This is a genomic window from Mesorhizobium sp. C268A (genome assembly GCF_040324475.1).
In the GTDB taxonomy this organism is placed as follows: Bacteria; Pseudomonadota; Alphaproteobacteria; order Rhizobiales; family Rhizobiaceae; genus Mesorhizobium.
Genome location: NZ_JAMYVX010000001.1, coordinates 1923206 through 1980876, shown reverse-complemented (window position 1 = coordinate 1980876; position 57671 = coordinate 1923206). Strand labels below are relative to the sequence as shown.

The following is a 57671-nucleotide window of genomic DNA, read 5'->3' as shown; positions in this document are numbered from 1 at the left end:
CCGTCCGCAAGGAGTTGGACTTCAAAACTGCCGGATATGGCCAGGCGTGCTATGTTTTTCACGCGAATGGAGAGCCTGGCCTTGCGCGGGATGCTGAACGACTGATCGGCCGAGATATTGCCTCGCGCAACCCTGGCCAAGGCGCTGAACAGCGACGCCGCCGGATCCTCATAGGCGTACTGCGACGCGTCGATCGCCTGAGCGGCTGTTTCCGTGAACGGTTTCAGTTCGTTAAAGGGAGCTACATCCAGCCAATCCATGTCCGGGATGCTGAGCGTCTTGCGAAAGTCTTCAAGCGACACGGCTTGGTGGCGCTGCTGCCATGCCCACCACATGCGCTCCCAGTTGCAATGGAAGAGCCAGAAAATCGGATCGAAGGCCGCAATATCGGGTGTTTGCATCGCAGGACCGCACGACACGTGCCCGTCGTCGTGCGCTTGCTCGATCTGCTGGGTAAAGCTTTCAAACGTCGGGGAATCTAGCGCGCCCTTTATGGTCCCCTCGACATCGCGATCGACCATCTCGGCATGGATTTTCTTGGCGGAGTGCCGTTTTGTCGCCGTGCCGGCGGGGTACTGTGGCGCAGCGTCGCGTTGCAAAGTGTAGCTGTCGAACGGCGGCTGAAACATCCACGCTGGCGGCTGACGGACGACGTTCCAATAGGGCAGCTTGATATCCTCGCACTTTGGAACCGACTGGAGACCCGCCTCGAAGCGGTCGATGAAAATGCGGTGCCAGGGATTGTATCGCTCTTCATGATGAAGGCAGTTTACCGGTGTCGGAAACCAATGAATATCAGCGAGCGCAAAATAGCTCTGCGGATGGTCTGGCGAACGCTCCATGATCGTCCGAAAGGCTAGTGCGAGTCTTTCAACTTCTTCCTTCGACATGTTCTCGGCATCGCGTCGGAACGCCCCGCGGGCGGTTGCCGCCAAACTGGACATTGTCTTCAGGACCTTCGCTGGCGCGTTTCCCATCGGAAATCCGCCACTGATCCAGTTCTTGAACGTTTTAACGCGGTTCTGCGACCAACGCCTTTCCGGTTCCGGAGGCATCGATCCGGATTTGGTCTGGGAGTAGATTGAGGTGGCGTTTGCCTTTACCCCGTCGTAGGTAGCGAGATCGACGCCACGCGGCGCCATATGATCCACATCTATGGCTTCAAAGAAAAATTTGATGTGTTCCAGGAAAGTTGGATTGTCGACAACTTTGTCCTCACTGTCCGGCATAGTGCATCCCCCATTTTAGAACTCACAATCAAGCGGCCAGCCCGCGGATTGACACTGTCCGATGCAACTGCCTTGTCGATTTTGGCAGCATTGGATTCCGCAGGACAGGCTTCTAGGCTGCCGATTGCTGGATATTGCCCTCCAGGGCCACTTGCGCTAGCAACGCATGAGGCACAAAGCCAAATCAAAGCCGCAAACGCAGCCGTGGTGCGAACCTCACGCATCACGGTCGCCTCTCAATTAAAAAGAAATACAAACAATCCCTCCTGCGTTATTTTGCACGACTTACAAGGATTTGCAATAGCCTTGTTAAGTATAGATGGTTAAACTGTATTTTACATAATTGGCGTCTGCTGTCGTGGAGACGCATGGGAGGATAAACACCGCCAAAGGGGGCATCCACCTCGGGTAAGATGTGGCCATGGGGCAACGTCCGCTTCGGTGGAGTCTTTCCGAATAACGTCTCTGGTAGCCCTGCTGCTGTGAACCAGCCCGAGCGGAAGGGCACGCCGCTCGGCTGTTCCGAGATCGCGTCTTAGATGCCAAATGTTACGATCAACGGGCAATGGTCCGCGATTCCCAGCAGTGGCTCAGGGTTGTCTTTATTCGGTACATTGCCGATATTCTTGCAGTCCGCCTGCCAGTTGGCTGTCGCGATCGGGACAGATGAGAGCATATAGGTGGCGGACGATTTCCGCGGACGTGCTCTGGCGCATTAGGGAGCCTGATCTGAGCTTGCGCCTGTGGACCAGATGGCACTATTTCTATTGCGCAGTATCCAACTATGCGAGGCGTCGCTTGAGTGTAGAATTCGATCACGGACCACCTGATCCATTTGCGCAACACTTTGCAGCGATGCCGGACTACGCGCCCTTCAAGCAATTCTTCTGGTACGATTGGGGGCCGGTGTTCTACCGCGGCCGGCTCGATGGGTCGGCACGGGTGCTGTGCATCGCGTCTGATCCGGGTGCGACCGAGAGGCTGGTCGGACGGACGCTGGTCGGCGACGCCGGACAGCGCGTTCAGGGATTCCTCGCCAAACTCGGTCTCACTAGATCCTATCTCTGTCTCAATGCCTATGCGCTGGCGCTGATACCGAGCCAAGCCGCTGGCGGCGACGATGTGCTCGATGCGCCTGACCACAAGGCATGGCGGAACGCGCTCTACGACATGGCGAAGACGGCCAGGGTGCAGGCGATCATCGGGTTTGGAGTGCAGGCGCAGCAGGCGGTAACCAAATGGCCGGGCAAAGGCACGACTCCGGTGTTCAAGCTGCCGCATCCGAGCAGCCGTGACCCGGCGGCACTGGCCGATGGCTGGCGCGTGGCGATCACGCAATTGCGCGCACTGGTCACGCCGGACGCCGATGGGGATACTACCCTTCCCAATTACGAGGCGCAGGTGGCGGAAGCCGACTACCGGCCCATCCCGAAGCGCGACCTCCCCTATGGTTTGCCGGCATTCGTCGGCGACGATGCGTGGCTCAGGGCGCAGACTCCGGCAAAGTTTGCGAGCGTCAGCAGGCCGCGGCCGGACGACCGGCATACATTGATCTGGACGGCGCCGAAGACGGTCTGAACCAAAGGAGGGGCGACAATGCAGGCGAGCAAGCGGGCCTATCGCGGGCGTGTGGTGCAGATGGACGCGGCGTTCAGTGTGCTCAAGGACGCGGTGATCTGGATCGAAGGCAACCGGATCAAGGCGGTGCTCGACGCCGCGGCGACGCCACCGCAGGGGTTCGAGCACATGACGCCCATCAACACCGGCGGAACATTCTATCCGGGGCTGATCGAGCTCCACAACCACCTGGGCTACGACATATTGAAGCTTTGGGATGTCCCTAAGCTCTATTGCAATCGCGGCCAGTGGCAAGGCTCGCCTCCCTACCAGGCCGGCGTGAGCGGACCAATGGGCGTGCTGGGCAAGACGCCTGGCGTGGCACCGGCGATTGCCCGCTACACGGAGGCCAAATGCCTAATGGGCGGGACGACTACGTCACAGGGCATCACCCTGTTCAGCGCGCCGGGACTGATGCGACAGTACAGAGGAATAGTTCGGAACGTCGAGGAGAGTCTCGACAGCACACTGCCCGATGCCAAGGCGCGCATCCCGGACTATGCCGCCAAAGACAAAGACAATTTCCTCGGCTACCTGAAGGATTTTCCATGCCTCTTGATGCATCTCAGCGAAGGGATCGATGCGAGCGCGCGCAAGCATTTCCTCGACCTAGAGATTAGTCCCAATGTGTGGGCGATCGCGGCGTCGCTGACCGGAATTCATTGCAACGCGCTGACGCGGAAGGATTTCGACCGGTTGGCCGCAGTGCGCGCAGGTATGGTGTGGTCGCCGCTGTCAAACTTCATGCTCTATGGCCAGACGGCCGACATTAAGTCAGCGCGCGCGGCGGGCGTGCGGATCGGGCTTGGCTCGGATTGGTCGCCGAGCGGTAGCAAGAATTTGCTACACGAGTTGAAGGTGGTACGGGTGGTTAACTCGGTACAGGCGCTCGGGTTTTCCGATCGCGATATCGTCGCGATGGCGACCATTGTGGCGGCGGGCCTATTGCGGTGGGACCGCTATCTCGGCTCGATCGAAGCCGGGAAATATGCCGATCTGGTGTTGGTTAGGGGCAAGGCCGGCGATGCCTATGAGCATCTGCTGAAGGCGGACGAGACCAGAATCGACCTCGTCGTGATCGACGGCTTGCCTCGCTATGCGATCAAGAAACTGACGGCGGGGTTTTCAGGAACAGGGGAGGTGATCAGTTTTGCGGGTGAGACGCGTTATCTCAATCTCGACGATGCCAACGCCGACGAGATCGTCGCGGGACTGTCGCTGAAGGTCGCCACCAAGACGTTGAGTAATGCGATGAAGAACTTGCCGACGTTGGCAAAGAAGCAGGCCAAGTTGCCACCGTCGCCACTGATGACGATGGCAATGGACGGCGCGCGACGGAGGGTGTTCGGACAGGGTCCGACCCCGCGGGCCGACTGGACTCTCGTTCTGGACCAAGACGAGCCGCCGGACGAGAACTTGCGCCCACGCTTCGACAGCGAGGCGCCGCTGCCCGGAACGATCCGGATGTCCGCGATGCCGACGGCCACAAAGGCGCCAGCGGTTTTGAAGCCGCTGGAACTCGATGAACTGACCGTCACGGGCGATCCCGGCTATTATCCAGCGCTTGCGGGCCAGCGCAACATTCCTCAGGCGATCAAGGACGGGTTACAGCCTTAAAGTGGGGACGAGGGGAGAACTGAAATTTCAGGCCGTTTATTGAATAAGGGGCTCTTCGGTCCGGCTAGGGTCTCCGAGCGTCCGCCTTGCAAACGTAGCGGTCCTGTATCCCAATCTCTGTCTTTTTCTTCGCGGCTCAGTTTTAGTCAATCCACTCGAACGTCGGGCAGGCCGTCTCCCCACTAGTCGAGTCGGCGATCGGAGCCTCCATGAGATCGCGTGCGATCGACGTCATTTCGTGCATACCGTTCATGATCGCGGTGTAGAGCGCATTGGGCGTGCCGTTGATCGCTTCGCCGAGTTGCCGCAGCATCATGGTGTATCGGTTGTTGAAGGCGTCGTTCAGCGCCGCTATTCTGGAACCCTTGGGATAATCCGTTGTCCGGGCATTCTGTTTTATCGGATACACCGCAGTATAGTCGACAGGCATCGCGATGCCTGTCGGCGGTTTGCCGGGGTTGTCAGTCTTTGAAAAGTGCCGTTCGAAGAAGATTTCGCTGAAGCGGTAGTAGTGACCCATATCGAGCGGGTGGTCGACGCTGGCCGCGAGCCTATCCTGGGTCCAAGGCCACGCGCCTTCACCTTGGTCCACCACCGTCCTCAGGGCGGCCTTTGCGCTTTCAAGGTCGGTCACAATCCTTATTGTTCCACCACCTCCCCAGAAAAAATCGCTCTCGAGTTGGTGGCTGGGATCGCCGCTAAACAGCTTGCCTGGAAGCGCGGCATCGAGTTCCTCCAACAGAGAGACGATCTCACCATAGAACTCCCCAATGGTGGGTGCGGGGACATCTATCACGTCGTGCAACCATGCCGTCTTGGTAACAGGTTGCTGTGGCTGCTCGATCTTCATGAAAGTAACCATCGATGCCTTGGAAAATCGCTCCAGGTTGATTGGAAACGTCCGGTCAGCGAAGGGTCGGCCCTCAAACGTCATCGTTAGAGGGTATCTCGGACAGTTCGACTTTCCGACGAACGGACGACCGCCGACAGCATTCATGACATTTGCGACCAGGGCCAAATGAAGCATCTCTTCCATCGCGACACCACGGATGAGGTCCGCCGCTACCCGGTTAGAACTTCGTTTAATGCTGAGAAGGGCCACGAGGTATGGGGGCAGGGTTGCCCACTCCAGTTCCAAGGCCAGTTGCAGTCGAGCCAGCAGCGTTCGGTGCTTCTCCTCTCTTTCAGCTTCGTTCACTAGACGCCGCCTCCCGCGTTCAAATGATCCCCGAGCCTGATAGCCAGAGCCGTGAGCGTCAGGGTCGGATTTATTGCGCCGATGTTTGGGAATACAGCATTCGAGATCACATATAGATTGTCGATCCCATGAACTCTCAGATCGGCATCGACCACGCCATCTTGCTCCCTCGAACTCATCCTACAGACGGAGGCAGCGTGATCTGCGCGCCATGACAATGATTTCGTCCCCGTGGGGGGTGCATCCATAGCTTTTAGTATTTCGCCGACCTGCGCTTCGACATCCTTCATTCGTTGGTCAAAGTCAGGGTCTTTGGTGTACTCTACTTGGGTCATTGGTATCCCGACCCGGTTGTACTTGACCTTGCCGTTCGCTTCCTTGGCGACAGTTACCCGATTATAGTGGCGTCCAAAGACCTCGATCATTCCGTGGATTTGAACGCCATTTCGACCTGTGAGCGCCGCGTCGATCTCGGCGCGAGATTGACCCTTCTGAAGGCTATCGGCAAGTCGAAATCCGACGGCGTCTGGGGGTGAGACGAGCACGTATTTTCCGGCAGCTTGCTGGGGTTCGCTGTCAAAGTGCCGCGACACGAGGGTTGGAAAATCCATCTCGGCCTGGAGACGAAGCGGATTGGCAGGCAACAGCCCTTCGAAAGTAAAGTAAGGATGCGTAACGAGATACCGACCCACCAGAGCATGGTTATTGCCAAGCCCATTTCGCCAATCATCTGAAACAGAGCGCTGGAGCAGCTTGGCAGACTCGATGGTGCCGGCGGCGACAATCACCCGATCGGCCTCAACATCTTGAGAGGCTCCGGTCTCGCGATCCCAAAATGTTACACCTTTGACCCTACGCTTTCCGTCTGTGATGATGCGATCGACGATGGCGCCGAGCCGCACCGACAGGCCAGGCCAATCGTTCCACTCGATGAAATCATCGAGGTAGTTGCAAGCAGCGTAGCGCGCACCGAAAGGACAATATTTGCAGGTTCCGGTTGTTTGGCACGGAGCATGCCTCGACGGTTCACCCGATACGCCGCGCCTGGCTATCGGCAAATGGCCAAAATCGAAATCAAGCTTCTTGAGTCCATCCGCGATCGGGCGATCCATCAACGTGAAAGGAAACTCGCGAAACGGGTAGTCGCGACTGCGCTTGAGCAGAGGATCGCGAGAATCCCCCGATACTGCCAAATGGTGTTCGGCACGGCAGTAGAATGGTTCAAGCTCATCGTAGTCGAAGGGCCAGTCGATGCCTTCGCCGGTATTCGACCTCAAATGGAAGTCTTCAGGCTTCAGCCGGAACGCCCAGCCACCCCAATGCAGGGTCGATCCTCCGTACGCGAAGACTCTGGCACCATTGAGCGGCATGTCCGTGCCACCCGCACTAGTGTTTTCACCTGGAAAATCGCGCTGTGGATATGGCAGATCAGTGTACTGCTCGTACGGCGTCTGGCGGGTCAGCATGTATTGCTCCCACAAGCCAAAATCCTTGGTCTTGACCCGGACGCCGGCCTCAAGAATGAGCACCGACGCTTGCGGGTTATCTGCAAGAAGCCTCTGAGCGACGGCGGTTGCAGCCACACCGGAGCCGACGATGACAGTACCGACTTTCATCGTTTATCGCTCCCGATATGGGGTTGGCTCCCCATCGATATTCGCGCCGCCAAAATAGCCCCGATAATTGATCGCGCCGAAGGACTTGAATCCTCCGAGAGCCAGTCGGAGAGAGATGAATTCATTCACCACGAACCGCTGTACCGCCTCAAGTCGCGTGGCTGGGATCCCCGATTGGACCACTCGCGGCTTCTGGGCAAAGAGGCGTTCGAGAGCTGCCGCCGGTCCAATGTCTGCGGTCAAGCTTTCAAAATATGCCGCACCGTCGACGTAGTAACCCTCATACACGGGATTCAAGTTTGTCCTGTTCTCAAGGAACGTTTCAAAACGAAGTCGATAGCCGGTGGGCTGGTCCTCAAGGGACCAATGCTCACCGATCGCGACGAAAATCGTCCACAATGTCTCTATTGTTTCCCGTGCGAGCGGCTTCAGGGATCTGCTTAATGGGTGCATCGCGCGACGTTGATACATTTGGATGTCCCATCTAAGAGTTTATGTTGGAATGGGTGTCCAGCGAAGATCGTCCTGCAGCCGGCGCCGGTACGGCGTCATAACCTGTGAAGGTGTCTTGCGTACATATGCTTCGGCGTCAGCGTGATCACCACTTTCAATCAGGTCTCTGAAGTGCCTGAGCACAGCAGTGTATTGCGGCACGACGTTGGGACTACCTTTCAGTCCGGGTTTCAGGTTCGTCCACACCACTGCATCAAGGTTGTGGGCCAGGGCCCATGCCGCAATGGTTTGTGCACCTCGCCCATTTGACGCTCCATCTGCTTTCCGCCACCAACCAATTGAATACTGAATGTTCTCTTCTTTTATGTCCTCGCGCGTGGCCAGAGCATCTATTGCGGCGGCCTGACTATCGACCTTCATCAGCGCCCACAAGGATGTCACCGTCTCCGGAACGTTGGCGATCACGAGAGTTATGCGCTTTCGGCCTGATTCACGCGCAAACTCAATTGGTAGTATCGGGCCGTCCTTTTCCCACTCGCCAGACAATGGCAAGTTTCTTGGATCCCAAACCAACGACCCCCAACCCAAGCAAGCGATCTTCATCTGCGTCTCAATGCCGTTCGAAGGCTGAACCCCGACCAAATCCAGAAGCCACCGCCATAGTCGGTACCACACCCCTATCATCAACACTCCCAATCAAAGGGACCAGAATGAATAGGAGTAGTCCTTCTTAGGGAGACAGCAAAGGGCGCGGCGTCCAAAACCGCCACCGACCGCCAAAAGCGGATCACCTGTTGGCATCTTAGGAAAGGCCTATCGCCGTTTGTCCGAGGATGGACGCTACAGTCGTCCCCGAATGGTGGCAATATGGTTGCAATCCTCGCCACCTTGGGAATGGCGCATGCAATCTATCTCCGTAATATATTGATTTTATTGTGCCTTCCCGAGAGATGGGTGAAAGTTCATTCCGGAGACATGGGTTACACTTTCGGCCCTTTGCAAGGAGAGCAAGGTGCCTTGGAAGGAGTGTAACGTCATGGAAGAGCGGCTGAAGTTCATTGCCCGGCTGCTGGACGGCGAGAAGATGGCGGTGCTTTGCCGTGAGTTCGATATCTCGCGCAAGACCGGCTACAAGATCCTCGCGCGCTACAATGACAGTGGCCTTGAGGGGCTGACGGATCGATCGCGCCGGCCCTACCGCCACGCCAATCAGCTTCCGTTTCAAATCGAGAAGCTGATTGTGCGCCTCAAGCAAGACAAGCCGACATGGGTTGCGCCGAAGATACGCGAGCGGCTGGCGCGGCTGTACCCCGATGTGCACAGGCCCGCGATCTCGACGGTGCATGCGGTTCTGGATCGGCACGGCATGGTCGAGCACCGCAAGCGGCGGCGCAACAGGGCGACCGGGACAGCGCTTTCAAGCGGCTGTCGCCCCAACGCGCTGTGTTGCGCCGACTACAAGGGCGAGTTCATGCTCGCCGACCGGCGCTATTGCTATCCGCTGACGATCACCGACTTCGCCAGCCGCTATCTCATCGCCAGCGAGGCGCTGTCGACCACCAAGGAAGCCTATGCCTTCACAGTGTTCGAAAGCCTTCTCAAAGAATTCGGCCTGCCCAGCGCGATCCGCACCGACAATGGCGTTCCCTTCGCAAGCCCCAACGCGCTGTTCAACCTCAGTAGGCTGTCGGTCTGGTGGCTGCGCCTGGACATCGACATCAAGCGCATCAAGCCGGGCTGCCCGCAGCACATTCGTGGAAGCTCTTGTACGCCGCCTTCGCGTCCAACTGGAAGTGTTTGTCGCCGATATGTTGGCCAAAGCGGAGCCGGTGGACCATACCGAGCTCCCTGGACAATTTGATCAGATCGCGGATCCTAAGTGGGTCGATGATCCTGGGGCAAACCCATTTGCCTTCCAGTTGGATGGAAGGCTTCGCAAGCTTTCCAGGGAACGTGGATCCGTTCGCATAGCGTCGCTGGAACGAGAACCTCAGTCTCCGGCTCGTTCTGCTTAGCTCACGAACGTCTGAAAAGGGTCGGCAGTGGAACGGCGGCTTGCCGACGCGATTGCCCCGAAAGCTGACGGCCCGCTTCCGGCCCCAGTTCAGACTACGATCCGTGTTTCACATCGCATATTGATAAGCGTCAGCCCTTGAGGCTGATCGGGTAAACTGTCTCAGTCCGGCTTATCGCCCAAAGCGAATGCAGAGATGTCCATCCACATCGCTCCTCGTTGAGGGGAAATCGTTGTCGGTCCGGTCCGAAAACGGCGTCGGGGTGGGGATGGGCGCACCTATCGCGGCTCTTGATGAAGATCGCACGGTGACATCGGGCGGCATCCTGAAGTCGAACTCCCTTCCTTCGGGGGTTTGATGTAGTTTGGGCGGCTAGTCGCCGACAGCCATGGAGTTGGATACGATGACGTACTTCGATCTAGGCACCTTCTCCCGCCGGCTGGACAACACGCTTTCCGAGGCGCAGATGTGGTTCGACCGGGGACTGATCTGGCAATACGGATTTAACCACGAAGAGGCCATTGCCTGTTACGAGCGCGCGCTCGAGGTGGCGCCTTCGAACGTCATGGCGCGGTGGGGAATTGCCCACTGTCTGGGTCCAAACTACAACAAGCTATGGACCTCCTTCGGGCCTGAAGAGCGTATTGTCGCTTTGACGCGGGCGCATGTATTGCTGGCGGAAGCGTGCGATCTGTCTGCAATCGAAGTCGAGCGCGCCTTGCTTGATGCGCTGACATCGCGCTTCCCTACTGATCCAGAGATTGCGGATTATGGCCCTTGGAATGACGATTTCGCTGATGCGATGCGCACAGTGTACGAGAGGTTCCCTGACGATCTGGATGTGACCGCGATCTTCGTCGAGGCACTGATCAACCGCACGCCTTGGGCGCTGTGGGATACTCGGACCGGGCAGCCTTCGGCTGGCACCTCGACGGTGGAAGCGCGCGCGGCTTTGGACCGCGCCTTCACGACCCAGCCAGCAGCCTGGGGACATCCGGGGTTGTTGCATTTCTATATTCATCTGATGGAGATGTCGTCGACGCCAGAAAAAGCCTTGCCGCATGCAGATCGGCTGGTGCGCCTAGTGCCAGACTCTGGGCATCTTGTGCATATGGCGACGCATATTGACGTGCTTTGCGGCGACTACCACAAAGTCGTGGTGCGCAATCGGCAGGCGGCTCAGGTGGATCGTTCATATTTCGCTCATGCAGGCGGTGAGAACTTTTACACTGTCTACCGCATCCACAACCTTCACTTTCAAATCTACGGGGCCATGTTTCTTGGTCGCCCTTCGGATGCCTTCGAGGCCGCGAGGGCACTGGCAGAAAACCTGCCGGAGCCGGTGGTGCGTTACATGCCAGAGATGTTTGAAGCCTTCGCGCCGATGAAGTTGCACGTACTTATCCGCTTTGGCCGCTGGTCCTGCATCCTGGAAGAGGCCTTCCCTGACGATGCTGAGCTCTACTCGTTCAGTACCGTCCTGTTGCATTATGCCCGCACCGTAGCTCTGGCCAATCTCGGTAAAATCCCCCAGGCAGAGGAAAGCGCTAGCCTTTTCGCGGCCGCGCGCGATGCAGTGCAACCCGAGCGCATGCTGTTCAACAACCCATGCGCCGATATCCTCGAGGTTGCCGAAGCGATGATGCTGGGGGAGTTGCACTACAAGTCCGGTCGCGTCCATGAAGGCCTGGACTTCCTGCGGCGTGCGGTCGATCTCGACGACAATTTGCTCTATGATGAGCCATGGGGTTGGATGCAGCCGACGAGACACGCGCTTGGCGCATTGCTGATGGATGCCGGACTATATGGCGAAGCTGAGGCTGTCTATCGCGCGGACCTTGGGCTTGATGCGACGTTGCCGCGTCCTTGCCAACACCCACGCAACGTCTGGAGCCTACACGGCCTGCTTGAATGCCTTAGCCGACGTGGTGGCGCGGTAGAAATCATCGAGGTCCGACAGCAGTTGAATCAGGCTCTGGCGCATGCAGAGGTGCCGATCATGGCATCATGTGCCTGCCGGAGCGCATCGCAATAAGTGGCAAGCATCCGCTCGCCACGTTGCAGCCTCCTCAGCGCCATAAGAGCCAGCATCGAACAGCGTCTCGCACGCGTCCATTGCGCGCGCGAATCCGGCCGTCACTCTGGGGCTCAGTGAAGGGGTGATAGCGAGGCAGAGCTTACCCGCATGGGGCACTGGAGCAGCATCTGGCCTAGCGGATGCTCGAGATCGCGGACCTGCACTGCCACGGTTCGACAAGGACTTCGTGCAGGGCATGTCTGCCCTGCAGCCCCGGGTCATCCGTATGCATGCAACCCGCCTCAACGTCCGCTCAGACGTCGTCTGCCGAATGGCGGCTATCCGCCGAGCTCGCCCCGATAGCGGACCGACGGGTTCCGGCCCCAAACCTGCCAGTCCGCAATGCGCCCAATATCCGTCGTTGAGCAGACCCTAACCGCATCCCAAAAGCGGACATCCGAGCGAACATCCGCAGCCGCACGTTTGCACCAGTTGCCGACATTGACGCCGCTGGCGAACTCCATGAGCTTGACGATACGACCGCCGTTCATGTTAAAGATCGGCTCTTGACTCCTATGTAGCTCTTGCAGTTGCTGGCCTCGTAGCATCGGCCTTTCAACAGAAGTGCGGCCGACGGCCGACTCCGCCCTTTCTACATTCTTTCCATAATAACTTTTCCTGAACACCCGCTGCCAGCTCCGGTCCCTTTAAATCTGCCGGTTCCGTTGTCACCCTTTATGACCCCGCTCAGGGTGTTCCCGCCCGTTCTTCCTTTATATACAAAGGTGCTTTTCATATTGACGGCGCCGCTGCTGGAAATGCTTCCTGTAAATCCGGAGTCAGACGATACTCTGCCATCTCTTATGAAAACGCGTGTTGAGAGTTCTCGCCAATCGCCGCAGTCCGTGGTGGCTCGTCTGACTAATTTCCATGTGCCATTAAAGGCGCTTAGCCCGCTCGTCTGGGGCACACAATGATCGCCCTGCACCCTCATTCCGTCTTCACAAATAAGCGGGCAGATACGAGCTCCGACCGCCCTTAGTCTTTCCAGAAGTTCCGCTGTCGGTTCCAATGATGCAAGCTTGACACCTTGCCTGCCGGCATAGTCTTGAAGTGCTTTGCGGCTGCCCAAGCCCCATTTGCCGTCGGCATGGCCGGCCAGGCACCCCAGGCGAACCAGTTCCACTTGAGTGGCCCGTGTAAGTTCGCCAGCGTCTATGTTGCCTGCCGGTGACTGCGGCAGCGGATTGGGTTGTTCAAGGCTGGCGACTTCCATCGCCTTGGTATTGTCGGTTGCCTTAGCGATGCGCTCCGTCGTTGGCTGTCCCGCCACCTGTTTGGTGGAAGCCTGCCGTTCCGCTTCAAAACGCTTGGCGATACCGTCGATCTTTAGCCTGGCAAGGGCCGCAAAGACGCCCGTCGGAAACTGCTGTAGATACGCCTCGAAGAAGCTCTTGTCGGTTGAGTCCTTGATGGTCGCCCAATAGGCTAGCTCGACCGCGTTGTCTGGCGACGCAGTCTGCGGAAGCGAAGCAGACGCCTGTTTCGGCTCGGCCGTTGCCGCGAGAGGCTTCAAAACGACTTCTCCCGTAAGCGACGAATTTTCCCACGGCACCTGCTTCCCATCCGTGGCGGCCAGCACATCGCGGCGCACATCGACGAGGTCGCGCATGATATCCTGCCCAGGCGTGCCGAGGTGCGAGAGCAGTGCAGTTGTGAACGGAGAGTTCCGGCCCGCCCCGTCTATCGCGACGTTACCTGGTTGCGTTGCGAACGCGATTAGCGACCCGACTCCGCTGCCAAGTCTGGCAAGACCACGCCCTAGGGAACCGGAGCGCGTCCCCATGGAGCGGGAAAGCTTCTCCGCAAACGGATTATCCCGGCAGGCATCGAGGAAGATGAGGTTAACCTTCGTGCTGCGTTCCATCGCCGAAAGTACGAGGTCTATCGGCAGGGCCTCAAAGTCGAGGTCGTTGTAGCTGGACAACTGTGCATCCACCGGCACCATATAGTTGCTGCCATTCACCTGCAGGCCGTGTCCGGCATAGAAAAAAAGCGCCATGTCGGCACCGTCGAGCCTCTCCAAGAAGTTGCGTACTGTGCGTCGCATTCCCGCCAAGTCGAGGTCCTGGTCGCTCACGACCTGAAACCCAAGGCTTTCAAGTTTGGCAGCTATGTCGGAGGAGTCGTTCTTCGGATTGGCTAGTTGGACGGCATGCTGATAGGCAGAATTGCCAATGACCAACGCAACGCGTTTCTCGGCGACTGCCTGTCCCGAAACAGCGGCAAACAATAAAACCAAGAGAATGAAAGCGCTGCGCATGGCGAAACGGCTCCCCAAGGGAACTTGTAGCAGAGGCTAATGCAACCGAAAAGAGCTATGCCCCGGGCTGCGGACGAGTGGCCTGCGACTCTGAGATGGATTGGCGGACACCGTTTCGGTGCTGGGGTCGTGCATTCCAATGCAAACGGGCGACAATTGCTTGATGCGCCTGAACGGGTATGCTGGCAGCGAGTAGCGCTTCCACTTAGGGGTGTATTTCGGCGTGCGGACACTTGGCCGGATCGTCAGCCTGCGGCGAGGGGGCATCGCCGCATCGCTCGCCTATCTGGTTCTGCTGGGCCTCTGGACCGCTCTCGTGTCACCGCCGTTGGAGAACATCCTGCGCGACGTGATGATGGTCTCGATCTCGCCGTTCACCCATGCTCCACCCAACATCGTCGTGGTCTCAATAACAGAACAGACCCTGGCGAATTTTCCATACCGCTCACCACTGGACCGTGGCTTCTTGGCCGACATGGTGGCCCGGATCGAGTCCGCCCGCCCTCTCGCCATCGGCATCGACCTACTGTTCGACCAGGCAACAGAGCCGGAAAAGGATGCCCGCCTCGAAACTGCCATTGAAACCGCCCGTGTGCCTGTGGTGATCGCCTCGGCTTCGCGGACTGACGGCCTTACCCAAAGACAATCCGACTATCTAAACGCGTTCGCTCCGTCGGCAAAGCGGGGCCTTGCAGCATTGTTGCATGACAATCTCGACGGCGTGGTCCGTGGGGCCTTCCCCGGTCGAGAAGGCGGCGGCGCTTGGATGCCAAGTTTTGTTGCAGTGATCGCAGCATCCACCGGCGTTGGTGGCGGCCACTCGCCGGAGGAGATGGTCTACTACCGCACGGGGAACAGCCTGCCCTTCAGCTTTCCAACCTATCCGGCACAGGCCGTTCCGCTGGCACCGCTCAGCTGGTTCGAGGGGAAATATGTTCTTATCGGTGTAGACCTACAGCAAATAGACCGTCATCCGACACCGTTCGCGTTGTTGAGCGGGGCGAAAATCGGTGTCCTCCCTGGCGTCGCGATCCACGCCCATTCGTTAGCCAGGCTCGTGTCCGGGAATCGGATAACGACCCCTTGGCCTGCAGTGGGCTATGCGCCAATGCTTCTTGTCGGGCTGTTCTGCTTATTGATCGTTTCGCGGCCGATCCCGGTGGTCCTCAAACCTGTCGCGGTCGCTTGTACGGTGCTGCTGGTATGGATCAGTGAGGCGTGGGCGTTCGCGCGGTTCGCAATCCTCGTTCCGATGGTCGCCCCTGCATTGCTTGTGGTCGGCCTGTCGGCGTTCGTTGGCTTCCTGGCTTGGAGACGGGACGCCAAGGCTCGCCAGTTCATTCTGAACGCGTTCTCGAAATATGTCAGTCCGGCCGTTGTTGCAGCGATTGTCAAGGAACCCAACGCTCTCCATCTCGGTGGCGAGAAGCGTGAGCTCACCTGTGTATTCACGGATGTCGAGGGATTTACGTCATTCAGCGAGCAACTCGCGCCAGAGGTGCTCGCAGATGTATTGAACGAATATCTGAACGGGCTCTGCGAGTTATTTGTCGAGCATGGTGCAACCATCGACAAGGTCATCGGCGATGCGGTGGTCGGCTTCTTCGGGGCTCCGGCAGCACAAAATGACCAAGCGGAGCGGGCGGTGTCTCTGGCACTTGCTGTGCAGGACCACGCGCAGCGGCTGCGCGAGAAATCGGCACGACGGGGCCATTCACTCGGATCCACCCGCATAGGTATTCATGGCGGGCCTGCAATCGTCGGCAACTTCGGGGGAAATCGGTTCTTCAACTACACAGCTATTGGAGACACGGTAAACACTGCGGCCCGACTGGAGGGCGCAAACAAGTACATCGGCACGAAAAATTGCATAAGCGCGGAAGTCGCGAAACAAGCAACGCGCTTCTTGCTGCGGCCTGCGGGAGTTCTGCACCTTAAGGGCAAGAACCAAGGCATCGAGGCTTTCGAGGCAATGAGCCGAACGTCAGAAAATACGATACTTTGCGAGGAATACGCAAAGGCGTACGCCCTGCTTGGCACCGACGATAAGCTCGCGACAGCGGCATTTGAGCTGTTGGTCACAAACTATCCACAAGACGCCCTGATCGCTTTTCATCATAGCCGTCTTGCAAGCGGACGCTTCCGAGCAGACATTCATCTTGCCGACAAATAGGGTCATCAATGACATGAGCCTCATGCGTCCGATCTCGCAAATCGCCTCTCTGACCCTCACCGCGGCCGTTCTTGTGACGGCGCAACGCGCGGTCGCCGGCAGCCAGTATGTGGTCCTGTCAGCTGAGCCGGCGGTGGATGAACTGCCGCCAGGCAAGCTCTTTATGCCAAGCGACGTCATCAACGTGCCAGCCGGTACGGTCGTCACTTTGCTCGGCGAGGACGGCAGCGTGAACGCGCTTTCGGGTCCAGATTCCTTCGTGGTAACTGAGGATGCATTGACGTCCGGCAGTTTACAGGGGACTGCCAAAGCGCAGGAAGGCCCTTCAAAGCTTGACCTGATAGCCGTCCTCTTGGCGAACGAGCGCAAGAGAACGGAGTCCATCGGCGGTTCGCGCACCACTAGCGACTATTCCACGCCGAGCGGGCTCGACGACCCCTGGGCAGTGTCCATCGAAGAATCCGCCCCGGGCTGCATCCGCGATGGTGTTATGGTTCTTGCGCGCGAGGGCATAGGTCAGAGCGCGGTTTTTTCAATCCGCATCGGCGACGGTGAGCCGTTCAACGGCATAGTCTGGAGCGCAGGCAAGCTCACTTACTCTCTTCCAGACCGTATTCCTCCCGAGGTGAAATCTGTTGTCGTCGAGACCAACAAGACATCGGCGTCGATCGAAATTAAAATGTTTCCAAAGAACGTTCTTGAAAATCCGCTGGAAGTTCTTGGATGGATGGTAAGCAGCGGTTGCAAACGTCAAGCGTTGGCCTTGGTGCATCAGCTTGTGACAAAACAGCAATGAGTTATTGGCTAGCAGCCGCGCCGCGAATGATGGAGCGACTGGCTAACGGCGTAGCGGCGCCATTCTCAGAGTCGCCATCGCCAGGCATCAGGTAAACTGCAAGGCCTTGGTTTGGTGGACTGTAAGTGCGCTAACGATGATCCGAGCTCGTCGATTTCTGCACAAGGGCACAGTATCAGGCGAACGAAGGGCGTCATCAGCCGATGTCTAATTGAATGTCAAGCGCGGACGCGCTGGAAAATCGAGAGGAGGGTGCGATGCTCCATCCGCGTTTCAACGTTATTATAGCCTTGGCTGTGACTGCGGTTGTGAGTTATGCCACGGGCCGGCTGGAGGCCGCCGAAGAAACCGGTTTCGATCCTCTCGTAATCGACGAGTTGAGTGCTCCCAAGTCCGTTGCGATCATCGATGACCCAACCGGCGAGGCGCCGACCTCCAAGGTTTATTCTTTTCGGATCCCCTCAGGTTATTGCAATCCACGGCGCTATGAGCCGCATGCTCCAGCTAACGACTGCGACGAGCAGTCGGTACGGTCGCAAGTTCGTGAAAACGTCTTTGCGACCAAAAAGAACGGCAATGGGCAGCCGAAACAGGGCTGGTATGGGTTCGCTGTCTACTTACCTGACGACTTCCCATACGGCATAAAGCAAGCTGACGGTTACATGCAACTATTCTACTTTCACAACAAACAATGCCAGCACATTTCACTCGCAAATTTCGCGGGCAAAGATGACTCTCTCTACCTTGCATTCAGTAACGCGCTCAGAAACTACAACTGCACGCCCGGTCCGCGCCTCAAGGTCGCCGATTTCAAGAACCTTGTCGGCAAGTGGAGCCGCTTCGAGCTATTTATTAAGTGGGCGAAGGACAGCTCCGGTCGGGTTAAGGTGTACCTCAATGGCAAATTAGTGACCGAGTGGCGTGGACCGACCTTCACCCCCGGACTTGAGAGCACCAATTACGCCAAGTTTGGCATCTATCTTTGTTGCACCCAGGCGGTCGCTCGGGTCAGAGACGCGTCGCTATACTTCGCGGCGGTCAGACGGGCCGCAACTCGCGATGGTCTCTACACGCTAGGCGACGCCGTCGCGCTCAAATCGCTGCAGGTGACCCTCAATGCTTTGGGCTGTGACGTCGGCAAGCCGGACGGGCGTCCCAGCGAGCGCACCCGCGAAATGGCGCTGAGTTGCCGCACATTGCCGGCAGCCGTCGCACCTCGGGACCTAAGCGTTGCGACAGTGCGGTCCTTCCTCGCGCTCTACTCGGACCCGACAACCGCTGGTTTGCAGAGGGGAACATTCATCGAGCCGCCAACCGAGGTGGCGGTCGTCTCGAACGTACCGAACGATGCCGCGGCACAGGCAGGTCTGCTTGTGCCCGTGTTCAAGGTACACGCGTACGAGGGACAGACGCAAAAAGGAGGCAGCGACTCGACCTATGTCACCGACCTCGACGTCAAGATAGACAAATCCAGCGGAACGCCGAATTTCGGCCTGGCTGTCGTAGTTCATTCCTATAACCCTGGGAACATCGATAGCCTTGAGATGTTCCTGAACGCTCCCACGAAATCAGCCGGCAAGATCGCTTCTTGCGCCATGGGCAGTATTAAGTATCCCGACGGCACCGATCATGTCGCCTTCCGGTTTGACAAGTCCGGCGACACCTGGATCGTCAGCAACGCTTCATGCCTGATCTCGGCGCTACCCAAGAAGGAAGCTGCGGTCGTGCGCTTCGTCGCCGAGCACTTCTCGGACGTTGCGGTAGGCATGGTTACCGATGGCAGTGTCAACCTTCTGACGTTCGACGTGATGCGCAATCTTGTCGGCAGGGTCGCCACCGGGGAACTGAAGATCGCGGCCCGATAGCCTTCGTAGAAACTCCACTATCCGAAGAGGAAGATCATCGCCGAGACTCTTCCCAGGTCGATCCTCGCAAATCATAAGACAGAGAGCTTGCTAGCCAACATGACCATGTGCAGAAACGCACCCAGCCTAGCCGGCGGCTCAGGTAGGCAGCGCTCGTCGAAACCGCGCAGGCCCAGTTCGCGGCCTTGGCGGCTCTGCCTGCAGAGCGCGACATAGCTGCCTCGACTATGTGCGACGCAATGCCCGCTTCTTGATTGCATTATCCTGAGAACAGGCTATCTGCTTTGGGCCCCAAACCAACCGTCATCATCCGCTAACCTTAATAGTGTCCTGGAAAGAAAGTTGACCCCTCCGGGCCTACGACTTGGCGACGAGTTTCGGCGTTTTTCGACGGTCAGTATGATTTCCGGCGGTTGGAGATTTGTATCGGCCTTTGATGAACGGCCGCTGTTTGGTTCAAAGTGGATGGTCGCGTTATTGTATGGACAGCAGGCTTGCGGCGTCCCTCGGTTGAGTTCACCCGCGGGTTTTGCTCTTGAGTTCATCCAGATAATCGGCCCACCACTGCATCATGTTGATGCGCTCCTCCCAGTGCTCTGCCCGGGCATAGGCGCGCCGAACGTCGTTGTTCTCAATGTGGGCCAGCTGCCGCTCTATCGCGTCCGGATGCCACTCGCCGCATTCGTTCAGCAAAGTTGATGCCGTTGCTCGAAAGCCGTGCGCGGTAGCTTCTTCCTTGCCGTAACCCATACGACGTAGTGCGGCGTTTAGCGTATTGTCGGAAATCGGACGTGAAGCCGATCGAACACTAGGAAACAGCAGCGATCCACCACCAGAAATTTCCCTGAGTGAAGTCAGGACGCTGATCGCCTGCTTTGATAGGGGTATGCGGTGCGGCCGTCGCATTTCATGCGTGCTTCAGGGATGGTCCACACCGAGCTTTCAAAATCGAACTCTTCCCATTCAGCGACGCGAAGCTCCCCGGGGCGGGGAAACAGCAGCGCCATCAGCATCAGACCGGCCCGGGTTGTAGGCTGTCCGTCAAATGCATCGATCGCCCTCAGCAAACCGCCCAAGGCCTTCGGATCGGTAATCGCGGCGCGAGACGTTACCGTCGGACTGATGAGTGCGCCTCTGAGGGCGAAGGTCGGATCTGTCTCGGCGCGTGCGGTCGCGATTGCGTATCGAAACACGCTGCCGATCGTGGAGCGCAGTCGCCTGGCCGACTCGTATCGACCGCGAACCTCCACGCGGCGGAGGGCGGTAAGGATGGTGGCCGGGTCGATCTCCCGAATGCACTTGTCGCCGATTATCGGATAGGCAAAGTCGAGCAGCCATTTGACCTTGCTGATCGTCCGGTCGGCACGTCCCTCCTTCTTTAGTTTGTCAACATATTCGTCCGCTATTGAGCGAAAGGAGTCCTTTGCCGAATCGGCCTTCCGCAAGCTGCGTTCCTTTCCAGGGTCGACGCCAGCTAGCAGAAGCCTTTTAGCGTCATCGCGCGCCTCCCGTGCCTCGGCGAGAGAGATAAGGGGATAGCTGCCCAGCGCGAGCAGTTTCTGCTTGCCGTCAAAGCGGTAGGCGAGCCGCCAGAGGCGAGAGCCCGTGGGCTGTACCCATAGCTGAAGCCCGCCCCCATCAGATAATTTCACGAGCTTGGAAGCAGGGCGGGCATTTCGACATTTCACGTCGGAGAGGGGCATTCGTCAGGTCTCCCTTGGCTGTTTCGATACCATCAGGATGTCGAATACCAACGGAAATACCATCCCCCCGCCTCGTTGGACCAAATGCTCCTGAAGCGCTCCGTGTCCCGCTTAACCGCGCAAATGCGACTGCAAAAGACCAACAATTCCAAGCGGTTGCAGAAGCTGCAGCGTAGAAGGTTCGGTGAAAGGGAGTGCCGGGAGAAGGGGGCATGGTGCCCAGAGGCGGATTCGAACCACCGACACGCGGATTTTCAGTCCGCTGCTCTACCAACTGAGCTATCTGGGCCTCGCCGGCAAACGAGACATCGCCTGACCGGATTTCAGGAAAGCGCCGTGGGGCACCCCTTGAAAGCGCGTGGGTTATAGCACGGGAATCCGGCCTGTCCAGCGCCTAAGCGCTGATTTTCCGGGGCAATTGTCGCAGACAATACCGACGCCGGCAAAGCAGCAATTGCGTAAGGTCGGCGAAGTGGAATTGCGCGGCCGGCACCGCCCAAACCCTACTTCGGCTCGTCGCTCTCGTCCTCGTCATCCCGCGCGGTGATGACATAGGCGCCCTTCAGCCAGCGGTTGAGGTCGATGTCCTTGCAGCGCTTCGAGCAGAACGGATAGGTCTCGCGCGCCGACGGCTTGCCGCATTCGGGGCAGGGGCGCTTCGGGCGCAGTGGTGTGACCTTATCGTCCAGGCTCATGGCCGCGCGGTATGCCAGCTGGTGTGGACCTTGAAGCCTTCGCCCGAAAGCAGCGCCACCGTCTCGTAGAGCGGCAGGCCGACAATGTTGGTGTAGGAGCCGACCAGCTTGACGACGAACGAACCGGCGAGACCCTGGACGGCATAGCCGCCGGCCTTGCCGCGCCATTCGCCGGAGGCGACATAGGCGTCGATCTCCTCGCGTGGAAGCCGCTTGAAGCGTACCCTGGATTCAACCAGCCTTTGGCGCAGCTTGCCGCCCGGCGTAATCAGGCAGATGCCGGAATAGACCCGGTGCGAACGGCCCGAAAGCAGTCCAAGGCAATTGGCGGCGTCGTCCAGCGTCTCGGCCTTGGGCAGGATGCGGCGTCCGACCGCGACCACCGTATCGGCGGCCAGCACGAAACTTGGCGCATAGTCTTCCTCGCTTTTCAGCGAGGCCAGCGCCTTCTCGGCCTTTTCCTTCGACAGCCGCTTGGCCAGCGAGCGCGGATGTTCGGCGCGCAGCGGCGTTTCGTCGACATCGGCTGGCAGCACGCGGTCCGGCTCGATGCCGGCCTGTTGCAACAGTTCGATCCGGCGCGGCGAACCAGAGGCAAGCACGAGCTTCTGCAGGATGCTCATCGCGGTTCGCGCCGGACTGTTACTTGAAACGGTAGGTGATGCGGCCCTTGGTCAGGTCATAGGGCGTCATCTCGACCAGGACCTTGTCGCCGGTCAGCACACGGATGCGGTTCTTGCGCATGCGGCCAGCCGTATGGGCGATGATCTCGTGTTCGTTTTCGAGCTTCACCCGGAACATCGCGTTGGGCAACAATTCCGTCACGACACCCGGAAACTCGAGGACTTCTTCCTTCGGCATTCGATACCTTTGCTTGGATTGCAGTTCCTGCGCCCTGGAGCGCCCAGGCCGGAATTTCGGCGGAACCTATATGATAATCGTGCGCTTGTGAACACGCTTAGATCGCGTCATATGCGACGCGCTCCAAGCTTTCGTTTTATGCATGTCGTTGTCTCAAAACCGGGACCGCTTTTGAGCGACATGCATCAATCCGCCGCGTTTTTTACCTCCGGAAGCAGAAAACGTCGGCTGATGCGCGCTTTCAGCCGTTCTCTCACGTCGCGATAGCTGGCCATGATCTGCTCGCGCCTGCCGCCGACATCGGTCGGATCCGGCATCGGCCAGTATTCGACGTCGACGGCAAGCGAGCGGGTGAGTTCGAGCGCGGCGTGGTGGGCTTCCGGCGCCAGGGTGACGATCAGGTCGAAATAATCGTCCTCGAGATCGTCCATCGAGCGCGGCTGGCGCTCGCCCAGCGTCAGGCCTTCTTCGGCCAGCACCGCGTCGACGAACGGATCGCGCTCGCCCCTGTGCACGCCGGCAGAGGCGACGAAAGTGGCCGGCGGCAGCATGCGCCGCGCCAGCTGCTCGGCCATCGGTGAGCGCACGGCGTTCATGCCGCACAAAAACAGGATCGAGCGGGGCGCCCCAGTCAGGTCTAACCCCGCCAGTGCAGCACGCAGACCAGCGTGAACAGCCGCCGCGCCGTGTCGAAGTCGATGTCGATCTTGCCGGCCAGCCGGTCCATCAACGTCTGCGAGCCTTCATTGTGCAGGCCGCGCCGGCCCATGTCGATCGCCTCGATATGGCTCGGCGTCGAGGAGCGGATGGCGTCGTAATAGCTTTCGCAGATCAGGTAGTAGTCCTTGACGATGCGCCTGAGCGGCGTCAGCGACAGGATATGGGTGACGACATCAGCACCATTCTCTCGGGCGACCGCAAACACCAGCCGGGATTCGGCCAGCGACAGCTTCAGCCGATAAGGCCCGGCGCCGTCATCATTGACCGGCTGAAAGCTGTTCTCCTCGATCAGGTCGAAGATCGCCACCGCGCGCTCATGTTCGACATCGGGCGTCGAACGGCCGATCGACTCGTCGAGCTCGACATCGATCAGCCTTGCGCGGGTTTGATCGCCGTCCGCCATCGCCGCCTACATGTTCAGCCGGATGGCGACGGAGCGGCCATGCGCGTCGAGGCCTTCCGCCTTGGCCAGCGCAATCGCCGCCGGCGCAAGTGCTCTCAGCTGCTCCGGCCCGAGCTTCAGGATCGAGGTGCGCTTGACGAAATCGAGCACCGACAGGCCCGAAGAGAAGCGCGCCGAACGCGCCGTCGGCAGCACGTGGTTGGAGCCGCCGACATAGTCGCCGATGACTTCGGGCGTATGGCGTCCCAGAAACACAGCGCCCGCATTGCGCATCCTGGCCAGGAAGCCCTCGGCATCGTCGATGGCGAGTTCCACATGTTCGGCGGCGATGCGGTCGACCAGCGGCAGCGCGGCCTCGATGGTCTCCACCAGGATCACCGCGCCGAAATCGCGCCAGCTAGCAGCCGCCGTCTCGGCGCGCGGCAGGCTCAGCAATTGGCGCTCGACCGCCTGTTCGACTGCTTTTCCGAACGCAGGATCGTTGGTGATCAGGATCGATTGCGCCGACACGTCGTGCTCGGCCTGCGCCAGAAGATCGGCGGCGATCCAGTCGGGATCGTTGCTGCCGTCGGCCACCACCAGCACTTCAGACGGTCCGGCGATCATGTCGATGCCGACCGTGCCGAAGACCTGGCGCTTGGCGGCGGCGACATAGGCATTGCCGGGCCCGACGATCTTGGCGACCGGCCGGATCGTCTCGGTGCCATAGGCAAGGGCGGCAATCGCCTGCGCGCCGCCGACGCGGTAAATCTCTGAAGCGCCTGATATATCGGCGGCCACCAGCACCAGCGGATTGATGATGCCGCCCGGCGCCGGCACGACGATGACGATGCGCTCGACGCCCGCCACCCTGGCCGGCACGGCGTTCATCAGCACCGAGCTTGGATAGCTTGCCGTGCCGCCCGGCACATAGAGCCCGACCGCCTCGATCGCCGTCCAGCGCGAACCCAACTCGACCCCGGCGGCATCGGTATAGCGATCGTCCTTGGGCATTTGTCGCTCGTGATGGGATCGGATGCGGTCACGGGCAAATTTCAGCGCCTCGACCGTCTGCGGATCGGCGTCTTTGTAGGCCTGCGCGATGTCGTCCTTCGACACGGCAATGCCGAGGCTATTGAGGTCGGCCTTGTCGAATTTCAGCGTGTAGTCGACCAGGGCAGCGTCGCCCTCGGCACGAACCCGCGCAATGATGGCGCGCACGGCAGTGTCGACGTCCTCCGATACCTCCCGCTTGGTGGTCAGGAAGGCGGCGAAACGCTGCGCGAAACCGGCATCGGATTGGATAAGCGTAATGGCCATCGGCTGCGTCTAGATCATGGTGAGATTTGCTTGAAATCTCATCATGATCTAGCCCTTTGTTGGAGCATGATCTCTGGACAAACGATTCCCGTTTTGTCCAACAAAAACCGGCACCCACTTTTTGGGATCATGCTCTAGACCCTGTGCACCGGACGCGAGGTGGCTTCCCAGGCGCCGCCTATGTCGGCAAGCCGTGCCTCGATGCATTCGACGTCGAGCATGATCGCGCCGCCGCCGGAAAAGACCAACTCGACGATGCCGGCCGGCTTGCTGATTTCGATAAAGCTGATTGCCAGCAGCGACAGCACCTCGGCCGGCCGATCGCGGGCAATGCCGCTGGTCTTGGCGCCGAGCACGCGGTCGAAATGCAACACCGCCTGGCGCCGCTCATTGTGCTGGCTGAACAGTCCGGATTTCGCCTCCCAGACGAAGCGGTTCATGGTCAATATGAAACGCTTGGCCGAAGGCAGGTATTCGAGGTCCGAGACCTTCATCACGGCGTCCTGGACGTGGGCCGAGACGATGCTCAGATCCTGATCGTCGAGCGCAATGAGTTTGAGGGCTGCCATGCCGAATGCACACCTGAAAGTTGGTTTCAGCCTTTTGTTAGGCGGTCTTTCCGGTCCGTGCAACCGCGACACAAATTCAACCCGAGGCTAGCGCCTCGGGTTTGAAGTGTTGGCGGTGAATGGAGGCAGCACCAGACGCCTGTCTGTCTGAAGCAACTGCCGTGCGGTCAAGCCGAAATCCGCTCGATCACCGCGCCGCAATTGGAGAGCTTTTCTTCCAGCCGCTCGAAACCGCGGTCGAGGTGGTAGACGCGGTTGACCGTCGTTTCGCCTTCGGCCGCCAGACCGGCAATGACCAGCGACACCGAGGCGCGCAGATCGGTCGCCATGACGGGTGCGCCCTTCAGCTTGGCGACGCCGTCGACGATCGCCGTTTGGCCGGACAGCGTGATGTGGGCGCCGAGCCGGGCCAGTTCCTGCACATGCATGAAGCGGTTTTCAAAGATGGTCTCGGTGATGCGCGACTTGCCTTTGGCCATGGTCATCAGGCCCATGAACTGCGCCTGCAGATCGGTCGGGAAGGCCGGGAACGGCGCCGTCGTTACGTCGACCGGCGAAATGCCGGCGCCGTTGCGCCGGACGCGAATGCCGGAATTGGTCGGCGTGATCTCGGTACCGGTCTGGGCAATCACATCCAACGCGGTCTGCAGCAGCTCGGGGCGGGCGCCTTCGAGCACGACATCGCCGCCGGTCATGGCCACAGCCATGGCATAGGTGCCGGTCTCGATGCGGTCGGGGATGACGCGCACGCGCGCGCCCGACAGCGACTCGACGCCATCGATGGTGATAACAGGCGTGCCGGCGCCGGAAATTTTGGCGCCCATGGCGTTGAGGCATTCGGCGAGGTTGACGATTTCGGGCTCGCAGGCGGCGTTTTCCAGCACCGTCTCACCCTTGGCCAGCGCCGCCGCCATCATCAGCACATGGGTGGCGCCGACGGAGACTTTCGGGAACACATAGCGATTGCCGACAAGGCGGCCGTTCCTGGTCTTGGCCAGCACATAACCAGTGTCGACATCGATGTCGGCGCCCAGCGCCTGCAAGCCCTCGAGGAACAGGTCGACCGGGCGCGTGCCGATGGCGCAACCGCCCGGCAGCGACACTTTGGCCTCGCCCATGCGGGCCAGCAGCGGGCCGATCACCCAGAACGACGCCCGCATCTTCGACACCAGCTCGTAGGGCGCGGTCGTGTCGACGATGTTTCGGGCCGAGAAGTTGATGGTGCGCGAATAGCCCTCATTCTGCTTCTCGCGGCGGCCGTTGACCGAATAGTCGACGCCGTGATTGCCGAGAATGCGGATCAGCTGCTCTACATCGGCCAGATGCGGCACGTTTTCCAGCGTCAGAGTGTCGTCGGTGAGCAGCGAGGCGATCATCAGCGGCAAGGCAGCGTTTTTCGCGCCCGAAATCGGAATGCTTCCGGCGAGCTTGTTGCCGCCGACAATTCTGATGCGATCCATGAGAGAATGTCCCCTCGGCCCGATAGGCCGGTTTTCGTCAGTTTGCGTATCGGCCCGTCTAGACCATTGGCCGGCTTGGTTCAAGATTCCTGAGCCCGTTGGCCAAGTTGGCCGGCCAGTGTGGCCGATATCGGTCAGTCCTTGTGCATTTTTCAGCAGCCGGCAGTCCTTCGGGCCGCTGGTCAGGATCACCGGTGCGCCGCGAGCGCGCTTGCGTCTTGCGCTTCATGAGATTGGCGCGCAGCTGCTCGGCCAGACGGTCCTTGCGGTCAGTCCCGTCCTTTTTTGCCGGATCAGCCTTTTTCGGTGGATTTATCTTGTCGTCCATCGTTCCGTCCCGCCCGCGACTGGCAGGGCCTGCCGTTCAAGGGATAGCTAGCATTGTGGCGCCGCCATGTCAGCGAAACTTGTCTGGCAAAGCCTTTCACAGACGCCTTGCGCTTGCCGGTTCTATATGGCAGAAGCCCCGCCATCAGCGGCTGCGGTAGCTCAGTGGTAGAGCACTCCCTTGGTAAGGGAGAGGTCGAGAGTTCAATCCTCTCTCGCAGCACCAGTTCATCCCTTTGATTTTAAAAAGATGCAGTCGCGAAGTCGGGGTCTCGTTGCGGACCAAAAAAGCCGGCTGACGCAAAAAAAGTGCCAATCCCGCGCATCCAACCGTGGCCCCCTCGCCCGGAAACATTGAGAGAAAGAGGCTCTACGGGGCCGGACGACTGCTCAACAAGTCCGGACCTGTCAACTCATGAACAGGCCGGACTGGCCGTATCCGGCATGCTGAATACTACCGCTCGCACGCTGAAAGCCAGCCGCCTCGTACGCATATCCATGACAAGAACACAGCTCGCCCAAGGACTTGCCATCGGCCGGCCATCATGATGCCATCTCGCCTGCGGAAGATAGCGTTGGGTTTTGGGGTAGAGAATGCTCTTTGGGCGAACGGCAGGTGCGACAGGGCGCATGTGCGCGGCAATTGCTGCGGCACTGGCGCTGTGCCTATGCGCGTTTGGCCCCGCTTTGGCTGAAGAGCCGAAGGCGCTGAAAGGCGTCGCGCTCATCATCGGTCAGTCCGACTACCAGCATGTCGGCAAACTGCCCAATCCGGAAAACGACGCCCGCGCCATCGAGGAGATGTTCGACAGGCTCGGCTTCGAGACCAATGTCGCCACCAACCGCGACGCGCGCAAATTGCGGCGCGATCTCGAAGGCTTCGTCGACGATGCCGAGGGCGCCGATGTCGCCATCATCTACTATTCCGGCCACGGCATCGAAGCCGGCGGCGAGAATTATCTGGTCCCTGTCGATGCCGATATCTCGGCGCTCGACAATGCCGGCGAAAAGCTGGTGCCGCTGTCGTCCATCGTCGCCGAACTGAAGGCCAAGGTGCCGGTCACCATCGTTCTGCTGGACGCCTGCCGCAACGATCCGTTCCCGCCGGGCACGCTCCTGAAGCTGGCGCCGGGCGACGAAGGCAAGCCGATTGGCGCCGGCGGTCTCGGCGAAACGCGCGGCGTGGTTTCCCTGAAGGGCGGCGCCGACGCCAAGGGCTCGGTCGACGACAGCCTCGGCCAGGTCATCGCCTTTGCCGCCGAGCCCGGCAAGGTTGCGCTGGACGGTCCGGCCGATGGCAACAGCCCCTATGCGGCAGCGATCCTGCGCCACATCGACACGATGGGCGGCGAGGAATTCGGCACCGTTTTGCGCATGATCGGCGAGGAGGTCTATCTCAAGACCAACGGCCAGCAGCGGCCTTGGGTCAATGAGAGCCTGCGCCGGCTGCTCTATTTCGGTACCCCCGCCGAGGCGCCGAAAGGCGACGAGGGGGAAATCCTAAGGGAGCGGCGCCAACTCCTGCTGACTATCTCGACGCTACCCGATCCGGAGCGCCGCCAGATCGAAACCATAGCGCGTGACGGCAAGGTGCCGATGGATGGGCTCTACGCCATGCTGAAGGCGCTCGGGGTCGACATACCCAAGGATCCGGCTGAGCTCGACAAGCTGCTGCGTGGCCAGACCGAACGGCTGAAACACGTGTTGGCTGAACGCGAGACTTTGAAAAACCCGGACCCCGAAATTGCCAGGCTATCGAAACTCGCCGAACAGGCGGTTCAGGAAGGCGCGCTCGAAGCGGCGCAGAAATTCAACGAGCAGGCCAAGGCCCGCATCGGCGAACTTTCGTCTACGGTCGACCAGGCCGAGGCCGAGCTGAAGGCAAAGCGGCTGGAATTCGCAAAGGTCTTCGCCAGCAGTGCCAGGACTTATGAAATCTCCTTCAACTTCAAGGAGGCGGCGCAGGATTACGCCAAGGCCTTCGAGCAGGCTGCCAAATGGAGCGACGAAGACGCGTTCTACTACAAGGCGGCAGAGGCCAACGCTCTGTCGGAACAAGGGGACTTCTCCGGCGACAATGCGTATCTCGCCCAGGCCCTGACAGCCTATGAACAGGCATTGACCTATGTCACCCGCGAAAAGTTGCCGCTGCTTTGGGCGGCCACCCAGAACAATATGGGCGCCACGCTTGCTACGTTGGGCGAACGGGAAGCCGGCCGCGAAAACCTCGACAAGGCAGCTGCCGCCTATGAGCAGGCGCTGACCGTCTATACGCATGACGCCTACCCCGACGACTGGGCATCGACCTATGGCAATCTGGGCACGGTCTACTGGCGGCTCGGCCAGCGCGAGAACGGGACGGCACTGCTTGAGCGGGCAGTCGCGGCCTTCCGCTCGGCGCTCGAGGTACAGTCGTTGAAGAAACTGCCGCTGGAATGGGCGGCGACGCAGAACAATCTCGGCATCGTGCTGTCCGAGATCGGCGAACGCCAGACCACATCGGACAGTTTTCGCGCCGCAATCGAAGCGCATCGTGCGGCGCTGACCGAATACAGCAGGGAGCGCGTACCGCTCGACTGGGCGCTGAGCCAGGTCAATCTGGGGGCAGCGCTCTACCGCCTCGGTGAGCGCGAAAAGGATATCGCGACCATGCAGCAGGCGGTTGCTGCCTATCAGGCGGCGACCGGCGAAATGACCAGGGAACGCGCGCCGGCGCAATGGGCGACAATCCAGAATAATCTGAGCACGGCGCTGGAATCGATCGGAACCATCAACGGCGATGTCGCCACGCTTGAGCAGGCGCGCGACGCCGCCCTTGCATCGCTTACGGTTTGGACGCGCGAGCACGCCGCGGCGAGCTGGGCCAACGGCCAGCTGACGCTCGGCAACGCCTTGCAGCGCCTCGGCGCCAAGCAGAAGAACAAGGAACTGCTGCTGGAGGCAGCCACCGCGTACCAGGCCGCTCTGTCCGAATATCCGCGTGAGAAACTGCCGCTCGACTGGGCTTCGCTGCAGCAGAATCTGGGATCGGTCAACGACACGCTCGGCGATCTCGATACGGGAACCGATTACTACATTCAGGCGGTGACCGCGTATCGTCAGGCATGGGAGGTCTATACCGCAACCGCCGCGCCGCGCGAGTTCGCTTCGATCGGCTACAGCCTTGCAGGCACGCTGTCGAACTGGGGCGAACGCGCGGGGGACATCTCGATCCTGCGGCAGGCGATCGATGTCTACGGTCAGGTGCTCAGGGTTCGCACCCGCGACAAGGACCCAGCCAATTGGGCCAAGACGGAATTCCGCCTCGGCTGCGCATTGATGATGTCAGGCAAGCTGGCCTCTGACGATCTACTGCTGCAGCAATCGGTCGACGCGCTGCGGGCGGCGCTCGACGGGCAGACGAAAGGCGGTGATGTCACGGAGATCGGCCAGACGCGCCGCGTACTCGGCCAGACCCTGTCGATCCTGGGCGACAATACATCCAACCTGGACTTGCTGGCGCAAGCAGCCGACATGCTGGAAGCCGCGCTCCCCGCCTACTCCAAGGACGCCGACCCGGAGGAGTGGGCCAATATCAATTACGACCTCGGCTTTGCCCTCTACAGCCAGGGCCGGATTGGTGGCGACGCCACGTTCTACGCCAAGGCCGTGCAGAGCTTCGAGACGGCAGCGCGGATCTACGACGGTTTTCCCGACCGCATGCAATGGGCGCGCACCAAGGCCGATATCGGCAATGCCTTGCTGATGGCCGCGGACGGCAAGGACGTCGAGTTGCTCACCCGCGCGATTGCCGCCTATGACGCAGCGCTCAGCGTGGTAACGCGCGAGAATGCGCTCGCTGTCTGGGAGAACAATCAGAACAATCTCGCCGGCGGGCTGTCGAGTCTTGGTTACTGGGCGAACGATGTCGGCAAGCTGAAACGAGCCGCTCAGATCTACCGCGACCTCGCCACGGTGCGAACGATCGCCCGCGATCCCGATCTCTGGATCACCAACCAGACCAGTCTCGCGCAGACGCTGAGCATGATCGCGGCCCGCGAGCCTTCGGCTGAATTGTACGAGGAGGCGATTGTCGTCAACCGGGCGCTTGCCGAGCAGCTCGGTCGCGAGCGCGATCCCGAACGTTGGGCCAATGCGCGCAACGAGATGGGCTATGCCTTGACCATGGCCGGCCGCGCCGAAAACAATGTCGCGCATTTCGAGGAGGCGGTGTTGGTCCTGCGCGAGGCGATCGTGGTGCAAAAGAAGATCAATTCGGTGCCGGCCGTCGCCTTCACGCAGGACAGCCTGTGCGACGTGCTGGTCGATCTGGGCGCCGCCCGCAAGGACAAGGCGATGGCACAGGAAGCGATCGCCGCATGCCAGGACGCGCTCGTCATCTTCCGTGACAAGAAGATGGACGATCTCGCCGCCGGTTCCGAAAAGAACCTCGCCGAGGCACAGGCGTTGCTGGCCGAGTTGCATTAATCCGAGCCCGCGCTCCCGGATGCGGGCGAATGGTGGGCACGCCAGCGTTCACGCTGTTGCGCAAGCAGATGTCACCGGCTCGCCATGGCATGACAGAGATGCGATGTGGCAGTATCGGCTTGTGCGCCGGTCGCCCCCCGTCATTCAGGACGACAGGTAATCATATTCCGTTGGAGCGCCAGATGACCCTATTCACCCGCCGCGGGCTTCTGAAAACGGCTGCGGTTGCCGGCGGTGGCCTCGTCGGGCTGGCAGCAATGACCAGGCTCAGCGGTTGGGCAGCTGTCACACCTGAGCCGGTGGTGCTCAAGACGGCAAAGATCCAGGCCAGGTTCATGGATGCGGGCGAGACCCGGGATGTCCTGACGTATGGTGAATCAGGCATGCCGCCTGTACTGCGGATGAAAAAAGGCGAGCCCTTTGCCGCGCGTCTCGTCAACGCCATCGACGACCCGACGACCATCCATTGGCACGGCATTCGCGTTCCAAACAAGATGGACGGTGTTCCCTTCCTGGTTCAGCCTTACGTCTATACCGGCGATCATTTCGACTACGCCTTCGCGCCGCCCGACGCCGGCACGTTCTGGTATCACCCGCATTGCAACACGCTGGAGCAGATGGGCCATGGCCTCACCGGCGTGATCGTGGTCGAGAACCCCAACGATCCAAAATTCGACGCCGAAGCCGTCGTCAACCTGCGCGACTGGCGCCTCGGCGACGACGCGCAGTTCGCCCAGCAATTCCGGCCGCGCGATGCCGCAAAAACCGGAACCTATGGCACGGTGCGCACCGCCAACTGGCTCGACCAGCCGCAATTTGACGCGCCGGCCGGCGGGTTGGTGCGGCTGCGGGTCGCCATCACCGATGTCACCCGCATCTACGCCTTTCGCGTCGAGGGTGGGCAGGCCGCGGTCATCGCGCTGGACGGCAATCCGGTGCCGCAGCGTTTTGCGCCCGATGCTTTGCTGCTCGGACCGGGGCAGCGCATGGAGCTCGCCATCCGCATGCCTGACCAGGAGGGCGCGATCGTCAGCCTGGGCGACATCAGGGGCACCAAACCCAAGGTCCTCGCCACCTTGCGCGCCACCGGAAGCTCGCTTAAGCGCGACCTGCGCGACCTCGCACCGCTGGAAGCCAACCCGGTGCCGGAGGTGGATCTCGCCAGCGCAAAACACATCGCGCTCTCGCTCAGCGCCACGGCGGAAAACGTGCCGAGCGACAGCATATGCGGCACGCTAGGCTACTCCTTCTGGGCCATCAACAAGGTACCGTGGCCGGGCGACACGCTGGACCCGACCGCGCCTTTGGCCGAGCTGAAGCTCGGCAAAAACTATGTCATCGACATGGAGAATTTGACGCCGCAATCGCATCCGATGCATCTGCACGGCATGAGCTTCAAGGTGCTGTCGTCGTCGACACGCCAGGTTCAGCCGGTCATCTCCGACACCTATCTCATGCAGCCCAACGAGAAGGTTCAGCTCGGTTTCGTCGCCGACAATCCCGGCGACTGGCTGCTGCACTGCCACATCATCGAACATCAGAAAACCGGCATGACGAGCTATATCAGGGTGGTTTGACGCCGAGGCGGGTCAATCAGCCTCTACCGGGATTGGCCTCACCTGCCGGGCATGTTGTCGGAGAAATTGCCGGTGTTCGCCGGTTTCGTTGGCAAAGCGGGGCCGTTCCCTGCTATTCCCGCCTGCAAATCAAGAAGCCGTGGACACGCTTGCATGACCAATGTCGCCCTGACCGGACTGGCCCGCGATCTCGCCAGGCGCGCCGCCGAGGGACGCCCGGTGCGCATCGGCGTCATCGGCTCCGGCGAAATGGGCACCGACCTGGTCACGCAAGGCATGCTGATGCCCGGTATCGAGATCTGCGCCATCTCGACGCGGCGTCCGCACACCGCCCGTGACGCCATCCGCATCGCCTATGGCGATGAGGCGATGGCGGTCGAGGCGGACACGGGCTCGAAAGTCGCCGCGGCGATCGAGGCGGGCAAAATCGCCATTACCTCGAACGAGATGCTGGTCACCAATCCGCTGATCGACGTCGTCATCGACGCCACCGGCAAGCCTGGTGTCGCCGCCGATTTCGACTTGAAGGCGATGGAGCACGGCAAGCACCTGGTGATGATGAATGTCGAGGCCGACGTCACGATCGGCTGCTACCTCAAGCAGCAGGCAGACCGGCTCGGCGTCGTCTATTCGGTCGGGGCCGGCGACGAGCCGTCGAGCTGCATGGAGCTGATCGAGTTTGCCTCCGCGCTCGGCTACACCATCGTCTCGGCTGGCAAGGGCAAGAACAACCCGCTCAACCACGATGCCGTTCCGGATGACTATCGCGAGGAAGCCCTTCGCCGCAACATGAACCCGCGCATGCTGGTCGAGTTCGTCGACGGCTCGAAAACCATGGTCGAGATGTGCGCCATCGCCAACGCCACCGGGCTGGTGCCCGATGTGCCGGGCATGCACGGGCCTAAGGCCGACCGCGACCAGCTGGCCAAGGTGCTGATACCGCGCGCCGATGGCGGCATCCTGTCGAAGAAGGGTGTTGTCGACTACACGATCGGCAAGGGTGTGGCGCCGGGCGTCTTCGTCATCGTCGAGGCGACGCATCCACGCATCGTCGAGCGCATGGACGATCTGCATATCGGCCACGGCCCCTATTACAGCTTCTTCCGGCCCTACCATCTGACCTCGCTGGAAGTGCCGCTGACGGCAGCGCGTATCATGCTCTACGGCCGCCCCGACATGGTGCCGCTGCCGAAGCCGGTGGCCGAGGTCTGCGCGGTCGCCAAGCGCGATCTCGCCATGGGCGAGACCTTCGATGCCATCGGTGAGACCTGCTACCGCTCCTGGACAATGACCGTCGAAGAGGCCCGCGCCGTCAGCGCCGTCGCGGTCGGCCTGCTCGAAGGCGGCAAGGTGCTGAAGCCGGTCAGGAAGGGCGAGCTCATCACCACCGACAACGCCACACCCGACCGCACGACCAGGCTGTTCGCTTTGCGCAAGCTGCAGGATGAGATGCTGTACGGGAGCTGAGATTGGATGACAGGCCAGTCGGGCTGGCCTTGTCATGACAACTCCCTATGTTGTAGTGGCACCGAACGGAGGCTTCCAGGATGAATCTCCAGATCAGAGACCCGCGCGCCCGTGACCTCGCCCGGCAGCTTGCCGAAAAGCGAAAGATTTCAATGACCGAGGCGGTGATCGAGGCGCTCGAATCCGAGCTTCAGCGCGAACGTGAACGAGTTCCGCTGGCTGAGCGGCTGGCCGCCATATCGAACGATCTGAAGGCCAAGGCGGGAAGCGGCGGCAGGGATTTGACTAAGGATGAGATCGACGAGATGTGGGGACATTCCTGATGTTCATCGACACCTCGGTGGTGATCGCTGTCCTCGCCGGAGAGGAAGACGCCGCCGATTGGAGCCGCCGGATCGGGCAGGCCTCGATACGGATAACATCTCCGCTGGTCGTGCTCGAAGCGGCGATGCGGCTTTCGTCGAAGTTGGTGGTGGAGCCGCTCTCGCCGAAAGGGCAATAGGAGACTTCCTGCTCGAAGCCGCGATCGAGGTGGTTCCGATCGAAATCGGTGATGCCAAGCTCGCGATCCAGGCTTTTTCGACCTATGGCAAAGGTCGCGGCACCCGGCTCAGCTCAATCTCGCTGACTGCCTGTCATATGCCTCGGCAAAAAGCTGTGGGATGCCCTTGCTCTACAAAGGGAAAGACTTTTCCCACACCGATCTGGCCTGATCCTACTCCCCCAGTTCTACAATTCGGCCAGCAGCTTCGTCAGCCGGTCCCGCCCAGCAGGCCAAATGCTGCCGCGCTCGCGCCATGGGGCTGTTGACCTGCTCGCGCAACACGCCTGATCATTGCGCTCGTGCTGACGACGCAGACCATCGGCTGCGATTGTATGATCCATTCATATAGTCCGTCTTTTTGATCCGGGTTTTTCAAACGATGCCGAGATGCCAATCTCCGAACGATCAGTTGAACCCCATTGAGGTTGAAATCTTGCAAACCATTTGGACAAGACGCGAAACAATGAAAACCCTTCTGGCAACGGGCATGGTTGCCATGCTTCAGCCTCTGGCTTTTGCAGCCAAGGCCGCCGCCAAGCTGGAATGGACCTATTTTCAGGCTGACGAGAAGGGTTTCCGCCGCACGCCGGTGCTGCTGACCGGTGAGAAGGAAGCCATCCTCCTCGATGGCGGATTTACGCTGTCGGATGGCCGTGCGGTCGCGGATGCGATCAAGGCGACGGGCAAGACTCTGACCACGATCTACGTCAGCTGCAGCGACCCTGACTATTATTTCGGCCTGCGTCCCGTCGCGGATGAATTCCCCGGCGCCAAGATCATCGCAGCCGGCGCAACGGTGGCGGCGATCAAAGCCAATGTTCAAGCCAAGCTCGATGTCTGGAGCCCGCAGCTCAAGGACAATGGACCGAAGGTCCTGGCGGATGTCGTCATTCCCGAGGCTTCCGATATTACCTCACTTGAAATCGAAGGAAACAAGATCGAGATCGTCACCGTCGCCGATCTGAAAGACCGCCGCTATCTCTGGGTGCCCAGCCTTGAAGCCGTGTTTGGCGGCGTGCTGATCTCGTCCGGCGTGCATGTCTGGGTTGCCGACGAGCCAACCGTAGACGACCGTAAAAAATGGATTGCTGCGCTTGATGAAATCACGGCGCGCAAACCCAAAATCGTGGTGCCGTCCCATCAGGTAGCCGGCGCGCCGGACGGTCTTGCGGCCGTGGAATTCACCCGCGCCTACATCGAAGCCTTCAACGAGGAAGCCGGGAAATCGAAATCCAGCGTGGAACTGATTGCGGCGATGAAGCGGCGCTATCCTGATCTTCTTGACGTCTCGTCGCTGGAACTGGGAGCAAAGGTTGCCAAGGGTGAAATGAAGTGGGGCTGATGCGGTTAGCCCGGGGCTAAGGCAGGAGCACACGGGCCACCTACAGCCCTGACGTATCGCGAACGGTTTACTTCCCCAATTCCACCGACCGCAGCCGCGCGGCTTCCACCGCCTCGGTCAGCAGCTTCGTCAGCCGGTCTTCGCCCATCAGCACGGCAAGGGCTGCTGCCGTGGTTCCGTTGGGGCTGGTCACCTGTTGGCGCAGCACGCCGGGCTCCTCGCCGCTTTCGGCGGCAAGTGCCGCAGCGCCATAGACGGTCTGCATGGCCACCAGCCTGGCGGTGTCGGCCGGCAGTCCGGCCCTCTCGGCAGCAACCGTCAGCGCTTCGATGAAGTGGAAGATGTAGGCCGGACCGGACCCGGACACCGCCGTCACCGCGTCCATCAGGCCTTCATCGTCGATCGTCGTCACCACACCGCTCGCCGACAGCAGCTCGGCAACGAAACGCCTGATGTCGTCGGTCACCAGCGGGTTGGAATAGACCACCATCATGCCCTTGCCGATCGCGGCCGGCGTGTTGGGCATGCAGCGGATGACAGGCGCGAGATGGCCGAGTATGTGCTCGAAGGTGGCGACCGGCGTGCCCGCGGCGATGCTGACGAAGGTGGTCCTGCCGTCGCCGAAGCGCTTGTAGGCGGCGGTGACGTCGCGGATCACCTGCGGCTTGACGGCGATGACGACGAGGTCGGGCTCTGCGTCGGCTGGGATCCCGTTCGCGTCCGCGGCGACACTGCAACCGAGGTGCTCGGCGCGCTTGCGCAATTCGGCATTGGGCTCAACCACGAACACGGCTTGCGGGGCAAGCTTGCCGGATTTCAGCCAGCCCGCAAGCATGGCGTAACCCATATTGCCGCAACCGGCGAGAACAAGCCTGATCGTCATTGAGAGCTCTCCGAGACAAGGGTTCTCCTTAGACGCTAGCGGGCAGACGGGAAAGCCCCTCAAGGGGTGCTGGATCAGGCCAGCCGGTCAAGGTCGCCGGCGCACCGCGATCGGCCGCAGCGACACTTGCCGCAAGCCAAGCACGCCGAGCACGAAGAACAGCCACACCGGGTCGCCGCGATGGAAGAAGAAGCTTTCCAGGAACGCGTTCAGCGCCGTGAACAGCACCACCATCATGAAGAAGTCACCGAGATAGATGTTCTCCTTGCGCGGCGGGATGCGCATGTAGTCGCGCAGCGGCGCGATCACGAAAGTGTAGACGGCAACGCACAGCGCCGGGATGCCCATCAGCACCGCAATGTCGAGATAGCCGTCATGGCCATGCACGATGGTCCGGATGTCCCAGGCCCGGTCGAAAGGCTGGTCCTGGCTCAGCAGCAGCGGCGTGCCCCAGAAGCTTTCATAGCCGTAGCCGGTCCACGGCTTCTTCGCCAGCATCTCGCCGGAGAACTCCCACAGCGTCGTGCGCCCGGTATAGGTGAGGTCGGGGAAATAGGTGGCCGCCAGCTCTTTCACCGGCGGGATGAAGACGATGCCTAAGGTGCCGATGGCCGTCGCAATGATCGCCAGTGCAAACAGGACCGGCGTGCCGAACCGCATGCCGATCAGGCCCGGCAGCACGACGATCAGGATCGAGAACGGCACCAGGCCGGCCGTCGTCTTGGATCCGGTGTGCAGCATGAAGATCATCGCCGCGCCGAAGATCGCCACGCCCCAGAATTTCTGGCCGCGCCGGAAGAGATAGAGGCCGGCGAAGCTGAAGCAGGCCATTATTGGTCCGGCAATGTTCTTGTGGGCGAACACACCACGCCACAAGCCGGCATGTTCGGGCTCCTGCGAATCGGCCGTATGCAGGGCCTCATGCGGAAAGACGATGAGGCCGATATAGGACAGGCCGATAACGACGATCGCGCAGAATATGATGACTTTCGAAAAACTGTCGGCGTCGCGCGGCAGCACCAGCACCGTCGCTATCGTCAAAACGCCAAGCAGCGTGAAGAAGGCCGCGCGCATGGCCGAGGACGGGTCGGTCGCGTTGATGACCGAAAGCATGAAAAAGCCGAGCATCAGAATCCAGGACGGGCTGAGCAGCGAGCGCACCACCTTGGGGTCGGCGAACGTCAGCAGTGAGAAGATCGAAATGGCGCCGAGCGAACTGAAGCCGAGCTGGTTGACGATGTCGCCGCCGTCGCCGGTCAGTTCCGCGCCTGCCGGCTGAAACGGCCGGAACGACACGATGATGACGGCAAACAACAGCGCGGCAATCGCCGTCGCCACACTGTTGCGGGTGACGATGCCGCCCAGCAGCAGCTCGTCAGTTCTTCTCAGGCTGCCTGTATTGCTCATTGGCGTATCCGAATTCGGCAAGCACGCGGCCGAGCGAGACATAGACGGGGTAAAGCGCCGTCGACAGCGATCCTGTCCGCGCCAATTTGATTGCGCCGCGCACGGGCGAGGCTATCAGCAGCGCCAGGCTTTTTGCAAACACCTTGGCGCCGGCGAATGGCGTGCCGGCGCGCTTCTTCTTTTCGACCAGCGTCGAGATTACACCGTTGCGTAAGGATCGGGCGCGGATCCAGTCAGCCTCGACGCGCCGGGCCGGAACGCCTTCGCGCACCTTTGCCTCGGCGCACCAGCCAAGCACGAAACCTTTCTGCGCCGAGCGGCTGAGGAAGTCGGAATCGCCGCCGCCCATGAAGTTGAACCGCAGGTCGAGGAAGGGTGGCCCCATGATGGTGAGCACATTGCGCCCGACCAGAAGGTTGCCCGAGGAATAGAGTGCGGCCACGCGCCCGGTCTGGCGATAGGGCGGCGCAAACACCGGGTGCTCGGCCCATTTGGCGTGAGCAGGATCGGTAAACACCGGCACTTGCGGGCCACCGACAATGTCGGCGCCAAGCGTCTCCGCCGTCCTGCACATGCGCTCCAGCCAGTCCGCGTCGGCGATCTCGTCATCGTCGATGACCAGCAGGTGGCGGAAATCCGGAAAATGCAGGATCGCCGTCTGCCAGCCAGCATTGTAGGCACTGCAATTGCCCCGCTCATGCGCGATGATGACCATGCCCTTCATATCGTCGCGTTCGAACAGCGGCACGGCCGCCTGGGCGCCCTCACGCGCCTCGGCCTCGTTTTCGATGACGATGACGGCGAAGCGCCGGCTGGTTTGCTGTGCCTTGAGCGACGCCAGCGTTTCGAGCAGCAGTTGCGGCCGCTTGAAGGTCGGCAGCGTGACGACGGCTTCCATCGTCTCTGCGGCGAGCCCCGGAGAGCGTCCCGCAATCGATACCGAACCGTCCGATGGCAAAGGGATCATCCGCTCCAGCCGCATGTTTTGAATCTGGCTTTCGATAACACCGCGACGATAACGTTTCGTTAATCACCTTTCGCAGCGGCGCCTGCCGGTCCGCGCCTTTCAGCCGTTGCGTTGCGTGATTTAATCAAGGGTTCACCCAGCTTTGCTAGTGGCTGACGCCTGGATAGGTGAGATGCATCTGCTGTTCGCCACATCGATCGTGCCCGACGGCGCTCTCGCTTCGGGCTATGAGATCGCCAATGCTGCGATCATCGCCGCCTTGCGGCGCGCCGGCGTGCGCGTCACCGTCATCGGCTTCATCTGGCCGGGCAAGGCGCCCAGCGACCCCGAAAACACCATCGTGCTCGGCGCCGTCGACGTGCGCACGGAAAGCGCCTCGGCGCGGCAGAAGCTCGCCTGGCTTGGCAAGGCGGTGCTGTCAGGGCTCACCTTCGCTTCCGTGAAGCTGCGCGCGGTTTCCGACAGCGAAGTCCGTGCCGCGATCGAGCGCGCCGGTCCCTTCGACGGCTATGTCCTGAATTCGGTGCAGTTCGCCGGCGCCTTTGAAAAACTGTTCGCCGACCGTCCCTCGATTTTCGTCGCCCACAATGTCGAACATGGTTCGGCCAAAGAGAATGCGGCAGCAGCAAACAGTCGCTTCCAGCGCCTGCTGTTTGCCCGCGAGGCCAGGCTGCTCAAGACCATGGAGGAGCGGCTCTGCCGCCGGGCTCGCTTCGTCTTCACGCTGGCCGAGGAAGACCGCGCCGCACTCGGCGTTGCCAGCGACGACCGCTCGGCGGTGCTGCCGCTGGTGACCACTGCCACGGCGCCAAAGCCGGTCAAGCCGCGCCGCATCGATTGCGACGCGGCGCTGATCGGCACTTGGACCTGGCAGCCGAACCGCATCGGCCTCGACTGGTTCCTGGAAAAAGTCGTGCCGCATCTTCGCCGGAGCTTTCGCATCAGGGTCGCCGGCAACATGCCGTCGGATATCACCTCTGCCCATCCCGATGTCGAATTTGTCGGCCGCGTGTCCGACGCCCAGAATTTCGTGCGCGGCGCCGCCGTCATTCCACTGATCAGCACCGCGGGCAGCGGCGTTCAGCTCAAGACCATCGAAACCTTCGAGCTCGGCCTGCCGTCGGTCGCCACCAGCCGTTCGCTGCGCGGCATCGATCATCGCCCGGCAAATTGTTTCATCACCGACGATCCGGCCGCCTTCGCCGGCGCGCTGGAGGCAGCTGCGGCCGATGTCAGGGATGTCGATGGCAGCGCCTTCCATCGCCGGCAGATTAAGGCACTGGATGCCGCCATCAGGCTCGGACTGGAAAAGCTTGGGCCGGTGGGGAAGGAGGTGTTTGCATGAACATGCACACCGCCCGCGCCGCCTTCGGGCTCGATACGCTGAAGACGATCCTTGGCATTTCGGTCCTTGCCATCGGCTGGGATGACGCGATCGCGCTGCTCACTCGTCTGATCGCCGAGCGGCGCTTCACCAAGGTCAGTTTTCTCAACGCTCACAACGCCAACATCGCCTCTACCGATCCGGTCTTTGCCGAGGCGCTCGACGATTTCCTCATCCTGCCTGACGGCGTTGGCGTCGATCTGGCGGCAAAGCTGCTCTACGGCGCGCCGTTCCCGGACAATCTCAACGGCACTGATCTCATTCCGGCCTTTCTGCAGGCATCGGCGAGGCCGCTGACCGTCGGGTTGCTTGGCGCCACCCGCGCCAACGCCGAGGCGGCGTCGGTCAGGCTAGCCGCTCTGGCGGTGCAGCACGAATTCGTCGTCATCCATGACGGCTATTTCTCCCCCGCCGAAGAGCAGGCGATCGTCGATCGCATCGAGGCATTGCGGCCCGACGTGCTGCTTGTGGCCATGGGCGTGCCGCGCCAGGAATTGTGGATCGCCCGTCATATCGATGCCCGCCACTGCACGCTGCCGATCGCCGTCGGCGCGCTGCTTGATTTTCTCTCCGGCACGGTGCCGCGGGCGCCTCTGTGGATGCGCCAGCTGAGGCTCGAATGGTTGTTCCGTCTGTGCATCGAGCCCGGCCGGCTGTGGCGCCGCTACGTCGTCGGCAATCCGGTGTTCCTGCTGCGTGTCGTCAGGCAGAAATTCTCACATCGGCCCGAGCCCGCCGGAGAGTTGCGGTGAACAGCCGCTTTGTGCCGAGCCCTGCAGCCGAGACCGGTGCCCTGCCGCAAACGCCGACGGCGGCGGTGGTGACCGCCAGCTATGCGCCGGATTTCGAACGCTGCCGCCTGTTGTGCGAGACCCTCGACCGCCATGTCTCCGGCGTGGCGCACCATTACATTCTGGTCGAGCACCGCGACGTGGCGCTGTTTCGCCAGTTGGAAAACGACCGCCGCAGCGTTGTCGACGAGCGCGACCTGCTGCCGCGCTGGCTGCGTGTGTTCGACGATCCGATGAGCCTCTTTCGCCGTCGCATCTGGCTCAGTTTCAAGGCCCAGCCGCTGCGCGGCTGGCATGTGCAGCAGCTGCGCCGCATCGCCATCGCTGCGCATGCTGGAGAAGACGTGCTGGTCTTCTGTGATTCCGACGTCGCCTTCCTCAAGCCATTCGATCTGAGCGCCTTCTGGCGCGACGGCAAGGTGCGGCTGTTCCGGCGCGACGGCGTGCTGTCGAGCGACGGTCACGACGAGCATCGCATCTGGTCGCGCAATGCGGCCTCGGCGATTGGTATCGATGCATCCGAGGTTTCGAACCACGACTATATTTCGACGCTGATCGCCTGGCGCCGTCAGACCGTGACGGCGATGTGCGCCGAGATCGAGAAGGTGCACGCGCGCGGCTGGGTCGAGGTCATCGCTTCAGTGCGCCGGTTCTCCGAATGCATGATCTATGGCCGCTATGTCGACGATGTGCTGGGGGGCGCCGGCCATTTCCACGGCTCGGAGGAATTCTGCCGCGTGCATTGGACCGGGGAGGCGCTGTCGGATGACGAATTCCGCAGCTTCGTCGCCGCTATGGCACCGGGGCAGGTGGCGATCGGCATGCAATCCTTCATCGGCACCGATATCGGCCGCATCCGCCGCCTGATCGGATTGGCTTAGATTGCCTTGGCGGGCTTGCGCAGCGCCGAATAGGTCAGCAGCGCCGAGGCGAGATAGAGCAGCAGGAAGACGACATTGAGCGATACGACAAGCCTGGGCGTGTCGGCAATCGTGGTCAGCACATAGGTCAACAGCACCGCCTTCAGCCCCGCCAGCAGGCCGAGGTTGAGCGCCCTGAGCGCGGTCTGGCCGCGCGCGAACAGCAGCTCGGCCTGGTATTCGACCAGGTTGCGCAGTCCCGGCACGCCGATTGCCAATGCCACCAAGGGCGCCGCCTCGGCGACATTCCGGCCAAGTGCATTGGGGACGAAATGCAGCACGATGCCGAGTGCGGCCAGCGCCAATGTCGATACCAGGAACACGCCGGCTTCGATACCGCTCTTGACCCGCAGTCGCGACAACAGCTCCGGCGACCGCATCATCTTCTGCACCAGCATCATCGAGAAGGTGCGGATCGGTATTGCCGTCAGGTCGACCAGCCGCATGATGATGGCATAGATGCCGGCCAGATGCGGCCCGCCGATCGCCAGGACGAGCAGCTTGTCGAATTCCGACTGCAGGTAGAACAGCACTTCGGCGCCGGCAACATAGATCGAATCGGCAAGCCGCCTGAGATAGAGCTCGGTGCGCAGCCTCAGCCGCTGGCGTGGATAATAGAAGCCGAAGGCCAGCAGCAGCGAGGCGGCGTTGGCGCCGATGTAGAACAATGACCAGATCCAGACGCTGTGCTGCCCCGACAGCATGAACAGCACGGCGCCCAGCGCACGGAACGCCGTGGTCACGATCGACAGCACCGCGGCGCGGCCGAATTTGCCGAGCCCGTTGTTGACGATCAGCACCACCTCGACCGGCCGCCACAAAAGCGCTTCGGCAAAGACGATTGCGGCAAAGACGGCCAGAGGCACGGTGCTGGCGAAGAAGATCAGGTAGACGCCCCACGAGGCGGCCGCCAGCAGTGGTAAGGACACGGCGCCAAGCAAAAGGAAGCCGGCGGTGAAGGTGCCGATCAGATTGGGGCGGATGGTGGCTGTGCGGTAAAGCGCCGAGATGAAGCCGAAAGCGAGGATGCGCGACAGCATGACGCCGGCCGCCGAGGCGGTGGCGAACATGCCGAACTCGGCAATCGACAGCGTGTTGGCAAGTGCGATGAAATAGGCAAGCGAGAACACCAGCCGCCCGCCGGCGCCGCTGATGGCTGAAAGATAGTCGCGAACCAGCCCCCGTCTTTCGGCAAGGAAGGTGCCGATGCGGGCGAGTGTCCGCCTTTGCGGTATGTCGCTGGCCTGCGTCATATCGAGGAAAGCCGTAAGCCGGAAAGCTTAACGTGCGGTTCTGACGCCATTTTACAGATCCCGGCAATGCGTGGCGAAGCGAGAAACTTTCACTTGCAGACTTCGGAAATTAACCTTTTGTTTCCCATGCCTGTTTAGCGTGACTTAACGATTGGCCGACCGCCGCTCCCGCGCCGTCGAAGGTAAAGTTTCGAGACAATGGTCGACAGGGAAAACCGTGAAGACTGGAGGCGCGAGCGTTCCCTCCTGGCGCTCGGCAAAGCCGTGCGCGGCGATGAGGCGGCGGATGCGTCGGCGGTCTCGATCGGTGACCGGGTGGATCCGTCATGGCGCGAGGATGCCGCCACGCGTCACCGCATAGCCCGCTCGCAACGCGAGGCGCGGTCGAATCCGGCGCCAACGTCACCGCCCGAGCCGCCGCAGTTCCAGGCCGACGGCGAACCCGTTTCGGCCGCCAGCGCGCGTGAGGAGCCTGTTTCCGGCCGGCGTCAGCAGCACGCCGCCTATGAGCTCCGCTCTTTCCACGAGCAGCGACCGGACCGCGACGACGATGACGGGCAGGAATGGAAGCCGCTGATCGATCCGCTCCAGGTCGTCCGCGGCATTAGTCGTTCCAAGTTGCTGATCGTCTCGACGACGATATTGGGCACGGTGCTCGGCGTCGCCGTCGCCGTTTCGACACCGAAGAAATACGAAGCCACCACACAGATGGTCATCGAGCCAGGCGACCTGAAGCTTTCCGACAACGATCTCACCCAACCGGTCGGGCAGCCCGATGCGGCGCTGGCTGTTGTCGAAACCCGCATCAAGATGGTGACATCCGGCAAGGTCCTCGACAAGGTCGTGGCCGATCTCAATCTCGTCGACGATCCGGAATTCAACGGACAGGGCTCTGGCGGCCTTGGCGTCCTGTCGCTCATTCGCTCGATACTGTCGCGCCAGGATGGCCCTGGCGGCGGCGGTGAAGTGCGCCGCCAGGCGCTGGCGGTCGGCAATCTGGCCAAGAGCCTGTCGGTTGAGCGCAGCGGCAAGAGCTTTGTCGTTTCCATCAGCGCCACCACTCAAAGCGCCGACAAATCGGCGAAGATAGCCAATACGACCAGGGACGTTTTCCAGCAGGAGGCGGCCCAATACCAGTTCGGGATGGCCGGGCGCGCGACGGACCAGCTGACGGCCAAGCTCGATGACCTGCGCAAGAATGTCGAGACAGCGGAGCGCAAGGTCGAGGATTTCAGGGCCACGCATGATCTCGTCGACGCGCAGGGCCATCTGATCAGCGACGACCAGATGCTGAAGCTCAACGAGCAGCTCTCAGTCACCCGGGCCCGTACGCTGGAACTCAATGCCCGGGCCGCGTCGGCGCGTTCGCTGGACGTCAATTCGGTCATCAACGGCACCTTGCCGGAAGAAATCAATTCCAACACGATGAGCGAACTGCGCGCGCAATATGCAGTTTTGAAGCAGGAGGCCGACCGCGCCGCCGTGCGTCTGGGACCGCGTCATCCCGAATACCAGGCGCTCAACGCCCAGCTCGACGGCTCGCGCGAGCGCATCGCAGGCGAACTGCGCCGCATCGCCTCGTCGCTGCAGGTCGATTTGAAGCGCTCGGTTCAGCTTGAGCAGGATCTCGCTTCCCGCCTGGCTCAGGCAAAGGTCCAGAGCGGCGACGTCAACAGCGATCTGGTCAGCCTGCGCGAACTGGAGCGTGACGCCACGGCCAAACGCTCCGTCTACGAACAGTACCTTCTGCGCGCCAAGGAGACCGGCGAACAGCAAAACATCAACACCACCAACATCAATCTGATGACCCCCGCGCAACCGCCGCTCGAACCCAACGGACCGTCGCGGGCTGTAATAGCGATGGCCGGCCTGCTGCTCGGGCTTGCTTCGGGCATCGGTGTCGGCGCCATGCGCGGCGCCTTTGCCAGCCTGCGCGGCGCTGCCAATTCGCGTTCGCGCGGCAGAATGGACGAGCGCCCCCCTCCGGTCGAGGACAAGGTCTATCGCGCGCCGCTGCCTGTGGCGCCGCCACCGGCAGCACCTCCGGTGTTGCCGACCGCGGCCGCTCCCGCCCGGAGCCCAGGTCTGTTCGACGGACTGTTCTCGGCGATGCGCAAAGCCGCGCCGGGTAGCGGGACGTCAGGCGAACCCGTCGAGACCTACCGCGCCCAACCAGCCGCCGAATATACAAGGCCGGTGCAGGAGCCTGTGGGCTATCGCCAGCCGGACTTCCGGAACGAGGTTCCGCACGCCAATTCCCCTGCGCAGCAGCCTGGCTACGCGCAGCCTCGTCAGCCGGCTGACTATGCCTATTCGCAGGCTCAGCCGATGCCCGCGGCGTCCGGGCCGTGGTCTTCTCCGCAGCCCGCTGGGGCGGCGCCGGAAGACCAGCAGGCGCAAATCGACGATATCCGCGCCAGCCTGCGCGAATTTCGCGAAGCGGTGCGCGAACTCACCGAAAGCCGTTCGCACCGCCGCTATTTCTGAGCAATTCCAGGAAAAGTGTGAAACGGTTTTCCCGGGAAAAGCGCGTAGCGCGCTTTCCCTTGGGAATTGCGTCAAAACAAGAATATAGAGCGGTTCAGCCTTTCCGTGAAAGGATGAGTCGCTCTGAGCCCGTCAGCACAGAATAAAAGCTGCCGGTTTCGAGTTTACGGCATGTGACGGCGCTTTGACGGGATTGCTTAGGCCAAATTTCGTGACAATGCCGCGCAGCATGGCGCCCAAAAAGCGCTGCCGTCGGGCTTTACCCGAATGGGCGGAACGTTTGGAACAACGACATGCACGAAGCAACGTTCAAGGCGCGCGCCGCGCCTTGGCTGGAATGATGTCGAGGATGGTCATGGCCGAAGTGATTGACGGAAAGATCGTCGCCGCAGACGTGGTTCAGAAGGTCAAGGCCTTGACCGAGGACCTGGTCGCCAAGGGAAAGGCCCAGCCCGGCTTAGCGGTGGTCATCGTCGGCGAGGATCCGGCAAGCCAGGTCTATGTCGCGTCGAAGTCGCGCACCGCCAAGGAATGCGGCTTTCATTCGCTGCAGCACACACTGCCGGCCGACACGTCCGAAGCGGCACTGCTGAAGATCATCGGCGAACTCAACGCCGATCCGGCCATCAACGGCATTCTGGTACAGCTGCCGCTTCCCGCCCATATCGATGCCGGCAAGATCATCCAGGCCATCGCACCGCAAAAGGATGTCGACGGCTTTCATTTCATCAATGTCGGCAAGCTCGGCACCGGCGAACTCGAAACAGCCTTCGTGCCCTGCACGCCGGCCGGCTCCATGCTTTTGATCGAACGCGTGCGCGGCAAGGATCTTTCCGGCCTCAACGCGGTCGTCGTCGGCCGCTCCAACATCGTCGGCAAGCCGATGGCAAATCTGTTGCTTGCCGCCAACTGCACCGTCACCATCGCCCACAGCCGCACCAAGGATCTGCCGGCGCTGGCCCGCACAGCCGACATTCTGGTTGCCGCCGTCGGCCGGCCCGAAATGATCAAGGGCGACTGGGTCAAGCCCGGCGCCACCGTGATCGATGTCGGGATCAACCGCATTGCCGCACCCGAGAAGGGCGAAGGCAAAACCCGCCTCGTGGGCGATGTAGCCTATGCCGAAGCGGCCAAGGCCGCCGGCGCCATCACCCCCGTGCCCGGCGGTGTCGGACCGATGACCATTGCCATGCTGATGGCCAATACGTTAGCCTCAGCCTACCTTGCGGCCGGCTTGAAGCGGCCTTCCTTCTGACCCAGAAAGCAGCTTCTTTGCCGAACCTTACTGTACCCTCTGAACGGCCGGTCGTGGATGATCCCGTTCAAGGGGGCCGGCAATTCGCGTTCCTGCTGGTCGACAAGTTTTCGATGTTTTCGCTGGCAGCGGCGATCGATACCTTCCGCTCGGCCAACCGCCTGCTCGGCCGCGATTTCTATGGCTGGACGACGGTCTCGGCCGACGGCGATCCCGTCATGGCCTCCAACGGCCTGCCGCTCAAGATCGACTATGCCGTCGCCGATTTGCCGCCCGTCGATATCCTGTTCGTGTCGGTGGGCCTGTCGGTCGAGTTCCCCGGCAAGAGCAAGGTGCTGGGGGCGCTGCGCAGCTGGGGCCGGCGCGGCAATGCGCTCGGCGCGCTGTCGGTGGGCTCTTACCTCCTGGCCGAAGCCGGTCAGCTCGAAGGTTATCGCTGCACCATTCATTGGGAAAACCGCGCCGGCTTCGTCGAGCGCTTTCCCGACATCAACTGCACCGGCAACGTCTTCGAGATCGACCGCAAGCGCTACACCTGCGCCGGTGGCACGACCTCGATCGACCTGATGCTGGAGATCGTGCGTGGCGACTTCGGCTCGAACCTCGCCAACGGCGTTGCCAACCAGTTCCAGCATGAGCGCATCCGCTCCGCCGGCGACCGCCAGCGCGTCGGGCCGGAGCGCGACCTGACCGGCAAGTCGGAGAAGCTAAGGCGCATCGTCGAACTGATGGCCGACCATCTCGACGAGCCGCTATCAGCCGTGCAGCTTGCCAAATCGGCGGGCCTGTCGGTGCGCCAGGTCGAGCGCTTGTTCCTGCGCCATTTGAGCGTCACGCCCGGTCGTTACTACATGCGGCTCAGGCTTGAGCGGGCGCGCGAACTGCTGCGCCAGACCAACATGCCGATCCTCGACGTGGCCATTGCCACCGGCTTTACCTCGCACTCCTATTTCGCGCAGAGCTATCGGCTGCAATTCGGCCGGCCCCCTTCCGAAGAGCGCCGCACCACGTACTGACGCGGTGCTTAGCCGGCCTCGGAACAGGCCTCGGCCGGCGCCGATCCTGTTACACGGCAACCGTTCGTGACCCGCTCCGGGGCTTGTGCCCGGACGCGGCGTCAAATAGCTTGCCGCCGCATATAAGAGGGCGGCCTCAAGGAGATTTCCATGGCGGGACTTTTGCGGAGCGTCGCTGCGGCGCTGCTCCTTTTGTCGATGACTTCGCTCGGCTTTGCCGCCAACAAGGTTATCATCATTCTTGACGCTTCAGGCTCGATGTGGGCCCAGATCGACGGCAAGCCGAAGCTCGAGATCGCGCGCGAATCGCTGAGGACCGTACTGCAGTCGGTCCCGGGCGACGACGAGATCGGCTTCATGGCCTATGGCCACCGCGAAAAGGGCAGCTGCGACGACATCGAGCTGATCGTGCCGCCGCAAGCCGGCTCGGCTAGCGCCATTTCGGCCGCTGCCGACAGCCTGAAATTCCTCGGCAAGACGCCGCTGACCGCAGCCGTCAAGCAGGCGGCCGAAGCTCTGAAATACACCGAGGACAAGGCGACCGTGGTTCTCATCACCGATGGGCTTGAAACCTGCGAAGGTGACCCGTGCGCGCTGGGCGGGGAACTGGAGGCCTCAGGCGTCGATTTCACCGTCGACGTCGTCGGCTTCGGCCTGACCGCTGACGAGGGCAAGCAGATTGCCTGTCTCGCCGACAACACCGGCGGCAAATATATCCAGGCCTCGGACGAGAAGGCGCTGCAGCAAGCACTGATCGAAACCGTCGCCGCGCCGGCACCTGAACCCGCACCGGCGCCAGCGCCAGCTCCAGCCCCCGAACCGGCAAAGCCCGAATTCAATTTCGTCCCAAGCGTGGTCATGGCGGATGGCGGCGATCCGATCACCGACGGCAATGCCTGGGAGGTCTACAAGGCCAAGGCCGATGGCACGCGCGGCGAGGCCGTCACCACCCAGTACAACAACTACGAGGCCAATCTCGAGCCGGGCGACTATGTCGTCGTCGCGCGCGCCGACGAAGCTCGGGCGGAACAGAAGGTCAAGATCGAGGCGGGCCAGGTCTACAAGCCGCTCTTCACCTTGAACGCCGGCACCATGCTCATCCATCCGAAGCCAAGCCAGGGCGCCGAGATCAGTGACGAAGCCCATGTCGATTTCGCCTTCCCGGGCGGCAGCACCACCCACTATGGCGACACCAGGATCATCGTGCCGGCTGGTGAGCAGAAGGTGACGGTTGCGATCGGCAGCGGCTCGGTGACCGAGAACATCCAGCTCGCCGCCGGGCAGACTGTGGAAAAAGACATAGTCGTCGGCGTCGGCCATGCCGCCGTCAACGCCTACTACACTGCAGGCGGCGACAAGGCCGACTCCTCGGGCATCAGCGTCCAGATCGTCAAGGCCAAGAAAAAGATCGACGGCTCGCGTGACGATGTCGCCCACTCCTATGGGCCCGACAGCAAATTCTGGCTGCCGCCGGACGACTATGTCGCGGTCACCTCGCTTGAGCTCGCAACCGTCGAGCAGCCTTTCAGCGTCAAGGTTGGCGACGTCAAGGACGTCAAGGTGACGCTCGATGCCGGCGTGCTGGTGATGTCGGCGCCGGGCGCCTATTCGATCGAGGTGCTGTCGTCAAAGAAGGATATCCAGGGCAACCGCAAGGCGCTCGGCCTGAACTATGGCGACACCTGGCAGCAGACTATCCCGGCCGGCGACTATGTCGTCCTCCGCCACATGTCCGATCAAGGCCATGACAAGGAAATGCCGGTGACGGTCAAGGCCGGCGAACGGAGCGAGATTACGGTTCAGCCGTAATCTCCATCCATCCCTCACCAAAGGGCGGCCTCAAACCGAGCTCGAGCCGCCCTTTTTACAAAATAGGCAATGATGCCTCAGGCAGTGCCGAAAGCACTGGCGCCATGGTCGGCGCGGCCGACCAACTGGCGGAAACCGGCGAACAGCTCGCGGCCGAAACCGAACTCGTTGCCGATGAGATCGATGTCGGCCGTGCGGCGCAGCGCGAGCTCGGGCCCCGGCACCAGCACTTCCAGCGTGCCGGCATCGGCGTCGAGCCGGATGATGTCGCCGTCATGGATCCTGGCGATCGGTCCTTCCTCGACCGCTTCCGGCGTTACATGGATCGCCGCCGGCACCTTGCCGGAAGCGCCAGACATGCGCCCGTCCGTGACCAGCGCGACGCGCTGGCCGCGATCCTGCAGGATGCCGAGCACGGTTGTCAGCTTGTGCAGTTCCGGCATGCCGTTGGCCTTCGGGCCCTGGAAGCGGATGACGGCAATGAAGTCGCCGGTCAGCGTGCCGGCCTTGAAGGCTTCGTTGAGGCCTTGCTGGCTGTCGAACACCTTGGCCGGCGCCTCGATGACGCGGCGTTCCGGCTTCACGGCGGAGGTCTTGATGACGGCATGGCCGAGGTTGCCCGCAAGCACCTTCAGGCCGCCGGTCGGCTGGAAGGCTTTCTTGAACGGTGCCAGCACCTTCTCGTCGCCGCTCTGCAGCGGCGAGGCTTCACGCACGACGCCGCCATCTTCGCCGAGCCGGGCCTCGACCGCATAGGGCCTCAGGCCTTCGCCCCATACCGTCTGCACATCCTCATGCAGGATGCCTTCGTCGAGCAATTCGCGGATCAGGAAGCCGAGCCCGCCGGCGGCATGGAAATGGTTCACGTCGGCAAGCCCGTTCGGATAGACGCGCGCGAGAAGCGGCACCGCTTCCGACAGGTCGGAAATGTCCTGCCAGGTAAGCGTGATGCCGGCCGCCGCGGCCATGGCGATGAGATGGATGGTGTGGTTGGTAGAGCCGCCGGTGGCGTGCAGGCCGACGACGCCATTGACCAAAGAGCGCTCGTCGATCATGCGGCCGACCGGCGTGTAGGCGTTGCCGAGCGCGGTGATCGCCAGGGCTCGCCTGGTCGCCTCGCGCGTCAGCGCGTCGCGCAGCGGCGTGCCTGGATTGACGAAGGACGCGCCGGGCGTATGCAGGCCCATGATCTCCATCAGCATCTGGTTGGAATTGGCGGTGCCATAGAACGTGCAGGTGCCCGGCCCGTGATAGGATTTGGACTCCGCTTCGAGCAGTTCTGCGCGTCCGGCCTTGCCCTCGGCATAGAGCTGGCGGACCTTGGCCTTCTCGTCATTGGGGAGGCCCGTCGTCATCGGCCCTGCCGGCACGAACACCGCCGGCAGATGGCCAAAGGTGAGGGCTGCAATCACCAGCCCCGGCACGATCTTGTCGCAGACGCCGAGATAGACGGCGGCGTCGAACATGTTGTGCGACAGGCCGATCGCCGCCGACATGGCGATCACGTCGCGCGAAAACAGCGACAGCTCCATGCCGGGCTGTCCCTGGGTCACGCCGTCGCACATGGCGGGCACGCCGCCGGCCACTTGCGCGATGCCGCCAACTTCCTTCGCGGCTTCCTTGATCAGCGCCGGGAAGGTTTCGAAGGGCTGATGCGCCGACAGCATGTCATTGTAGGAGGTTATGATGCCGAGGTTCGGCACCTTGTCGGCGCCGAGCGCCAGCTTTTCAGACGGGCTGCAGACGGCAAAGCCATGCGCGAGGTTGCCGCAAGACAGGACGCCCCGGTTGGCGGTGCGGCTGGACGCCTCGGCGATGCGGCCCAGATAGCGCTCGCGGCCGGCTTTCGAGCGTTGGCGGATGCGTTCCGTGATGGCTTCGATGTCGCGTCTGGCTGTCATGGTCGGTCCTTTCGAGCCCCGGAAGAACGTCCTCCACCGTCTGCCGGGACTACTTTGCGTGAAATCAGGGTGCCCAGAACACCTCTACCGGGGTGGGTGCCGCTTCGAGCACTTTGCGGATGGGCTTTTTCGCACCCGGTCCCATCGCACCGTCGAAGGCGGTGCGCTTGTCCTCGCCTTCTATATGCAGCGCGATGAAGCCGGCGCCGACGATCCGCGCCAGCGGCAGCGTCAACCGGGGTTCGCCGGCGCTTGCCGCGTGAACCGGCAGCACGATCCTTGATGAGGCCGGGTCGAGCAAATCGCCGAGATTCTCGGCGTCGGGAAAGAACGAGGCGGTGTGGCCGTCGCCGCCCATGCCGAGCACGACGACATCGAGGGGCCAGGGCAGAGCCTTCAGCGCCGCATCGTCGGCCGCCGCGGCGGTCTCGATGCTTGCCGCCTCATGGTAGAGCGGCACGAAGTGCGCGGCAGCCGCCTTGTTCTGCAGCAGGTTGGCCGCCACCAGCCCCGCATTCGAGCGCGGCGAGGAGGCCGGCACGAACCGTTCGTCGACCAGCGTCACCGTCACCTTGTTCCAGGCGATCGGAATGGCCGAAAGTGCTGCAAAGAACTTTGCCGGCGTGGTGCCGCCGGAAACGGCAAGCAGGGCCGTGCCGCGCTCGTCGATGGCCTTGGTCAGGCGCGCCGCGACATTGCCGGCAAGGGCTGCCGCCAGGTCCTGGCGCCCGGCAAAGCCGTTCCAGTTATAGACGGGCTCGCTCAATTGCTTTCGTGCCATGTCCGCCCGTCGCGTTCGATCAGCGCAATCGAGGCCGAGGGACCCCATGTGCCGGCCGTATAGCCTTGCGCCTCCTGCCTGGCGCTTTCCCAGGCGTTCTGGATCGGGTCGATCCACTTCCATGCCGCCTCGACCTCGTCGCGGCGCATGAACAGCGTCTGGTTGCCGCGGATAACATCCATGATCAGCCGTTCATAGGCGTCCGGCGCGCGACCGTCGAAAGATGTTGCAAAGCTCATGTCGAGCGGAATCTGGCGCAGCCGCATGCCGCCCGGGCCTGGATCCTTGATCATGATGAACTGCTTGACGCCTTCGTCGGGCTGCAGCCGGATCACCAGTTGGTTGGCTGAGATCGGCCCGGCGCTGTCGCCGAAGATCGAATGCGGGATCGGCTTGAACTCGATGACGATTTCCGAAACGCGGGTCGCCAGCCTTTTGCCGGTCCGGAGATAGAACGGCACGCCGGCCCAGCGCCAATTGCCGATCTCGGCCTTGATGGCGACGAAGGTCTCGGTGGAGCTGTCTTTGCCGAGTTCCTCGACATAGCCTTTCACCGCGCCGCCTGCAGAGGCGCCGGCGCGGTACTGCCCGCGCACGGTGTGCTTGGGTGCCTCATTGCCGTTGATGCGCTTCAGCGCCCGCAGCACCTTCAGCTTCTCGTCGCGCACGGCATCGGCATCCATCGACGATGGCGCCTCCATGGCAACCAGGCAGAGCAGCTGCAGCATGTGGTTCTGCACCATGTCGCGCAGCGCGCCGGCCTTGTCGTAGTAGGTGACGCGGTCTTCAAGACCGACGGTCTCGGCCACCGTGATCTGCACATGGTCGATATGGGCAGAATTCCAAAGCGGCTCATAGAGCGCGTTGGCAAAGCGCAGCGCCATCAGATTCTGCACCGTCTCCTTTCCGAGATAGTGGTCGATGCGGAAGATCTGGCTTTCGTGGAAGTCGTCTCCAACCACGTCGTTGAGCTTGCGCGCCGAATCGAGGTCGCGGCCGATCGGCTTCTCCAGCACGATGCGTGAATTCGGCGTGATGAGATTGTGGGCTTTCAGCTGGTGCGAGATGTCGCCGAACAGCGCCGGCGCCACCGCCAGATAGAAAGCGCGGATGCGGTCGCTTTCGCCGATCGCCTTTTTCAGCTTGTCGAAGCCGGCACCCGTCGTCGCATCGGCCGATACGTAGGACAGCCGGGCAAGAAATGTCTTGAGTTCCTCGGCGTCGATGTCGGCCGGCTTCACATGCTGGGAAATCGCCTGCTTGGCGAAAGCCTGGAATTCCTCGTCGCTCATCTTGGAGCGCGAGGTGCCGATGATGCGGGTCGGCTCGGAAAACTGGTGGTCGCGCTGGCGGTGGTAGAGCGAGGGCAGCAGCTTGCGTTCCGACAGGTCGCCGGTGCCGCCGAAAATGATGAAGTCGAAAGGCTCGACGGGAATGATCTGGCTGGTCATGGTCTGTCCGCTTTGACGCCGCTCGCTGTGACGCGGCAGGATATAATCTAATCGATTTAAACTATCCAGTGCCATGGTGTCACATCAAGGCCAAATCACTGCATATTGATTCGCTCCAAATGTGCCTTGACACTGGCTGCCACCCGGAGGCTTTTCGTCAAGCGATGGTCCCGGGGCTTTCGCGCCTGCAACATAAAGCGGGAATGTGACGAAAGCTAATGCGTGTCGCCCAGAAGTGCGAAGCGGTTCTGGGAGACAGACACGCATCAAACAAAAAGGAAAAATGCGCTTGCGAGGTGGGTCTTCAATGAGCGGAAAAAGCATGCGTCTGGAAAACAAGGTTGCCGTCATCACGGGTGCTGCGTCAGGTTTCGGCGAAGGCATGGCCAGGCGCTTTGCCGAAGAGGGCGCCAAGGTCGTCGTCGCCGACCTCAACGCCAAGGGCGCGGAGCGCGTTGCAGCAGAGATCGGCCAGGCCGCGATCTGGACCCAGACCGACGTTTCGCAGCGTTCCGAATTCGACGAGATGGTCTATGCCGCAAAAAGCGCCTTCGGCCGCATCGATATCATGGTCAACAATGCCGGCTACACCCATCGCAATGGCGACATGCTCGACGTCGACGAGGCGACCTTCGACCTGATCACTTCAGTCAACATGAAGGCGATCTACCACGCCGCACTTGCCGTGGTGCCGATCATGGAGCGGCAGGGCGGCGGCGTCATCCTGACCACGGCTTCGACCGCCGGTCTGCGGCCGCGTCCGGGGCTCACCTGGTACAATGCCTCGAAGGGCTGGGCGATCACTGCGACCAAGTCGATGGCGGTCGAACTCGCGCCCAAGAACATCCGCGTGAACTGCCTTTGCCCGGTCGCCGGCGAGACCGGCATGCTGGAGAAATTCATGGGCACTGACACGCCCGAGATCCGCGAGAAATTCCGTGCCTCGATACCGCTCGGCCGTCTGTCGACGCCGCTCGATATCGCCAACGCTGCGCTTTGGCTTGCGTCGGACGAAGCCGCCTTCATCACCGGCGTGGCGCTGGAGGTCGACGGCGGCCGCTGCATTTGAGCAATTCGGGAAGTACCTCGCTGTTCGCAATGCACGGCAGACAGAGCAACGTCGGCAAAAGTTCGCATCGGTGCGCCGGCCGGCCGAGGAACGAACAGTTGACGTCGTCACGCCGGACCCCAGTTTGACTTCTCGATCACCCGAAAGGCATAACGGGATCGTGGATAGTGTTGGCGGGTGATGAAGATCAGGCAGCAGAAAAGTCGCTATGATCTGGGATGGCGGCTGCGGCTTTACCTGGCCACGCGTGCGCGGGCGCGAAGCAAGGCAATTTTCATCGGCGTTACCGGAAGCTCCGGCAAGACGACGGCGGGAAGCCTGCTTGGACACATCCTGGCTGGCCACGGTTCGGTCCACACACAGGTTCTGGCCAACACTATGAAGGTGTTGGTTCGAACGCTTTACAAGCGCCTGAGGAAGGCCGGCAAAGTCGATTACGTCGTTTTCGAAGCCGGCGCTTCCGACTTCGGCACGATCAGCGCCATGGCGCAGATGCTGAAGCCGAGTGTGGCGGTGGTTACGATGATCCGTCTGGAGCATTTCGGCAAGTTCAGGACTCTGGAAGCTGTGGCGGGAGAGAAGCGGGCGCTGGTCGAGGCACTCCAACCCGATGGACTTGCGGTTCTCAATTGCGATGACCCACTGGTGATCGGCATGGCGTCTGGCGCGAAATGCCGGATTGCGACCTTCGGCCAGTCCGGCGAGGCAGACTACCGCGTGAGTGACGTGCATGCCGCGTATCCGGAATTGCTGCGGTTCACCCTTCATTGGCGCAGTGGCAGCCTGAATATTCAAGCGCCTTTTCCCGGCGAGCAATTCTGGCTGCCGACTGCAGCGGCTGTTGCCGCCGCCTTGGAACTTGGCGTCCCGCCAGAGCAAGTCGTAGCGAGAACGGCATCGTTTGCACCACTGCCCAACCGCTCTACGGTGCAAGAGGTATCAGCGGGTCCGAAATTCCTGGTCGATACGGCCAAAGCGCCCTGGCATTCGCTCAACATTGCCCTGGAGATGATCGCAAAGGCCAAGGTCGCTCGCAAGCGCATTGTGCTTGGGCAGATATCCGACTTCGCCGGCTCGCCGAGGAAATACGGCAGTGCATACAAGATCGCGCGCGAAATCGCCGATGAGGTCATCTACACGGGCGACAATGCGCATCGCTCGCGCGCCAGCCAGGCCGACCGCGACAGCGGCCGGTTCATTGAGCTTCGCAGTCCCAAGGAAGTTTCGGATCACATCAAACAGACGGCGGTCCCAGGAGAACTGATTCTGCTGAAAAGTTCGTCCAACCTTCATCTGGAAAGGATCGCGCTCGCCTGGACGCACGATGTGAAATGCTGGACCCCGCTATGCGGCAAGTCCGAAAGCTGCCAAATGTGCGGCCTCTATGAGGTGCCGTTCGAGGAACACCGGGATTTCCTGGTGAAGCGCCAACTTGCTCGCAGAAGACACCGTTTCAGATGGCTGCTCGGCGGCTGACCAGATCTGGCGGCTTCGTCTGTGTCTCAAGCTCCGGTCTTGATGTAGCTCTTGTAGATCCAGCCGCGCTTGCCGTTGTAGACGATCTGGCACCATTTCTTGCAACTCATCACCTGCACCGATGACTTGGCGGGCACGGTGCCGATGGCGGCGGCGTTTTTCTGCGGACCGCTGCGCATTGTCACTGTCCTGAGGATGCGTCCGGTGCCGGCTGCAGCAGCCACCTTCTGTGGCTTGGCCTTGGTCTGGGTATCGTTCGTTGCGGCGGAAGATTGCTCGTCTGGAAGTTGCGGTTTTGGCGTCGGTATGGCGGCGGTTTCCGCGTCGTCGTCATTGGCGGCAGCAGCGACCTTTGACAGCTGCGTCGTGGCGTCGCCCTGGGCCGCCGGTTCTTCGAATGCCGCGGCATCGGACGGTTTGGCGGCAGCCTGCTCGGCAGGCGCCTGATCGGATGGCGTCGCGGCAGGG

Annotated in this window: 44 protein-coding genes, 2 tRNA genes and 2 pseudogenes (2 of these 48 running past the window's edge); 24 read left to right on the top strand and 24 right to left on the bottom strand. The window is 61.4% G+C overall.

Features of this window, described 5'->3' with window-relative positions; translation table 11 throughout:
• Nucleotides 1–1142, bottom strand: partial view of a tyrosinase family protein gene (locus NKL06_RS09695; RefSeq protein WP_196814803.1) — the 5' portion only. Its footprint begins 235 nt before the window's first position; 1142 of the gene's 1377 nt are visible here — the first part of the coding sequence; its start codon is at nt 1140–1142; its stop codon lies beyond the left edge, outside the window.
• On the opposite strand from NKL06_RS09695, the gene NKL06_RS09690 reads away from it, so the two are divergent.
• From NKL06_RS09690 to NKL06_RS09680, 3 genes are all read left to right on the top strand, one after another.
• Nucleotides 1143–1556 carry a hypothetical protein gene (locus tag NKL06_RS09690; RefSeq protein WP_196814804.1) on the top strand — a complete coding sequence of 138 codons (414 nt, stop codon included), beginning with the start codon at nt 1143–1145 and terminating at the stop codon, nt 1554–1556. It begins immediately after the preceding gene.
• A 471-nt stretch (nt 1557–2027) separates the two neighbouring features.
• Entirely contained in the window at nt 2028–2807 is a 780-nt protein-coding gene (locus NKL06_RS09685) for a uracil-DNA glycosylase family protein (protein WP_196813806.1), read from the top strand.
• Nucleotides 2808–2825: 18 nt separating this feature from the next.
• Nucleotides 2826–4463 carry an amidohydrolase family protein gene (locus tag NKL06_RS09680; RefSeq protein WP_023692418.1) on the top strand — a complete coding sequence of 546 codons (1638 nt, stop codon included), beginning with the start codon at nt 2826–2828 and terminating at the stop codon, nt 4461–4463.
• A gap of 142 nt (nt 4464–4605) precedes the next feature.
• On the opposite strand, the gene NKL06_RS09675 is transcribed toward NKL06_RS09680, so the two are convergent.
• The 4 genes from NKL06_RS09675 to NKL06_RS09660 are packed head-to-tail and all read right to left on the bottom strand — an operon-like array spanning nt 4606 to nt 8333.
• Complete coding sequence (locus tag NKL06_RS09675; RefSeq protein WP_031196685.1) at nt 4606–5661, bottom strand: ferritin-like domain-containing protein; 1056 nt, start codon at nt 5659–5661, stop codon at nt 4606–4608.
• Complete coding sequence (locus tag NKL06_RS09670; protein ID WP_023692416.1) at nt 5661–7277, bottom strand: GMC oxidoreductase; 1617 nt, start codon at nt 7275–7277, stop codon at nt 5661–5663. The genes NKL06_RS09675 and NKL06_RS09670 overlap by 1 nt, the downstream gene beginning before the upstream one ends.
• 3 nt (nt 7278–7280) lie before the next feature.
• Nucleotides 7281–7748, bottom strand: coding sequence for a hypothetical protein (locus NKL06_RS09665; RefSeq protein WP_023692415.1), 468 nt, complete (start codon nt 7746–7748; stop codon nt 7281–7283).
• A gap of 21 nt (nt 7749–7769) precedes the next feature.
• The gene (locus NKL06_RS09660; RefSeq protein WP_023692414.1) at nt 7770–8333 is read right to left on the bottom strand and encodes a hypothetical protein; all 564 of its coding nucleotides are present in this window, start codon (nt 8331–8333) and stop codon (nt 7770–7772) included.
• Nucleotides 8334–8742: 409 nt separating this feature from the next.
• Between NKL06_RS09660 and NKL06_RS09655 the strand changes: the two are divergent.
• Both NKL06_RS09655 and NKL06_RS09650 read left to right on the top strand, forming a co-directional pair.
• Nucleotides 8743–9477, top strand: a pseudogene (locus NKL06_RS09655) (helix-turn-helix domain-containing protein); the annotation flags it as partial.
• Nucleotides 9478–10148: 671 nt separating this feature from the next.
• Entirely contained in the window at nt 10149–11780 is a 1632-nt protein-coding gene (locus NKL06_RS09650) for a tetratricopeptide repeat protein (protein WP_023692413.1), read from the top strand.
• A 634-nt stretch (nt 11781–12414) separates the two neighbouring features.
• Here NKL06_RS09650 and NKL06_RS09645 read toward each other — a convergent pair.
• Nucleotides 12415–14085: a caspase family protein gene (locus tag NKL06_RS09645; RefSeq protein WP_023692411.1), complete on the bottom strand. Its 1671-nt coding sequence runs from the start codon at nt 14083–14085 to the stop codon at nt 12415–12417.
• A 223-nt stretch (nt 14086–14308) separates the two neighbouring features.
• Here NKL06_RS09645 and NKL06_RS09640 point away from each other — a divergent pair, with 223 nt between their 5' ends.
• The 3 genes from NKL06_RS09640 to NKL06_RS09630 all read left to right on the top strand — a co-directional run bounded on the left by NKL06_RS09640 (nt 14309) and on the right by NKL06_RS09630 (nt 18919).
• A complete protein-coding gene (locus tag NKL06_RS09640) occupies nt 14309–16258 on the top strand; it encodes a CHASE2 domain-containing protein (protein WP_023692410.1) in 1950 nt (649 codons plus the stop codon).
• A gap of 13 nt (nt 16259–16271) precedes the next feature.
• A complete protein-coding gene (locus NKL06_RS09635; protein ID WP_023692409.1) occupies nt 16272–17054 on the top strand; it encodes a hypothetical protein in 783 nt (260 codons plus the stop codon).
• Nucleotides 17055–17311: 257 nt separating this feature from the next.
• A complete protein-coding gene (locus tag NKL06_RS09630; RefSeq protein ID WP_031202526.1) occupies nt 17312–18919 on the top strand; it encodes a heparin lyase I family protein in 1608 nt (535 codons plus the stop codon).
• A 516-nt stretch (nt 18920–19435) separates the two neighbouring features.
• Here NKL06_RS09630 and NKL06_RS09625 read toward each other — a convergent pair.
• The 10 genes and pseudogenes from NKL06_RS09625 to murA form a co-directional block, all read right to left on the bottom strand.
• A pseudogene (locus NKL06_RS09625) lies at nt 19436–20622 on the bottom strand (tyrosine-type recombinase/integrase).
• A 213-nt stretch (nt 20623–20835) separates the two neighbouring features.
• A tRNA-Phe gene (locus NKL06_RS09620) sits at nt 20836–20911 on the bottom strand.
• Between the two features lie 214 nt (nt 20912–21125).
• A complete protein-coding gene (yacG, locus tag NKL06_RS09615; RefSeq protein WP_023669280.1) occupies nt 21126–21317 on the bottom strand; it encodes a DNA gyrase inhibitor YacG in 192 nt (63 codons plus the stop codon).
• Nucleotides 21314–21940 (bottom strand): Maf-like protein, encoded by a 627-nt coding sequence (locus NKL06_RS09610; protein ID WP_023681911.1) that lies wholly within the window; start codon nt 21938–21940, stop codon nt 21314–21316. The genes yacG and NKL06_RS09610 overlap by 4 nt, the downstream gene beginning before the upstream one ends.
• Nucleotides 21941–21959: 19 nt before the next feature.
• Nucleotides 21960–22178, bottom strand: a complete 219-nt coding sequence (gene infA / locus NKL06_RS09605) for a translation initiation factor IF-1 (protein WP_006200926.1) — start codon at nt 22176–22178, stop codon at nt 21960–21962.
• Nucleotides 22179–22363: 185 nt separating this feature from the next.
• Nucleotides 22364–22828, bottom strand: coding sequence for an arsenate-mycothiol transferase ArsC (locus tag NKL06_RS09600; RefSeq protein ID WP_081725519.1), 465 nt, complete (start codon nt 22826–22828; stop codon nt 22364–22366).
• Nucleotides 22816–23301, bottom strand: coding sequence for a UPF0262 family protein (locus NKL06_RS09595; RefSeq protein ID WP_023692406.1), 486 nt, complete (start codon nt 23299–23301; stop codon nt 22816–22818). Before NKL06_RS09595 ends, NKL06_RS09600 begins: the two co-directional genes overlap by 13 nt.
• A 6-nt stretch (nt 23302–23307) precedes the next feature.
• Nucleotides 23308–24600 carry a histidinol dehydrogenase gene (gene hisD, locus NKL06_RS09590; RefSeq protein ID WP_023692405.1) on the bottom strand — a complete coding sequence of 431 codons (1293 nt, stop codon included), beginning with the start codon at nt 24598–24600 and terminating at the stop codon, nt 23308–23310.
• A 134-nt stretch (nt 24601–24734) separates the two neighbouring features.
• Nucleotides 24735–25169, bottom strand: a complete 435-nt coding sequence (locus NKL06_RS09585) for a DUF2948 family protein (protein WP_023692404.1) — start codon at nt 25167–25169, stop codon at nt 24735–24737.
• 167 nt (nt 25170–25336) lie between these two features.
• Nucleotides 25337–26629 carry a UDP-N-acetylglucosamine 1-carboxyvinyltransferase gene (murA, locus tag NKL06_RS09580; RefSeq protein ID WP_023692403.1) on the bottom strand — a complete coding sequence of 431 codons (1293 nt, stop codon included), beginning with the start codon at nt 26627–26629 and terminating at the stop codon, nt 25337–25339.
• Nucleotides 26630–27107: 478 nt separating this feature from the next.
• Between murA and NKL06_RS09570 the strand changes: the two genes are divergently transcribed.
• From NKL06_RS09570 to NKL06_RS09540, 7 genes are all read left to right on the top strand, one after another.
• A tRNA-Thr gene (locus tag NKL06_RS09570) sits at nt 27108–27182 on the top strand.
• A gap of 404 nt (nt 27183–27586) precedes the next feature.
• Nucleotides 27587–31423, top strand: a complete 3837-nt coding sequence (locus NKL06_RS09565; protein ID WP_198027047.1) for a caspase family protein — start codon at nt 27587–27589, stop codon at nt 31421–31423.
• A gap of 182 nt (nt 31424–31605) precedes the next feature.
• On the top strand, nt 31606–33000 hold the full coding sequence (locus tag NKL06_RS09560) for a multicopper oxidase family protein (RefSeq protein WP_023692400.1): 1395 nt from the start codon (nt 31606–31608) through the stop codon (nt 32998–33000).
• A gap of 153 nt (nt 33001–33153) precedes the next feature.
• Nucleotides 33154–34467, top strand: coding sequence for an NAD(P)H-dependent oxidoreductase (locus tag NKL06_RS09555; RefSeq protein WP_023692399.1), 1314 nt, complete (start codon nt 33154–33156; stop codon nt 34465–34467).
• Between the two features lie 80 nt (nt 34468–34547).
• Nucleotides 34548–34790, top strand: coding sequence for a type II toxin-antitoxin system VapB family antitoxin (locus NKL06_RS09550; protein ID WP_023669292.1), 243 nt, complete (start codon nt 34548–34550; stop codon nt 34788–34790).
• Nucleotides 34790–34969, top strand: coding sequence for a type II toxin-antitoxin system VapC family toxin (locus NKL06_RS09545; RefSeq protein WP_245261319.1), 180 nt, complete (start codon nt 34790–34792; stop codon nt 34967–34969). The genes NKL06_RS09550 and NKL06_RS09545 overlap by 1 nt, the downstream gene beginning before the upstream one ends.
• Nucleotides 34970–35453: 484 nt before the next feature.
• Entirely contained in the window at nt 35454–36353 is a 900-nt protein-coding gene (locus NKL06_RS09540; protein ID WP_023692398.1) for an MBL fold metallo-hydrolase, read from the top strand.
• 67 nt (nt 36354–36420) lie between these two features.
• Here the strand turns inward: NKL06_RS09540 and proC are convergent, their stop codons facing one another.
• The 3 genes from proC to NKL06_RS09525 all read right to left on the bottom strand — a co-directional run bounded on the left by proC (nt 36421) and on the right by NKL06_RS09525 (nt 39610).
• Nucleotides 36421–37236, bottom strand: coding sequence for a pyrroline-5-carboxylate reductase (proC, locus tag NKL06_RS09535; RefSeq protein WP_023692397.1), 816 nt, complete (start codon nt 37234–37236; stop codon nt 36421–36423).
• 87 nt (nt 37237–37323) lie between these two features.
• Nucleotides 37324–38643: an O-antigen ligase family protein gene (locus NKL06_RS09530; RefSeq protein ID WP_023692396.1), complete on the bottom strand. Its 1320-nt coding sequence runs from the start codon at nt 38641–38643 to the stop codon at nt 37324–37326.
• Nucleotides 38612–39610 carry a glycosyltransferase family 2 protein gene (locus NKL06_RS09525; protein WP_023692395.1) on the bottom strand — a complete coding sequence of 333 codons (999 nt, stop codon included), beginning with the start codon at nt 39608–39610 and terminating at the stop codon, nt 38612–38614. Before NKL06_RS09525 ends, NKL06_RS09530 begins: the two co-directional genes overlap by 32 nt.
• A gap of 172 nt (nt 39611–39782) precedes the next feature.
• Between NKL06_RS09525 and NKL06_RS09520 the strand changes: the two genes are divergently transcribed.
• The 3 genes from NKL06_RS09520 to NKL06_RS09510 are packed head-to-tail and all read left to right on the top strand — an operon-like array spanning nt 39783 to nt 42666.
• Nucleotides 39783–40955: a glycosyltransferase gene (locus NKL06_RS09520; protein WP_023692394.1), complete on the top strand. Its 1173-nt coding sequence runs from the start codon at nt 39783–39785 to the stop codon at nt 40953–40955.
• Nucleotides 40952–41746, top strand: a complete 795-nt coding sequence (locus NKL06_RS09515; RefSeq protein WP_023692393.1) for a WecB/TagA/CpsF family glycosyltransferase — start codon at nt 40952–40954, stop codon at nt 41744–41746. The genes NKL06_RS09520 and NKL06_RS09515 overlap by 4 nt, the downstream gene beginning before the upstream one ends.
• The gene (locus NKL06_RS09510; RefSeq protein ID WP_023692392.1) at nt 41743–42666 is read left to right on the top strand and encodes a DUF6492 family protein; all 924 of its coding nucleotides are present in this window, start codon (nt 41743–41745) and stop codon (nt 42664–42666) included. Before NKL06_RS09515 ends, NKL06_RS09510 begins: the two co-directional genes overlap by 4 nt.
• Here NKL06_RS09510 and NKL06_RS09505 read toward each other — a convergent pair.
• Nucleotides 42663–43958 carry a lipopolysaccharide biosynthesis protein gene (locus tag NKL06_RS09505; RefSeq protein WP_023692391.1) on the bottom strand — a complete coding sequence of 432 codons (1296 nt, stop codon included), beginning with the start codon at nt 43956–43958 and terminating at the stop codon, nt 42663–42665. The genes NKL06_RS09510 and NKL06_RS09505 overlap by 4 nt on opposite strands.
• Before the next feature lie 198 nt (nt 43959–44156).
• Here NKL06_RS09505 and NKL06_RS09500 point away from each other — a divergent pair, with 198 nt between their 5' ends.
• The 4 genes from NKL06_RS09500 to NKL06_RS09485 all read left to right on the top strand — a co-directional run bounded on the left by NKL06_RS09500 (nt 44157) and on the right by NKL06_RS09485 (nt 50525).
• Complete coding sequence (locus NKL06_RS09500) at nt 44157–46445, top strand: GumC family protein (RefSeq protein WP_023692390.1); 2289 nt, start codon at nt 44157–44159, stop codon at nt 46443–46445.
• A 355-nt stretch (nt 46446–46800) separates the two neighbouring features.
• Nucleotides 46801–47700 carry a bifunctional methylenetetrahydrofolate dehydrogenase/methenyltetrahydrofolate cyclohydrolase FolD gene (folD, locus tag NKL06_RS09495; RefSeq protein WP_023669302.1) on the top strand — a complete coding sequence of 300 codons (900 nt, stop codon included), beginning with the start codon at nt 46801–46803 and terminating at the stop codon, nt 47698–47700.
• Nucleotides 47701–47717: 17 nt separating this feature from the next.
• Complete coding sequence (locus tag NKL06_RS09490; RefSeq protein ID WP_032906022.1) at nt 47718–48716, top strand: GlxA family transcriptional regulator; 999 nt, start codon at nt 47718–47720, stop codon at nt 48714–48716.
• A gap of 150 nt (nt 48717–48866) precedes the next feature.
• Nucleotides 48867–50525 (top strand): vWA domain-containing protein, encoded by a 1659-nt coding sequence (locus NKL06_RS09485; protein WP_023692388.1) that lies wholly within the window; start codon nt 48867–48869, stop codon nt 50523–50525.
• Nucleotides 50526–50602: 77 nt separating this feature from the next.
• Here the strand turns inward: NKL06_RS09485 and edd are convergent, their stop codons facing one another.
• The 3 genes from edd to zwf form a co-directional block, all read right to left on the bottom strand.
• Nucleotides 50603–52426 (bottom strand): phosphogluconate dehydratase, encoded by a 1824-nt coding sequence (edd, locus tag NKL06_RS09480; RefSeq protein ID WP_023692387.1) that lies wholly within the window; start codon nt 52424–52426, stop codon nt 50603–50605.
• Between the two features lie 64 nt (nt 52427–52490).
• Nucleotides 52491–53207, bottom strand: coding sequence for a 6-phosphogluconolactonase (pgl, locus tag NKL06_RS09475; RefSeq protein ID WP_023692386.1), 717 nt, complete (start codon nt 53205–53207; stop codon nt 52491–52493).
• Nucleotides 53189–54658, bottom strand: coding sequence for a glucose-6-phosphate dehydrogenase (zwf, locus tag NKL06_RS09470; RefSeq protein WP_023669307.1), 1470 nt, complete (start codon nt 54656–54658; stop codon nt 53189–53191). The genes pgl and zwf overlap by 19 nt, the downstream gene beginning before the upstream one ends.
• A 322-nt stretch (nt 54659–54980) precedes the next feature.
• On the opposite strand from zwf, the gene NKL06_RS09465 reads away from it, so the two are divergent.
• The gene (locus NKL06_RS09465; protein WP_027049416.1) at nt 54981–55727 is read left to right on the top strand and encodes an SDR family oxidoreductase; all 747 of its coding nucleotides are present in this window, start codon (nt 54981–54983) and stop codon (nt 55725–55727) included.
• A 180-nt stretch (nt 55728–55907) separates the two neighbouring features.
• A complete protein-coding gene (locus tag NKL06_RS09460) occupies nt 55908–57203 on the top strand; it encodes a Mur ligase family protein (protein WP_031193252.1) in 1296 nt (431 codons plus the stop codon).
• A gap of 26 nt (nt 57204–57229) precedes the next feature.
• Here the strand turns inward: NKL06_RS09460 and NKL06_RS09455 are convergent, their stop codons facing one another.
• Nucleotides 57230–57671, bottom strand: partial view of an SH3 domain-containing protein gene (locus tag NKL06_RS09455; RefSeq protein WP_023692384.1) — the 3' portion only. 404 nt of this gene lie beyond the right edge of the window; 442 of the gene's 846 nt are visible here — the last part of the coding sequence; its start codon lies beyond the right edge, outside the window; its stop codon occupies nt 57230–57232.

Excerpts from the sequence above, each read along its gene's own strand:
- NKL06_RS09690 (WP_196814804.1), top strand. The coding sequence starts at position 1,143 with ATGATCCACATCTATGGCTTCAAAGAAAAATTTGATGTGTTCCAGGAA.
- NKL06_RS09680 (WP_023692418.1), top strand. The coding sequence starts at position 2,826 with ATGCAGGCGAGCAAGCGGGCCTATCGCGGGCGTGTGGTGCAGATGGAC.
- NKL06_RS09670 (WP_023692416.1), bottom strand. The coding sequence starts at position 7,277 with ATGAAAGTCGGTACTGTCATCGTCGGCTCCGGTGTGGCTGCAACCGCC.
- NKL06_RS09665 (WP_023692415.1), bottom strand. The coding sequence starts at position 7,748 with ATGTATCAACGTCGCGCGATGCACCCATTAAGCAGATCCCTGAAGCCG.
- NKL06_RS09660 (WP_023692414.1), bottom strand. The coding sequence starts at position 8,333 with ATGAAGATCGCTTGCTTGGGTTGGGGGTCGTTGGTTTGGGATCCAAGA.
- NKL06_RS09650 (WP_023692413.1), top strand. The coding sequence starts at position 10,149 with ATGACGTACTTCGATCTAGGCACCTTCTCCCGCCGGCTGGACAACACG.
- NKL06_RS09645 (WP_023692411.1), bottom strand. The coding sequence starts at position 14,085 with ATGCGCAGCGCTTTCATTCTCTTGGTTTTATTGTTTGCCGCTGTTTCG.
- NKL06_RS09635 (WP_023692409.1), top strand. The coding sequence starts at position 16,272 with ATGAGCCTCATGCGTCCGATCTCGCAAATCGCCTCTCTGACCCTCACC.
- NKL06_RS09630 (WP_031202526.1), top strand. The coding sequence starts at position 17,312 with ATGCTCCATCCGCGTTTCAACGTTATTATAGCCTTGGCTGTGACTGCG.
- yacG (WP_023669280.1), bottom strand. The coding sequence starts at position 21,317 with ATGAGCCTGGACGATAAGGTCACACCACTGCGCCCGAAGCGCCCCTGC.
- NKL06_RS09610 (WP_023681911.1), bottom strand. The coding sequence starts at position 21,940 with ATGAGCATCCTGCAGAAGCTCGTGCTTGCCTCTGGTTCGCCGCGCCGG.
- infA (WP_006200926.1), bottom strand. The coding sequence starts at position 22,178 with ATGCCGAAGGAAGAAGTCCTCGAGTTTCCGGGTGTCGTGACGGAATTG.
- NKL06_RS09595 (WP_023692406.1), bottom strand. The coding sequence starts at position 23,301 with ATGGCGGACGGCGATCAAACCCGCGCAAGGCTGATCGATGTCGAGCTC.
- hisD (WP_023692405.1), bottom strand. The coding sequence starts at position 24,600 with ATGGCCATTACGCTTATCCAATCCGATGCCGGTTTCGCGCAGCGTTTC.
- NKL06_RS09585 (WP_023692404.1), bottom strand. The coding sequence starts at position 25,169 with ATGGCAGCCCTCAAACTCATTGCGCTCGACGATCAGGATCTGAGCATC.
- murA (WP_023692403.1), bottom strand. The coding sequence starts at position 26,629 with ATGGATCGCATCAGAATTGTCGGCGGCAACAAGCTCGCCGGAAGCATT.
- NKL06_RS09565 (WP_198027047.1), top strand. The coding sequence starts at position 27,587 with ATGTGCGCGGCAATTGCTGCGGCACTGGCGCTGTGCCTATGCGCGTTT.
- NKL06_RS09560 (WP_023692400.1), top strand. The coding sequence starts at position 31,606 with ATGACCCTATTCACCCGCCGCGGGCTTCTGAAAACGGCTGCGGTTGCC.
- NKL06_RS09555 (WP_023692399.1), top strand. The coding sequence starts at position 33,154 with ATGACCAATGTCGCCCTGACCGGACTGGCCCGCGATCTCGCCAGGCGC.
- NKL06_RS09550 (WP_023669292.1), top strand. The coding sequence starts at position 34,548 with ATGAATCTCCAGATCAGAGACCCGCGCGCCCGTGACCTCGCCCGGCAG.
- NKL06_RS09545 (WP_245261319.1), top strand. The coding sequence starts at position 34,790 with ATGTTCATCGACACCTCGGTGGTGATCGCTGTCCTCGCCGGAGAGGAA.
- proC (WP_023692397.1), bottom strand. The coding sequence starts at position 37,236 with ATGACGATCAGGCTTGTTCTCGCCGGTTGCGGCAATATGGGTTACGCC.
- NKL06_RS09530 (WP_023692396.1), bottom strand. The coding sequence starts at position 38,643 with ATGAGCAATACAGGCAGCCTGAGAAGAACTGACGAGCTGCTGCTGGGC.
- NKL06_RS09525 (WP_023692395.1), bottom strand. The coding sequence starts at position 39,610 with ATGATCCCTTTGCCATCGGACGGTTCGGTATCGATTGCGGGACGCTCT.
- NKL06_RS09520 (WP_023692394.1), top strand. The coding sequence starts at position 39,783 with ATGCATCTGCTGTTCGCCACATCGATCGTGCCCGACGGCGCTCTCGCT.
- NKL06_RS09515 (WP_023692393.1), top strand. The coding sequence starts at position 40,952 with ATGAACATGCACACCGCCCGCGCCGCCTTCGGGCTCGATACGCTGAAG.
- NKL06_RS09505 (WP_023692391.1), bottom strand. The coding sequence starts at position 43,958 with ATGACGCAGGCCAGCGACATACCGCAAAGGCGGACACTCGCCCGCATC.
- NKL06_RS09500 (WP_023692390.1), top strand. The coding sequence starts at position 44,157 with ATGGTCGACAGGGAAAACCGTGAAGACTGGAGGCGCGAGCGTTCCCTC.
- folD (WP_023669302.1), top strand. The coding sequence starts at position 46,801 with ATGGCCGAAGTGATTGACGGAAAGATCGTCGCCGCAGACGTGGTTCAG.
- NKL06_RS09485 (WP_023692388.1), top strand. The coding sequence starts at position 48,867 with ATGGCGGGACTTTTGCGGAGCGTCGCTGCGGCGCTGCTCCTTTTGTCG.
- edd (WP_023692387.1), bottom strand. The coding sequence starts at position 52,426 with ATGACAGCCAGACGCGACATCGAAGCCATCACGGAACGCATCCGCCAA.
- pgl (WP_023692386.1), bottom strand. The coding sequence starts at position 53,207 with ATGGCACGAAAGCAATTGAGCGAGCCCGTCTATAACTGGAACGGCTTT.
- zwf (WP_023669307.1), bottom strand. The coding sequence starts at position 54,658 with ATGACCAGCCAGATCATTCCCGTCGAGCCTTTCGACTTCATCATTTTC.
- NKL06_RS09465 (WP_027049416.1), top strand. The coding sequence starts at position 54,981 with ATGCGTCTGGAAAACAAGGTTGCCGTCATCACGGGTGCTGCGTCAGGT.
- NKL06_RS09460 (WP_031193252.1), top strand. The coding sequence starts at position 55,908 with ATGAAGATCAGGCAGCAGAAAAGTCGCTATGATCTGGGATGGCGGCTG.